Origin of the sequence: Paraburkholderia sp. MM5477-R1 (assembly GCF_050436385.1) — a bacterium.
Taxonomy (GTDB): domain Bacteria; phylum Pseudomonadota; class Gammaproteobacteria; order Burkholderiales; family Burkholderiaceae; genus Paraburkholderia; species Paraburkholderia tuberum.
In genome coordinates this window covers 54886-110865 of record NZ_JBNDMC010000009.1, presented here as the reverse complement: position 1 = coordinate 110865, position 55980 = coordinate 54886, and the positions used below count along the sequence as shown (strand labels likewise).

At 64.8% G+C, this 55980-nt stretch carries 58 protein-coding genes and 1 riboswitch (2 of these 59 cut by a window edge); of the genes, 46 read left to right on the top strand and 12 right to left on the bottom strand.

What is annotated here, in order from left to right:
- From OKW35_RS43465 to OKW35_RS43445, 5 genes are all read left to right on the top strand, one after another.
- Nucleotides 1-627: the 3' portion of a hypothetical protein gene (locus tag OKW35_RS43465; RefSeq protein WP_429555293.1), read on the top strand. Its footprint begins 312 nt before the window's first position; the window shows 627 of its 939 coding nt (coding positions 313-939); its start codon lies off the left edge, out of view; its stop codon occupies nt 625-627.
- Nucleotides 624-2342 carry a type IV pilus secretin PilQ gene (gene pilQ, locus OKW35_RS43460; RefSeq protein ID WP_429555292.1) on the top strand — a complete coding sequence of 573 codons (1719 nt, stop codon included), beginning with the start codon at nt 624-626 and terminating at the stop codon, nt 2340-2342. The genes OKW35_RS43465 and pilQ overlap by 4 nt, the downstream gene beginning before the upstream one ends.
- A 114-nt stretch (nt 2343-2456) precedes the next feature.
- Entirely contained in the window at nt 2457-3008 is a 552-nt protein-coding gene (locus OKW35_RS43455; protein ID WP_090802131.1) for a shikimate kinase, read from the top strand.
- An 8-nt stretch (nt 3009-3016) separates the two neighbouring features.
- Nucleotides 3017-4093 (top strand): 3-dehydroquinate synthase, encoded by a 1077-nt coding sequence (gene aroB, locus OKW35_RS43450; RefSeq protein WP_429555291.1) that lies wholly within the window; start codon nt 3017-3019, stop codon nt 4091-4093.
- A gap of 144 nt (nt 4094-4237) precedes the next feature.
- Nucleotides 4238-5440 carry a deoxyguanosinetriphosphate triphosphohydrolase gene (locus OKW35_RS43445; RefSeq protein ID WP_429555306.1) on the top strand — a complete coding sequence of 401 codons (1203 nt, stop codon included), beginning with the start codon at nt 4238-4240 and terminating at the stop codon, nt 5438-5440.
- Nucleotides 5441-5542: 102 nt separating this feature from the next.
- Here OKW35_RS43445 and OKW35_RS43440 read toward each other — a convergent pair whose 3' ends face one another.
- Both OKW35_RS43440 and OKW35_RS43435 read right to left on the bottom strand, forming a co-directional pair.
- On the bottom strand, nt 5543-5923 hold the full coding sequence (locus OKW35_RS43440; protein WP_090802126.1) for a DUF883 family protein: 381 nt from the start codon (nt 5921-5923) through the stop codon (nt 5543-5545).
- A 367-nt stretch (nt 5924-6290) separates the two neighbouring features.
- On the bottom strand, nt 6291-7016 hold the full coding sequence (locus OKW35_RS43435) for an OmpW/AlkL family protein (protein ID WP_429356249.1): 726 nt from the start codon (nt 7014-7016) through the stop codon (nt 6291-6293).
- A gap of 187 nt (nt 7017-7203) precedes the next feature.
- Here OKW35_RS43435 and OKW35_RS43430 point away from each other — a divergent pair, with 187 nt between their 5' ends.
- From OKW35_RS43430 to OKW35_RS43420, 3 genes are all read left to right on the top strand, one after another.
- Nucleotides 7204-7911: a transposase gene (locus OKW35_RS43430; RefSeq protein WP_013090727.1), complete on the top strand. Its 708-nt coding sequence runs from the start codon at nt 7204-7206 to the stop codon at nt 7909-7911.
- Between the two features lie 352 nt (nt 7912-8263).
- Entirely contained in the window at nt 8264-12967 is a 4704-nt protein-coding gene (locus tag OKW35_RS43425) for a glutamate synthase-related protein (protein WP_429555290.1), read from the top strand.
- A gap of 104 nt (nt 12968-13071) precedes the next feature.
- Complete coding sequence (locus OKW35_RS43420) at nt 13072-14541, top strand: glutamate synthase subunit beta (protein ID WP_090802122.1); 1470 nt, start codon at nt 13072-13074, stop codon at nt 14539-14541.
- Nucleotides 14542-14738: 197 nt separating this feature from the next.
- Here OKW35_RS43420 and OKW35_RS43415 read toward each other — a convergent pair whose 3' ends face one another.
- Together OKW35_RS43415 and OKW35_RS43410 are read right to left on the bottom strand one after the other, a co-directional pair.
- Nucleotides 14739-16004: a D-amino acid dehydrogenase gene (locus OKW35_RS43415; protein WP_429555289.1), complete on the bottom strand. Its 1266-nt coding sequence runs from the start codon at nt 16002-16004 to the stop codon at nt 14739-14741.
- 27 nt (nt 16005-16031) lie between these two features.
- On the bottom strand, nt 16032-17291 hold the full coding sequence (locus tag OKW35_RS43410; protein ID WP_429356246.1) for an MFS transporter: 1260 nt from the start codon (nt 17289-17291) through the stop codon (nt 16032-16034).
- Between the two features lie 353 nt (nt 17292-17644).
- On the opposite strand from OKW35_RS43410, the gene OKW35_RS43405 reads away from it, so the two are divergent.
- Entirely contained in the window at nt 17645-18520 is an 876-nt protein-coding gene (locus tag OKW35_RS43405; protein WP_429356245.1) for a tyrosine-protein phosphatase, read from the top strand.
- Nucleotides 18521-18709: 189 nt separating this feature from the next.
- Here the strand turns inward: OKW35_RS43405 and OKW35_RS43400 are convergent, their stop codons facing one another.
- On the bottom strand, nt 18710-20017 hold the full coding sequence (locus tag OKW35_RS43400; RefSeq protein ID WP_429555288.1) for an ATP-binding protein: 1308 nt from the start codon (nt 20015-20017) through the stop codon (nt 18710-18712).
- Nucleotides 20014-20754 (bottom strand): response regulator, encoded by a 741-nt coding sequence (locus OKW35_RS43395; protein WP_429555287.1) that lies wholly within the window; start codon nt 20752-20754, stop codon nt 20014-20016. The genes OKW35_RS43400 and OKW35_RS43395 overlap by 4 nt, the downstream gene beginning before the upstream one ends.
- 392 nt (nt 20755-21146) lie before the next feature.
- Here OKW35_RS43395 and OKW35_RS43390 point away from each other — a divergent pair, with 392 nt between their 5' ends.
- The 4 genes from OKW35_RS43390 (at nt 21147) to OKW35_RS43375 (ending at nt 23061) form a co-directional block, all read left to right on the top strand.
- Nucleotides 21147-21338, top strand: a complete 192-nt coding sequence (locus OKW35_RS43390) for a hypothetical protein (RefSeq protein WP_260331864.1) — start codon at nt 21147-21149, stop codon at nt 21336-21338.
- A gap of 54 nt (nt 21339-21392) precedes the next feature.
- Nucleotides 21393-21551: a DUF6726 family protein gene (locus OKW35_RS43385; protein WP_041734448.1), complete on the top strand. Its 159-nt coding sequence runs from the start codon at nt 21393-21395 to the stop codon at nt 21549-21551.
- A 3-nt stretch (nt 21552-21554) separates the two neighbouring features.
- A complete protein-coding gene (locus OKW35_RS43380) occupies nt 21555-22268 on the top strand; it encodes a hypothetical protein (RefSeq protein ID WP_429408134.1) in 714 nt (237 codons plus the stop codon).
- A 121-nt stretch (nt 22269-22389) separates the two neighbouring features.
- The gene (locus OKW35_RS43375; protein ID WP_184035706.1) at nt 22390-23061 is read left to right on the top strand and encodes a flagellar basal body L-ring protein FlgH; all 672 of its coding nucleotides are present in this window, start codon (nt 22390-22392) and stop codon (nt 23059-23061) included.
- 94 nt (nt 23062-23155) lie between these two features.
- Here OKW35_RS43375 and OKW35_RS43370 read toward each other — a convergent pair whose 3' ends face one another.
- The 5 genes from OKW35_RS43370 to OKW35_RS43350 all read right to left on the bottom strand — a co-directional run bounded on the left by OKW35_RS43370 (nt 23156) and on the right by OKW35_RS43350 (nt 27964).
- The gene (locus OKW35_RS43370; RefSeq protein WP_184052280.1) at nt 23156-23899 is read right to left on the bottom strand and encodes a response regulator; all 744 of its coding nucleotides are present in this window, start codon (nt 23897-23899) and stop codon (nt 23156-23158) included.
- Between the two features lie 101 nt (nt 23900-24000).
- Nucleotides 24001-24669 carry a hypothetical protein gene (locus OKW35_RS43365; protein ID WP_429555286.1) on the bottom strand — a complete coding sequence of 223 codons (669 nt, stop codon included), beginning with the start codon at nt 24667-24669 and terminating at the stop codon, nt 24001-24003.
- A gap of 64 nt (nt 24670-24733) precedes the next feature.
- Complete coding sequence (locus OKW35_RS43360; RefSeq protein WP_429408139.1) at nt 24734-25207, bottom strand: hypothetical protein; 474 nt, start codon at nt 25205-25207, stop codon at nt 24734-24736.
- Nucleotides 25208-25412: 205 nt separating this feature from the next.
- Entirely contained in the window at nt 25413-26216 is an 804-nt protein-coding gene (locus OKW35_RS43355; protein ID WP_429555285.1) for an SDR family NAD(P)-dependent oxidoreductase, read from the bottom strand.
- Entirely contained in the window at nt 26213-27964 is a 1752-nt protein-coding gene (locus OKW35_RS43350; RefSeq protein WP_184065552.1) for an ABC transporter ATP-binding protein/permease, read from the bottom strand. The genes OKW35_RS43355 and OKW35_RS43350 overlap by 4 nt, the downstream gene beginning before the upstream one ends.
- 431 nt (nt 27965-28395) lie before the next feature.
- Nucleotides 28396-28519, top strand: a riboswitch (TPP riboswitch).
- Nucleotides 28520-28740: 221 nt separating this feature from the next.
- Here OKW35_RS43350 and OKW35_RS43345 point away from each other — a divergent pair.
- The 28 genes from OKW35_RS43345 (at nt 28741) to tatC (ending at nt 50575) form a co-directional block, all read left to right on the top strand.
- Nucleotides 28741-29877 (top strand): FAD-dependent oxidoreductase, encoded by a 1137-nt coding sequence (locus OKW35_RS43345; protein WP_429555284.1) that lies wholly within the window; start codon nt 28741-28743, stop codon nt 29875-29877.
- A 59-nt stretch (nt 29878-29936) separates the two neighbouring features.
- Complete coding sequence (thiS, locus tag OKW35_RS43340; protein ID WP_026225709.1) at nt 29937-30134, top strand: sulfur carrier protein ThiS; 198 nt, start codon at nt 29937-29939, stop codon at nt 30132-30134.
- 107 nt (nt 30135-30241) lie between these two features.
- A complete protein-coding gene (locus OKW35_RS43335) occupies nt 30242-31057 on the top strand; it encodes a thiazole synthase (protein WP_429555283.1) in 816 nt (271 codons plus the stop codon).
- Nucleotides 31054-32157, top strand: coding sequence for a thiamine phosphate synthase (thiE, locus tag OKW35_RS43330; protein WP_429555282.1), 1104 nt, complete (start codon nt 31054-31056; stop codon nt 32155-32157). Before OKW35_RS43335 ends, thiE begins: the two co-directional genes overlap by 4 nt.
- A gap of 91 nt (nt 32158-32248) precedes the next feature.
- Nucleotides 32249-33073, top strand: coding sequence for an ABC transporter ATP-binding protein (locus tag OKW35_RS43325; RefSeq protein ID WP_018420056.1), 825 nt, complete (start codon nt 32249-32251; stop codon nt 33071-33073).
- Nucleotides 33070-33837 (top strand): lipid asymmetry maintenance ABC transporter permease subunit MlaE, encoded by a 768-nt coding sequence (gene mlaE / locus OKW35_RS43320; RefSeq protein WP_018420057.1) that lies wholly within the window; start codon nt 33070-33072, stop codon nt 33835-33837. The genes OKW35_RS43325 and mlaE overlap by 4 nt, the downstream gene beginning before the upstream one ends.
- Before the next feature lie 90 nt (nt 33838-33927).
- The gene (gene mlaD / locus OKW35_RS43315; RefSeq protein ID WP_187612918.1) at nt 33928-34458 is read left to right on the top strand and encodes an outer membrane lipid asymmetry maintenance protein MlaD; all 531 of its coding nucleotides are present in this window, start codon (nt 33928-33930) and stop codon (nt 34456-34458) included.
- 19 nt (nt 34459-34477) lie between these two features.
- A complete protein-coding gene (locus OKW35_RS43310) occupies nt 34478-35458 on the top strand; it encodes an MlaA family lipoprotein (RefSeq protein WP_187612917.1) in 981 nt (326 codons plus the stop codon).
- A 114-nt stretch (nt 35459-35572) separates the two neighbouring features.
- A complete protein-coding gene (locus OKW35_RS43305) occupies nt 35573-36205 on the top strand; it encodes an MlaC/ttg2D family ABC transporter substrate-binding protein (protein ID WP_187612916.1) in 633 nt (210 codons plus the stop codon).
- Nucleotides 36202-36522 carry an STAS domain-containing protein gene (locus tag OKW35_RS43300; protein WP_184065569.1) on the top strand — a complete coding sequence of 107 codons (321 nt, stop codon included), beginning with the start codon at nt 36202-36204 and terminating at the stop codon, nt 36520-36522. Before OKW35_RS43305 ends, OKW35_RS43300 begins: the two co-directional genes overlap by 4 nt.
- Before the next feature lie 191 nt (nt 36523-36713).
- On the top strand, nt 36714-37646 hold the full coding sequence (locus tag OKW35_RS43295) for an ABC transporter ATP-binding protein (RefSeq protein ID WP_429555281.1): 933 nt from the start codon (nt 36714-36716) through the stop codon (nt 37644-37646).
- A complete protein-coding gene (locus OKW35_RS43290; protein ID WP_184052306.1) occupies nt 37643-38407 on the top strand; it encodes an ABC transporter permease in 765 nt (254 codons plus the stop codon). The genes OKW35_RS43295 and OKW35_RS43290 overlap by 4 nt, the downstream gene beginning before the upstream one ends.
- Nucleotides 38408-38422: 15 nt before the next feature.
- Nucleotides 38423-38662, top strand: coding sequence for a BolA family protein (locus OKW35_RS43285; RefSeq protein WP_008918725.1), 240 nt, complete (start codon nt 38423-38425; stop codon nt 38660-38662).
- Nucleotides 38663-38773: 111 nt separating this feature from the next.
- Nucleotides 38774-40036: a UDP-N-acetylglucosamine 1-carboxyvinyltransferase gene (murA, locus tag OKW35_RS43280; RefSeq protein WP_090802097.1), complete on the top strand. Its 1263-nt coding sequence runs from the start codon at nt 38774-38776 to the stop codon at nt 40034-40036.
- Nucleotides 40033-40734, top strand: a complete 702-nt coding sequence (hisG, locus tag OKW35_RS43275; RefSeq protein ID WP_090802096.1) for an ATP phosphoribosyltransferase — start codon at nt 40033-40035, stop codon at nt 40732-40734. The genes murA and hisG overlap by 4 nt, the downstream gene beginning before the upstream one ends.
- 58 nt (nt 40735-40792) lie before the next feature.
- A complete protein-coding gene (hisD, locus tag OKW35_RS43270) occupies nt 40793-42127 on the top strand; it encodes a histidinol dehydrogenase (protein WP_429490330.1) in 1335 nt (444 codons plus the stop codon).
- A gap of 243 nt (nt 42128-42370) precedes the next feature.
- Nucleotides 42371-43441 (top strand): histidinol-phosphate transaminase, encoded by a 1071-nt coding sequence (hisC, locus tag OKW35_RS43265; RefSeq protein ID WP_187612910.1) that lies wholly within the window; start codon nt 42371-42373, stop codon nt 43439-43441.
- A 115-nt stretch (nt 43442-43556) separates the two neighbouring features.
- Entirely contained in the window at nt 43557-44144 is a 588-nt protein-coding gene (hisB, locus tag OKW35_RS43260) for an imidazoleglycerol-phosphate dehydratase HisB (RefSeq protein WP_429555280.1), read from the top strand.
- 161 nt (nt 44145-44305) lie between these two features.
- On the top strand, nt 44306-44947 hold the full coding sequence (gene hisH, locus OKW35_RS43255) for an imidazole glycerol phosphate synthase subunit HisH (protein ID WP_429356236.1): 642 nt from the start codon (nt 44306-44308) through the stop codon (nt 44945-44947).
- A 181-nt stretch (nt 44948-45128) separates the two neighbouring features.
- A complete protein-coding gene (hisA, locus tag OKW35_RS43250; RefSeq protein WP_090802089.1) occupies nt 45129-45881 on the top strand; it encodes a 1-(5-phosphoribosyl)-5-[(5-phosphoribosylamino)methylideneamino]imidazole-4-carboxamide isomerase in 753 nt (250 codons plus the stop codon).
- Nucleotides 45882-46127: 246 nt separating this feature from the next.
- Nucleotides 46128-46901 carry an imidazole glycerol phosphate synthase subunit HisF gene (gene hisF / locus OKW35_RS43245; RefSeq protein WP_184065581.1) on the top strand — a complete coding sequence of 258 codons (774 nt, stop codon included), beginning with the start codon at nt 46128-46130 and terminating at the stop codon, nt 46899-46901.
- 1 nt (nt 46902) lies between these two features.
- Nucleotides 46903-47313 (top strand): phosphoribosyl-AMP cyclohydrolase, encoded by a 411-nt coding sequence (gene hisI / locus OKW35_RS43240; protein WP_184065584.1) that lies wholly within the window; start codon nt 46903-46905, stop codon nt 47311-47313.
- The gene (locus tag OKW35_RS43235) at nt 47310-47705 is read left to right on the top strand and encodes a phosphoribosyl-ATP diphosphatase (protein WP_184065588.1); all 396 of its coding nucleotides are present in this window, start codon (nt 47310-47312) and stop codon (nt 47703-47705) included. Before hisI ends, OKW35_RS43235 begins: the two co-directional genes overlap by 4 nt.
- Nucleotides 47706-47795: 90 nt before the next feature.
- A complete protein-coding gene (locus OKW35_RS43230; protein WP_184035804.1) occupies nt 47796-48191 on the top strand; it encodes a DUF4870 family protein in 396 nt (131 codons plus the stop codon).
- Between the two features lie 93 nt (nt 48192-48284).
- Complete coding sequence (locus tag OKW35_RS43225; protein ID WP_184035806.1) at nt 48285-48650, top strand: histidine triad nucleotide-binding protein; 366 nt, start codon at nt 48285-48287, stop codon at nt 48648-48650.
- Between the two features lie 268 nt (nt 48651-48918).
- Nucleotides 48919-49164 (top strand): Sec-independent protein translocase subunit TatA, encoded by a 246-nt coding sequence (gene tatA, locus OKW35_RS43220; protein WP_090802080.1) that lies wholly within the window; start codon nt 48919-48921, stop codon nt 49162-49164.
- 48 nt (nt 49165-49212) lie between these two features.
- Entirely contained in the window at nt 49213-49755 is a 543-nt protein-coding gene (tatB, locus tag OKW35_RS43215; protein WP_090802078.1) for a Sec-independent protein translocase protein TatB, read from the top strand.
- Nucleotides 49756-49789: 34 nt separating this feature from the next.
- Nucleotides 49790-50575, top strand: a complete 786-nt coding sequence (tatC, locus tag OKW35_RS43210) for a twin-arginine translocase subunit TatC (protein ID WP_018420078.1) — start codon at nt 49790-49792, stop codon at nt 50573-50575.
- Nucleotides 50576-50665: 90 nt separating this feature from the next.
- Here tatC and OKW35_RS43205 read toward each other — a convergent pair whose 3' ends face one another.
- Nucleotides 50666-51889 carry a Do family serine endopeptidase gene (locus OKW35_RS43205; RefSeq protein WP_429555279.1) on the bottom strand — a complete coding sequence of 408 codons (1224 nt, stop codon included), beginning with the start codon at nt 51887-51889 and terminating at the stop codon, nt 50666-50668.
- Between the two features lie 19 nt (nt 51890-51908).
- On the opposite strand from OKW35_RS43205, the gene OKW35_RS43200 reads away from it, so the two are divergent.
- From OKW35_RS43200 to OKW35_RS43180, 5 genes are all read left to right on the top strand, one after another.
- Nucleotides 51909-52655 (top strand): Nif3-like dinuclear metal center hexameric protein, encoded by a 747-nt coding sequence (locus OKW35_RS43200; RefSeq protein WP_090802074.1) that lies wholly within the window; start codon nt 51909-51911, stop codon nt 52653-52655.
- 220 nt (nt 52656-52875) lie between these two features.
- Nucleotides 52876-53496: a ubiquinol-cytochrome c reductase iron-sulfur subunit gene (gene petA, locus OKW35_RS43195; RefSeq protein WP_429555305.1), complete on the top strand. Its 621-nt coding sequence runs from the start codon at nt 52876-52878 to the stop codon at nt 53494-53496.
- The gene (locus OKW35_RS43190; RefSeq protein WP_187612904.1) at nt 53496-54875 is read left to right on the top strand and encodes a cytochrome b; all 1380 of its coding nucleotides are present in this window, start codon (nt 53496-53498) and stop codon (nt 54873-54875) included. Before petA ends, OKW35_RS43190 begins: the two co-directional genes overlap by 1 nt.
- A gap of 23 nt (nt 54876-54898) precedes the next feature.
- Nucleotides 54899-55654, top strand: coding sequence for a cytochrome c1 (locus tag OKW35_RS43185; protein ID WP_184065606.1), 756 nt, complete (start codon nt 54899-54901; stop codon nt 55652-55654).
- A gap of 95 nt (nt 55655-55749) precedes the next feature.
- Nucleotides 55750-55980 carry the 5' end (the start) of a glutathione S-transferase N-terminal domain-containing protein gene (locus OKW35_RS43180; RefSeq protein WP_006052302.1) on the top strand. The gene runs 381 nt beyond the window's last position, so the window shows 231 of its 612 coding nt (coding positions 1-231); the start codon lies at nt 55750-55752; its stop codon lies off the right edge, out of view.

The following is a 55980-nucleotide window of genomic DNA, read 5'->3' as shown; positions in this document are numbered from 1 at the left end:
GCCGTGTCGTGGAACTCCGCCGACGACGTGCGCATCGTCTCCGAGCTGGCCACGCAAAGCGGCGTCGCGCTGCTTGCGGTGGAACCGGGCGCGGCGAGCGGCGAGGGCGTCGAGCGGATGCGCGTGCTGCAGCTCACCGCGCGCACCGACTTCGTTCACCTGATGGCGTTTTTCCACGGGCTCGCGCAACTGCCGGTGCTGATCGTTCCCGTCGACGTGACCGTCAAGCAGGACGGCAAAGGGCTCGCGGTGGCCGCGACGCTGCAGGTGTACGCCGCGCTGCGACCGGTGCCCGACACCCCGGCTGCGAGCGCCGAGGCGAGCCCTGACGCCGACGAGGCTGCCGACGATGACGACGAAGGCCTCGTGTTCTTCGATCCATTTGCGAAGTCGCAGATCTCCGCGAGCGGCGAGCTGGGCGATGCTTCTGAGTTGCGCCTTGTCGGTTTGCTGCGCGATCGTACCCGCGGGCTCGCGCTGCTCGACACGCCAGACGGCACGACGACGGTCGCGGCCGGGCAACGACTGGGCGTCGAGCGGGTCACACAGCTCGACGCGCTTGGCATTACGCTCGCGAACGGCGGCGCGACGCGCACGCTGACGCTGACGCTGACGGAGGCGTCATGATGCGCTCGCTCAAGCGATGGTGCGTCGCGACGCTGGGTGTCGGACGCGAGGTCCGCGTCGTCTCCGGACGGTGTTTCGGGCTCTACGTCGCCGCGACGCTGGGTGCCGGCGTCGCACAGGCAGCGACGCCACTGCTGCCGCCGCCGTTGCCGACTTACGCGGCGCTCGACGACCCGGCCGTATCGGCCAACACCGCCTACGAGACGGCGCCGCTGCCGAGCGGCGGCATCGGCCAGGCGGCCAATCCGTTCGGCGACGTTTCCACGCCAGGCGCGGCCCAGGAGCCGGACACGCTCCAGCCGGCCGCGCGTTCCGCGATAGCGCCCGACGCTTCCCCGGACGACGTCGCCAACGGCCCAATGCCGCCGCCTTCGCCAAGACAACCCGCCACCCCGGCTCGCGACGACAGTGCCGGCACGCCTGGTCTCGAAGGCCCGCCGGTCCCGCTGCCGCCGCGGCCGCGCCTCGCCGACGCATCGGCGAGTGCGGACTCGGGCCTTCCCGCGGGCAACGAGCCGATCTCGCTGAACTTTCAGCGTGCGCAACTTGGCGCGGTCCTGAAAGCGTTCGCCGAGTTCACCGGCCTGAACATCGTCGCCAGCGACAAAGTGCGCGGCGCCGTGTCGATACGTCTCGACAAGGTGCCGTGGCGCACCGCGTTCGACACCTTGCTCGACGTCAACAATCTGGCGATGGAGCGCCACGGCAACGTAATCTGGGTCGCGCCTGCCGCCGAGCTCGCCGCGCGCGAACGTCAGCGCTTCGAAGCCCACGCGCGTGCCGCGGACCTCGAGCCGCTCGCGAGCCGCACCTTCGAGCTGCACTACGCGCATGCCGAGGACGTGCGTCGCCTGCTGACCGGTTCCGGCACGCAGCGCGTGCTGTCCAAACGTGGCGCGGTCACCGCTGATCCGCGCACCAACCTGCTGTTCGTCACCGATCTCGCGGGGCGGCTCGAGCAGATCGCGGCGCTGATCGCTTCCGTCGACCGGCCGACTCGCCAGGTGCTGATCGAGGCTCAGATCGTCGAAGGCGACCAAGGCTTTTCGCGCAATCTCGGGGTGCGGCTGTCGCTCGCCGGCACCAGTGCGGACGGTACGTCGAGAGGGCTGACGGGTGGGACGGACGGCTCCGTGTACGATCTGTCGGCCCGACCGATCTCCGGATTCGATGCCGCGACCGCCGGCCTCACGCTGTTCGCGGCTCACGCGACCCGGCTGCTGAATATCGAACTCTCGGCGCTCGAGTCCGAAGGGCATGGGAAAATCGTGTCGAGCCCACGGGTCGTCACCGCGGACCGGATGAAGGCGATCGTCGAGCAGGGCACCGAGCTGCCGTATCAGGCGAAGGTCGGCCAGGGCGTATCGGGCGTGCAGTTTCGCCGGGCGACGCTCAAACTGGAGGTCGAGCCGCAGATCATGCCGGATGGCCGCGTGGTGCTCGATCTCGACGTCGCGAAGGACAGCGTCGGCGAGCAGACCGACGCCGGGCCCGCGATCAACACCAAGCACGTGCAAACGCGCGTCGAGGTCGAGGACGGTGGTACGGTGTCGATCGGCGGAATTTACGAGACCGACGACCGTGACGACGTCGAGCGGGTGCCCCTCCTCGGCAAAATACCGGTTCTGGGCGCATTGTTCCGCCATCGGACTCATCGCGACACTCGTAGCGAACTGGCGGTTTTCATCACACCGCGCGTGGTGCGGGAAAATTAGGGCATATAGGGCACGCATGCACCGCCGTCCGCCGGCGGCGCGCAGGCTCGACAAGGCAGCCGCTTTGCCAGTAAGCTGCGGCACGAACTACACCGGATTAGCCAGAGGACACCGTTGCAAGCGCGGGACGCACACGCCAATGTTTTTTTCGTAGGGCTCATGGGGGCAGGAAAAACCACTGTGGGTCGGGCGGTTGCGCGCCGTCTCGAGCGCCCGTTCTTCGATTCCGACCATGAAATCGAGGCGCGCACGGGCGCGCGCATTCCCGTGATCTTCGAGCTCGAGGGCGAAGCGGGCTTTCGCGATCGCGAAGCGAGCGTGATCTCCGAGCTGACCGGGCGCGACAATATCGTGCTCGCGACCGGCGGCGGTGCAGTCCTGCGGCCGGAAAACCGCGAAGCGTTGAAAAGCCGTGGCCTCGTGATCTATCTGCGCGCCAATCCGCATGACCTGTGGCTGCGCACGCGGCGCGACAAGAATCGCCCGCTGCTGCAAACGGAAGACCCCAAGGCGCGCCTCGAAGCGCTCTATGAAGTGCGCGACCCGCTGTACCGCGAATGCGCGCACTTCGTGATCGAAACCGGCCGGCCCTCGGTCAACGGACTCGTCAACATGGTTCTGATGCAGCTCGAGATGGCCGGCGTCGCCAAACATCCTGCTTCATAATGGACCGTATGATTACCGTTAACGTCGAACTGGGCGAGCGCGCCTACCCCATCCATATCGGTGCCGGCCTGATCGGCCAGACCGCGCTGTTCGCGCCGCATATCGCCGGCAACTCGGTCACGATCGTCACCAATAGCACCGTCGATCCGCTCTACGGCGACAAGCTGCGCGCAGCGCTTGCGCCGCTGAACAAGCAGGTGTCCACGGTGGTTTTGCCGGACGGCGAAGCACACAAGAATCTGCAGACGCTGAACCTGATCTTCGACGCGCTGCTCGGCTCGCGCGCCGACCGCAAGACCACGCTGATCGCGCTCGGTGGCGGTGTGATCGGCGACATGACCGGGTTTGCCGCCGCCTGCTACATGCGCGGCGTGCCGTTCATCCAGGTGCCGACCACGTTGCTGTCGCAGGTGGATTCGTCGGTCGGCGGCAAGACCGGCATCAATCATCCGCTGGGCAAGAATATGATCGGCGCGTTCTACCAGCCTCGGGCGGTGATCGCTGACATCGGCGCATTGCGTACGTTGCCCGAACGCGAACTCGCGGCGGGCATCGCCGAGGTCATCAAGACCGGCGCAATCGCCGACGCCGGATTCTTCACCTGGATCGAGGCCAATATCGAGGCTTTGAACCGCTGCGAACCGCAGGCGTTGACTGAAGCAGTCAAACGCTCGTGCGAGATCAAGGCGTCGGTGGTGGCGCAGGACGAGCGCGAAGGTGGTCTGCGCGCGATCCTCAACTTCGGTCACACGTTCGGCCACGCGATCGAAGCCGGACTCGGCTATGGCGAGTGGCTGCACGGCGAGGCGGTCGGTTGCGGAATGGTGATGGCGGCGGATCTGTCCGTGAGGCTCGGCCATCTCGATGAAGCGTCGCGCAAGCGGCTCGTCGACGTCGTGCTTGCCGCGCATCTGCCCACTCATGCTCCCGCGCTCGGCGCGGATCGTTACATCGAGCTGATGCAGATCGACAAGAAGGCGGAAGCCGGCGCGATCAAGTTCATTCTGCTGAAGCGTTTCGGTGAGACACTGATCACCCGCGCGCCCGACGCCGACGTGCATGCGACGCTGGCCGCCGCCGTCTAGATTCAACACGGCCCTGCAGCCACGCTTCACGCACCCGCGTCACGAGGCGCCGCCCATGTTTCGGAGGACCCGGTGACTGACAGGCGCAGCGACGATATCCAGCATGACACGACGAGCGCGCGCGCAGGCGCCGGGAACGGCGTCATCGCCGCCACGGTCAGCACTGCGGATGCCGCTGCCGCGGTTGCCACACCCGCCGCCCCCGCGCCGACCCAGCAGGCGCTCGAAGCGCATCTCGCGCCGTACGCGGCGCATTCGAGCCAGTCGCGTGGGCGTCGCTATGCGGAAACCGCGCCGAGCGCGCGTACCGAGTTTCAGCGCGACCGCGACCGCATCGTCCACTCGACCGCATTCCGGCGGCTCGAATACAAGACTCAGGTATTCGTCAACCACGAGGGCGACCTGTTTCGCACGCGCCTCACCCATAGCCTCGAAGTTGCGCAGATCGCGCGCTCGGTTGCGCGCAATCTGCGCGTCAATGAAGATCTCGTCGAAGCGATTTCGCTGGCGCACGATCTCGGCCATACGCCGTTCGGCCATGCCGGCCAGGATGCGTTGAACGAATGCATGCGCGAGCATGGCGGCTTCGAGCACAACCTGCAGAGCCTCACGGTCGTCGACGAACTTGAAGAGCACTACGGAGCGTTCAATGGGTTGAACCTGTGCTTCGAGACGCGCGAGGGCATTCTCAAGCATTGCTCGCGCGACAACGCGCGCCGGCTCGGGACATTGGGCGAGCGCTTTCTCGAAGGGCGGCAACCATCGCTCGAAGCGCAGATCGCCAACGTCGCCGACGAAATCGCGTACAACAATCACGACGTCGACGACGGTCTGCGCTCCGGTCTGCTGTCGCTCGAGCAGCTCGCCGAAGTGGAACTCTGGCAGACGCACTGCGAGGCGGCGCGCGGCGACTATCCGCAGATCGAGGGGCGTCGGCTGATTCACGAGACGGTGCGGCGCGTGATCAATACGCTGATCGTCGATCTGATCGAAACGACGCGGGCCAATCTCGCGCGCTACGCGCCGGCGTCACTCGACGACGTGCGCGCGGCGCCCCCGCTCGTCGCGCACAGTGATGCGATCGCCGCGCAGGCCGCGGCGCTCAAGCGCTTCCTGTTCAGAAACATGTACCGTCACTATCGCGTGATGCGCATGGCCAACAAGGCACGCCGCGTCGTGGTCGGCCTGTTCGGCGCGTTCACCGACGACCCGCGGCTGCTGCCGCCGGACTATCAGTCGGCCGATGCGACGCGTCAGCCGCGTTTGATCGCGCATTACATCGCGGGGATGACCGATCGTTACGCGCTGAAGGAGTATCGGCGGCTGTTCGTGATCGACGACAACTAGCCGCTGGCGGCTGGGCGCGGCAAGGGGTGTAACGTTCAGCGTTGCCGCATCGAGCGGCCGTCGCGCCCCCTTGCCAGCACCGTCAAACCGGGCAAGCCAGCGTCATCGCGAACGGGACGCGAACAGCGCCCCCAGCACCAGCGCAAGCCCGCCGACGATCGCAATCGTCTGCCACGGATTTTCATGCACGTAGTGATCGGCGTCCGAGATCGCGACGCCCGCCCGATCGCGCATCGCGTCGCGCGTGTCGTTCAGCCGCTCGCGCGCGGCGTCCAACTGTTTGCGCAGCCTGCCGCGCAGGGCCACGGCGTCGGCCTGCGTGCCGTCGGCCAAGGTCGATTCGAGTTCCGACAGCAGGGTGCGCAACTCGACCGCGATGTCTTCGGCCGCGTGGCGGCTGTGGCGAGCGATGCGCCGCGCGCGGCGACTCGCGCTGGTCCAGGATTCGCCGAGGGCGTCTCGCGTATTTGGAAGTGCTGTCATGGTCGCTCCGTCGATGAGTTGAAAGGCCCCGCGCATCGTCGCGCGGACACGCTATGCGTAGACGCAGTATCACGTCGTCGCATAGGAAACGCCATCTAAACGCAACTTCGATGCCAAGCGCTGCATTGCCGGCACCGCTGCACGCGTGCGGCTCGCGACAGGATGGGGCGTGCCCGTATCGTCGCCGGATTTTGCACATGGACGCGCCGAATTCGCGTCAAATTTACAAACGCTGATGCCGGATGACGCTGCCATCCCGATGCAACAGAGACGCCAAATGCAAACGCCGTGATCGGTTCGATGACGGCGTTCCCCAGGTCGCGAAAATTCGACTACCCTAATTCAAGCTACCTGCTTTAGCGAAGCGTTAGAAACGGTAACCGACGTTGACGTAAGTGACGATCGGGTTCAGCTTGATCTTGGTTTGCGATTGCACGGTCAGCGTGCCGACCGGCGTGGCCGATGCCGAACTGAGCTTTGCGGTCGTGCTGAGCGGCAGGTACGAGATCGACACGCCGGCGAACCAATGCTGATTGAAGGCGTACGTGAAGCCCGCATTAAACACGGGTTCCCACGAACTATCCGTCGACACACTGGTCGGACCATGCAGAACGTTGGCTTCGAATGCGCTGTTGGAAATGTGTTCGTCGGTGAACCAGATGCGGCTCACACCGAGACCGAGATACGGGCGGAACGAAGCGGTCGGCGCGTTGAAGTAGTACTTGAACAGCAGCGTCGGGCTCCACTGTTTGGCCTGCCCGAGCTTGCCGAACTGCGCGAAGCTGCCCGTGCCGTACAGATCGAAAGTAGGGGGGACGCCAATGACGAATTCGGTTGCGATATGGTCGGTGACGAAGTAGCCGGCGGTGAAACCGATGGTATCGGCCGAACTCAGCGAGGCGCCGGTGTTGGCTTCGGTGATGTTGGTTGGGCTACCGCCAATGCTGGTCACGGTCAGTGGGTCGCTGCTCGATTGGGGCGCCAGATGGAACCAGCCCGTCGAGAAGTAAATGGTGCCGGCCGATTGTGCGTGCGCTGCCGTGCTCATGCAGGCTAGCACTGCCATCCCCGTTACGGCCTGTTTTAATTTCATATGTGCTCCTCCAAAAAAGGCCCGCTCATTATGACTACAACGTTTGAAACAAACCATACGCGGCGGTTAGAGTTTTCTCCCTAAGCACCGCGTGGTTTCTGGCTTGGCCGCATGGCGCCGAACCTTGCGCCCATGCGGCTCTTCGGACCTTCGGGTATATACCAACGCGACTATTGGACACTCCAGCATGGCACGGCTTGCACGTCTTTATGTCCCCGACCAGCCGCAGCACGTCATCCTCCGCGGGCTCGACCAGCAGCCCGCCTTCGTCGACGACCAGGACTACGAGCTTTTCATCGACTGTCTGAAGGCGGCCTCCCGGGACCATCACCTTTCCATCCACGCCTACGCCTTGATGCCGGGCGCCGTGCAACTGCTTGTCACGCCCACCGAGGAGTCGAGCCTGCCCAAGGCGATGCAGGCCGTCGGGCGGCGCTATGTCGCGCACTTCAACCGGCGCTATGCGCGTCGCGGCACCTTGTGGGAAGGCCGTTACCGGGCCACCGTGATCGAGGGTGAGCGCTACTTCCTGCTTGCGAGCCGGGTTGTGGAAATGTGTCCGGTGCGCTTGCAGCTGGTCAACGCGGCCGAGGATTATCGCTGGTCGAGCTACCGTCATCACATCGGCCTCACCCTCGACAGTCTGATCACGGATCACCCCCTTTACTGGTCGCTCGGCAATACGCCGTTCGAGCGACAGCGTGCTTATCGCGAACTGTGCGAGCAGCCGCTCGACGAGCGCGAGGCAAGTCAGCTTCAGCAAGCCACGTTGAAGGGCTGGGTGCTCGGCAGCGACACGTACCGCGAATGGGCGGCGCGCGCCGCCAACCGACGTGTGTCACCCCTACCGCGTGGCCGGCCACGCAAGGTGCGCGAGACGCCGCATACGCAGTGAGGCGGCGGCAGGGCGATACCCCGGCGGCGCCGATAGAGCCGCTTTAAATCCGATTAAAGTGTTTTGCATCAAGGGACTGCATGAAGACGGCACGTCGGATGCCGTTTTCTTTTGCCCCAAATTGATGTGGCACCAATAAAAAATAACCGCACTGCACCAATTTGATAATCGGGGGCTGATCATTAGGTTTTATTTGCTATTTCCTTGATTCGTCGCGTATATTCCGATTTCCGACGCTTTTCGTCCCGCGCAGTCCTGCTGCGAGAAGAGCGCCGTCGTGGTCCCGAAGCGCACTGCGGCAAAAGCACAATGGTTTGACGGCCTGTCCGGCCTCCTCACAGACGGTGTCCCCATGAACGATCATCAGCAACCGATTCACCCGGTTCCCGCCGCCCAAGGTCTGTACGACCCGCAAAACGAGCATGATGCCTGCGGCGTCGGCTTCGTCGCCCATATCAAGGGACACAAGAGTCACGAAATCATCCAGCAGGGCCTGAAGATTCTCGAGAACCTCGATCACCGGGGCGCCGTCGGCGCCGATCCGCTGATGGGCGACGGCGCGGGCATCCTGATCCAGATTCCGGACGGCTTCTATCGCGAAGAGATGGCCCGGCAGGGCGTGACGCTGCCGCCGGCTGGCGAATACGGCGTCGGCATGATTTTCCTGCCGAAGGAGCACGCGTCGCGCATCGCCTGCGAACAGGAGCTCGAGCGCACGGTGAAGGCCGAGGGTCAGGTCGTGCTCGGCTGGCGCGACGTGCCGGTTGACCACGCCATGCCGATCTCGCCGACCGTGAAGGCGAGCGAGCCGCTGATCCGCCAGATCTTTATCGGCCGCGGCAAGGACATCATGGTGACCGACGCGCTCGAGCGGAAGCTGTACATCATCCGCAAGACCGCGAGCCATCGCATCCAGGCGCTGAAGCTCAAGCACGGCAAGGAATACTTCGTGCCGTCGATGTCGGCGCGCACGGTCGTCTACAAGGGTCTGCTGCTGGCGGGCCAGGTCGGCGTGTACTACCGCGACCTGCAGGACGACCGCACCATCTCGGCGCTCGCACTCGTGCACCAGCGCTTCTCGACCAACACGTTCCCGGCGTGGGAACTGGCTCACCCGTACCGCATGATCGCCCACAACGGCGAAATCAACACGGTGAAGGGCAACGTCAACTGGCTGAACGCGCGTACCGGCGCGATCGCCTCGCACGTACTCGGCGACGATCTGCCGAAGCTGTGGCCGCTGATCTATCCGGGCCAATCGGATACGGCATCGTTCGACAACTGTCTCGAACTGCTGGTGATGGCCGGCTACCCGCTCGTCCACGCGATGATGATGATGATTCCGGAAGCCTGGGAACAGCACACGCTGATGGACGAAAATCGCCGCGCGTTCTACGAATACCACGCCGCCATGATGGAGCCGTGGGACGGCCCCGCCGCCATCGCGTTCACCGACGGCCGCCAGATCGGCGCGACGCTCGACCGTAACGGTCTGCGCCCGGCGCGCTACATCGTCACCGACGACGACCTCGTCATCATGGCGTCGGAAGCCGGCACGTTGCCTATTTCCGAGTCGAAGATCGTCAAGAAGTGGCGTCTGCAGCCGGGCAAGATGTTCCTGATCGACATGGAGCACGGCCGCATCATCGACGACAAGGAACTGAAGGACAACCTCGCGAACGCCAAGCCGTACAAGAGCTGGATCGACGCCGTGCGCATCAAGCTCGACGAGATCGAGGCGAAGGCCGAAGACGTCGTGACGGAACGCCGCGAAGCTGCTGCGCTGCTGGATCGCCAGCAGGCGTTCGGCTACACCCAGGAAGACCTGAAGTTCCTGATGGCGCCGATGGCGCAAGCGGGCGAGGAAGCCGTCGGCTCGATGGGCAACGACTCGCCGCTCGCGGTCATGTCCAACAAGAACAAGACGCTCTATCACTACTTCAAGCAGTTGTTCGCGCAGGTCACGAACCCGCCGATCGATCCGATCCGTGAAAACATGGTGATGTCGCTCGTGTCGTTCATCGGCCCGAAGCCGAACCTGCTCGACACGAACAACATCAACCCGCCGATGCGTCTCGAAGTGTCGCAGCCGGTGCTCGACTTCAAGGACATCGCGAAGATCCGCGCGATCGATCAGTACACGGGCGGCAAGTTCAGCTCGTACGAACTGAACATCTGCTATCCGGTCGCCTGGGGCAAGGAAGGCATCGAGGCACGCCTTGCGTCGCTGTGCGCGGAAGCCGTCGATGCGGTCAAGTCCGGCTACAACATGCTGATCGTGTCGGACCGCAAGACCGATCGCGACAACGTCGCGATTCCGGCGCTGCTCGCTACGGCCGCGATCCATACGCACCTCGTGCAGCAGGGTCTGCGCACGAGCACGGGTCTCGTCGTCGAAACCGGTTCGGCGCGTGAAACGCACCACTTCGCGCTGCTCGCGGGCTATGGCGCGGAAGCCGTGCACCCGTACCTCGCGATGGAAACGCTGAGCCAGCTCGCGGGCGGCCTGAAGGGCGACCTGTCGGCGGAGAAGGCGGTCTACAACTTCACGAAGGCAGTCGGCAAGGGTCTGCAGAAGGTCATGTCGAAGATGGGTATTTCGACCTACATGTCGTACACCGGCGCGCAGATTTTCGAAGCGGTCGGTCTCGCCGCGGATCTGGTGTCGAAGTACTTCCACGGCACGTCGTCGAAAGTCGGCGGCATTGGTCTGTTCGACGTCGCGGAAGAAGCGATCCGTTTGCATCGCGAAGCATTCGGCGACAACCCGGTCCTCGCGAACATGCTGGACGCGGGCGGCGAGTACGCGTACCGCGTGCGCGGCGAAGAACACATGTGGACGCCGGATGCGATCGCCAAGCTGCAGCACTCGGCGCGCAGCAACTCGTACCAGACGTACAAGGAATACGCGCATCTGATCAACGATCAGACCAAGCGCCACATGACCTTCCGCGGCCTGTTCGAGTTCAAGTTCGATCCGACCAGGGCGATCCCGCTCGACGAAGTCGAACCGGCGAAGGAAATCGTCAAGCGTTTCGCGACCGGCGCAATGTCGATGGGCTCGATCAGCACCGAAGCGCACGCCACGCTCGCCGTCGCGATGAACCGCATCGGCGGCAAGTCGAACACCGGTGAAGGCGGTGAAGACGCAAACCGTTACCGCAACGAACTGCGCGGCATTCCGATCAAGAACGGCGACACGATGAAGTCCGTGATCGGCGACGAAGTGGTCGTCGACATTGCGTTGAAGGAAGGCGATTCGCTGCGCTCGCGCATCAAGCAGGTCGCGTCGGGCCGCTTCGGCGTGACGGCGGAGTACCTCGTGTCGGCCGACCAGATCCAGATCAAGATGGCGCAGGGCGCGAAGCCGGGCGAAGGCGGTCAGCTGCCGGGTCACAAGGTGTCGGACTACATCGGCAAGCTGCGTTACTCGGTGCCGGGCGTCGGCCTGATTTCGCCGCCGCCGCACCACGACATCTACTCGATCGAAGATCTGGCGCAGCTGATTCACGATCTGAAGAACGTGAACGCGTCGTCGAGCATCTCGGTGAAGCTCGTGTCGGAGTCGGGCGTCGGTACGGTTGCCGCGGGTGTCGCGAAGGCGAAGGCCGACCACGTCGTGATCGCCGGTCATGACGGCGGCACGGGTGCATCGCCGCTGTCGTCGATCAAGCATGCGGGCACGCCGTGGGAACTGGGTCTCGCCGAAACGCAGCAGACGCTGGTGCTGAACCGGCTGCGCGGCCGTATCCGCGTGCAGGCCGACGGTCAGATGAAGACCGGCCGCGACGTCGTGATCGGCGCGCTGCTCGGCGCTGACGAGTTCGGCTTCGCGACGGCGCCGCTCGTCGTCGAAGGCTGCATCATGATGCGCAAGTGCCATCTGAACACGTGCCCGGTCGGCGTCGCGACGCAAGATCCGGTGCTGCGCGCGAAGTTCCAGGGCCAGCCGGAACACGTCGTGAACTTCTTCTTCTTCATTGCGGAAGAGGCGCGCGAAATCATGGCGCAACTCGGTATCCGCAAGTTCGACGACCTGATCGGTCGCGCGGAACTGCTCGACACGAAGAAGGGTATCGAGCACTGGAAGGCGAAGGGCCTCGACTTCTCGCGTGTGTTCTACCAGCCGCAAGTGCCGGCTGAAGTCGCGCGCAAGCACGTCGACGTGCAGGATCACGGCCTCGACCGCGCGCTCGACCACACGCTGATCGAGAAGGCGAAGGCCGCGATCGAAAAAGGCGAGCACGTGTCGTTCATCCAGCCGGTGCGCAACGTGAACCGCACGGTCGGCGCGATGCTGTCGGGCACGATCGCGAAGAAGTACGGCCACGAAGGACTCGCGGACGACGCGATCCACATCCAGTTGAAGGGCACCGCGGGTCAGAGCTTCGGCGCGTTCCTCGCGAAGGGCATCACGCTGGATCTGGTCGGCGACGGCAACGACTACGTGGGCAAGGGCCTGTCGGGCGGCCGCATCATCATCCGTCCGACCAACGATTTCCGCGGCAAGTCGGAAGAGAACATCATCTGCGGCAACACGGTGATGTACGGCGCGATCGAAGGCGAAGCCTTCTTCCGCGGCGTGGCCGGCGAGCGATTCTGCGTGCGTAACTCGGGCGCGACGGCGGTCGTCGAAGGCACGGGCGACCACGGTTGCGAATACATGACGGGCGGCACGGTCGTCGTGCTCGGCGAGACGGGCCGTAACTTCGCGGCCGGCATGTCGGGCGGCATCGCGTACGTGTTCGATCCGGACGGCATGTTCGCGAGCAAGTGCAACAAGTCGATGGTCGCGCTCGAACCGGTGCTGCAACAGGCAGAACAGGAGCGCACGGTCGATCAGGGCGTGTGGCATCGCGGCACGACGGACGAAGCGCTGCTCAAGGGGCTCATCGAGCGTCACTTCCAGTTCACGGGCTCGCCGCGCGCGAAGGCGCTGCTCGAAAACTGGGACGCGGCACGCCGTCAGTTCGTGAAGGTGTTCCCGACCGAATACAAGCGCGCGCTCGGCGAACTCGCCGCGAAGAAGGCGAACAGCGAAGTGCTCGCCGCCTGAGCTGCCTTCACGGAAGTCAACTTTAGACGTACCCGCCGCGTTCCGACCAATCGACGCGCGGCGGGTCCAGATTACCCCTAGATACAGATAGAGAAGAGAACCACATGGGCAAGGCAACCGGTTTTCTCGAGTTCGAACGTCGCCACGAGACGTACGAGGCTCCGCTCACGCGTGTGAAGCACTACAAGGAATTCGTCGCGGCACTGACCGACGACGAAGCGAAGATTCAAGGCGCGCGTTGCATGGACTGCGGCATTCCGTTCTGCAACAGCGGCTGCCCGGTCAACAACATCATCCCGGACTTCAACGACCTGGTGTTCCGTCAGGACTGGAAGAACGCGATCGAAGTGCTGCATTCGACCAACAACTTCCCCGAGTTCACGGGCCGCATCTGCCCGGCACCGTGCGAAGCGGCGTGCACGCTCGGCATCAACGACGACCCGGTCGGCATCAAGTCGATCGAGCACGCGATCATCGACAAAGCCTGGACCGAAGGCTGGGTCGCGCCGCAAACGCCGAAGCACAAGACCGGCAAGAAGGTCGCCGTGGTCGGCTCGGGCCCCGCGGGTCTCGCGGCCGCGCAGCAGCTCGCGCGCGCCGGTCATGACGTGACCGTGTTCGAGAAGAACGACCGGATCGGCGGCCTGCTGCGTTATGGCATCCCCGACTTCAAACTGGAGAAGTGGCAGATCGACCGCCGCATGCGCCAGATGGAAGGCGAAGGCGTGACGTTCCGCACCAACGTGTTCATCGGCAAGCCGGACTCGCTGCCGGCGCACATCGGCAACACGGCGAAGGAAACCATCACGCCGGCCGAGTTGAACGAACAGTTCGACGCGGTCGTGATCGCCGGTGGTTCCGAAATGCCGCGCGATCTGCCGGTGCCGGGCCGCGAGCTCGAAGGCGTGTACTACGCGATGGAATTCCTGCCGCAGCAGAACAAGGTCAACGCCGGCGACAAAGTGCCGAACCAGCTCGTCGCGAAGGGCAAGCACGTCGTCGTGATCGGCGGCGGCGATACCGGTTCCGACTGCGTGGGCACGTCGAACCGTCACGGCGCGAAGAGCGTCACGCAGTTCGAACTGCTGCCGCAGCCGCCGGAAGAAGAGAACAAGCCGCTCGTATGGCCGTACTGGCCGATCAAGCTGCGCACGTCGTCGTCGCATGAGGAAGGCTGCGAGCGCGACTGGGCGGTCGCGACCAAGCGTCTCGAAGGCAAGAACGGCAAGGTCGAGAAGCTGATCGCCGCGCGCGTCGAATGGAAGGACGGCAAGATGGTCGAAGTGCCGAACTCCGAATTCGAAATGAAGGCCGACCTCGTGCTGCTCGCGATGGGCTTCACGCAGCCGGTGTCGCCGGTGCTCGAAGCGTTCGGCGTCGACAAGGATGCGCGCGGCAACGTGCGCGCCACGACCGAGGGCGACAAGGCGTACTACACGTCGGTGAACAAGGTGTTCACGGCAGGCGACATGCGCCGCGGCCAGTCGCTCGTGGTGTGGGCGATTCGCGAAGGCCGTCAGTGCGCACGTTCGGTCGATGCGTTCCTGATGGGGCATTCGGAACTGCCGCGTTAAGCGTCTTCAGCCGGTGTGCGTGCCTGGCGTTCCAGGCCGCGCGCGCCGGCCACGATTTGCAGGAAGACGTGGAGACGACAAGGCGCCCCATGAAGGGCACCTGTAGCGGGAAAGCAATGCAGTAAAAAAGAAACCGGGCTCGCCTGGAAGGGGGAGCCCGGTTTTCTTTTATCCCGTCGCGGTGCGTTATGTCCGCCTCATTGGCGATAGCGCGCGAGCGTCAGACCGTCGAGATCGATCTCCGGTTTGCGCTGCGCGATCAGATCCGCGACCACGCGCGCCGAGCCCATCGACATCGCCCAGCCCGTCGAGCCGTGCCCGAGGTTCAGCCATAAGTTGTCGATGTTGCACGGGCCGAGCAGCGGCGTGCCATCGGGCGTCATCGGCCGGTGGCCGACCCAGAAGTGCGCGGAAGTCGGATTGGCCGCGTGCGGAAACCAGTCGCGCAGCACCGTGAGCAGCGTTTGCAGCGCCTGCTCGCGCAACGTCGTCTGGCGATTGCCGAGCTCCGCCGTACCCGCGATGCGCAGGTTGTTGCCGAAGCGCGTGATCGCCGTCTTCAGCGATTCGTCCATCAGTGCCGCCCGTGGCGCTTTTTCCTCGTCGATCACAGGCAGCGTGGCCGAATAGCCCTTCACCGGATAGAGCGGCACCTTCACGCCGAGCGGCGCGAGCAACGCCGCGCTATCGACGCCGAGCGCGACGACCACCGCGTCGGCCTGCAGCGTCTGCGCGCCCTGCTCGCTTTGAATACGCACGCCGCGCACCGTCGCTCCCTCGACATCGAGCGACGTGACGCGCGTGTCGAAGCGAAAGCTCACGCCATTGCGTTCACAGATCGCGCGCAGTTCGCGGGTGAAGCGCGCGCAGTCGCCGGCTTCGTCGTCGGGCAGATAGAGGCCCGAGAACGGCGCTTGACGCGCCCAGCGCAGACCGGGCTCGATCTCCGCGCACTGCGCGGCGCTGACTTCCCGATGCACGATGCCCCCCTCGCGCAGCACCGCAAGCGCCGGCTGCGCGAGTTCGACGTCGTACTCGCTGCGAAACAGTTGCAGATAGCCCTGGCTGCGGCCGTAGTCGAACGGATGACGGCCGCGGAATTCGTGCAGGCAAGCGCGGCTGTAGTACGCGATGCGCTGCATACGCTGCTTGTTCACGCGAAAGCGGTCGAGGTCGCACTCGCGCAGCCAGCGCGCGATCCAGCGCCATTGGGCCGGATCGAGCGTCGGCCGGAAGATCAGCGGCGAGGCCGGCTTGAACAGGTACTTGAGGATTTTCACCGGCATGCCGGGCGCGGCCCATGGCGTCACGTAGCCCGGCGCGATCACGCCGGCGTTGCCGAAACTCGTGGACAGGGCGACGTCGGGTTCGCGCTCGATCACCGTCACGTCGCAGCCTTGCTGGCACAGATAAAAAGCAGTGGCGACGCCGATGACGCCGCCGCCGAGTACGATCGTTTTCATGATTGGGAACTGCGGTGTCAGACGATCTCAAGCGGCGGAGCCAGCCGCCCCTAGCACCTTGCCCTTCGTTTCCGGCAGGCACAACGCGGCGACGATCACGAGCAGATACCCCGCGCCCGCGACGATGCCCATCGCCTTCACGAGCGTCATCGTCTGCGCGAAGGTGCCGACGAGTATCGGGAAGAACGAACCGAGCCCGCGCCCGAGGTTGTAGCAGAAGCCTTGCCCCGAGCCGCGGATTTCGTTCGGATACAGCTCCGACAGATACGCGCCGATGCCCGCGAAAATCCCCTGCACGACGATGCCGAGCGGGAAGCCGAGCGCGAGCATCATCGTGTCGGTGATCGGCAGCATCGTGTAGACCATGCCGAGCACGAACGAGCCGACCGCGAACAGCACGAACGACGCGCGCCGGCCGATCCTGTCGCACAGAATCGCGCCGACGATATAGCCGGCGAACGAACCGACGATCAGCACGATCAGATAGCCGCTCGTATTGAACACCGACAGATGGCGCTCGGTCTTCAGATAAGTGGGCAGCCACGTCGTGATCGCGTAGTAGCCGCCGAGCATGCCGGTGCACAGCGCGCTGCCGAGCACAGTTGTCTTCAGATGCGCGGCCGAGAAGATCTGCATGAAGTGCGACGTGTTGATGCCGCTTTCGCGCGCGCGACGCGTCGCGACAAAGATCTCGGGGTCGCTGACGTTGCGGCGGATATAGATGATCCATGCGGCGGGCAGCAGGCCAACCCAGAAACACGCGCGCCACGCGTACTGCTCGGGCAGCAGCGCGAAAGCCGCCCAGTAGACGATCGCCGCGGCCGCCCAGCCGAACGACCAGCTGCTCTGCACGGTGCCGACCGCCTTTGCGCGATGCTGTGGAGAGCGGATCGTCTCGGCCATCATGATCGTCACGACCGACCACTCACCGCCGAAGCCGATGCCCTGCAGCGTACGCGTGGCGAGCAACTGCCAGAACGACTGCGTGAAGCCAGACAGGAACGTGAAGATCGCGAAGGTGGCGATCGTCCATTGCAATACACGGATGCGCCCGTGGCGATCGGCAAGAATGCCGGCGAGCCAGCCGCCGATCGCCGACGAAATCAGCGAGCTGGTGGCGATCATGCCTGCTTCGCTTTTGCTCATGCCCCACGTCGCGATCAGCGTCGGGATGAGGAACGAGTAGATCATGAAGTCGAACGCGTCGACCGCGTATCCGCCGAAACCGGCGAATAGCGTGCGACGCTCGCGCGGGGTCAGCTCGGTGAACCATTGGAGAGAAGACATGTTTTGTTGTGGTCTCCAGGTTTCTTGTGCCTGCGGGGGCCGGATGGGAGGGTGTCAGTATTCTACGGGGATGCGGCGTCGTGAGGCCAGTTGGGGTCAAAAAGGGCGTGCGCGCGGTAACGGCCGATAAGGCACCGCAAGGGAACGGAAATCGGTGGGCCAACCGTCCCTCTTTTTTCTTACTAACCCCTACGATGTAACGCAAAATTTATTGGTCAACGTTAAACTGCGTCTGCAGCCCCGGCTGCCCCACGCAATCCTCCTATACACCTGTCGCCCCGATGTCCGTTACCGCGAAAAACCGTTCGCCTTTCCGCGCCCTTGCGAGCACGACCGTGCCCGTGGAGCGCGGCATGCCCGGCGAAGCGTCGGCGGCGCGGCGACGCTTTCTGAGGGGCTCGGCCGGTGCGATGCTGGCCGCGGGTTTCGGCAGCACGCTGCTGTCCGCCTGCGGCGGTAGTCTCGAAGCCGATCAGCCGGCTACGCCGCGGCTCGTGTCGGTCAGCAACTTCCGCGATGTCGGCGGCGCGGGTGCCGGCTACCTGACCGTCGACGGCAAACAGATGCGGCGCGGCGTGTTCTATCGCGCGAACGCGCTGACGCTGAGCGGCACCGACACGGCGACGCTCGACAAGCTCGGTATCGTGTCGGTCTACGACCTGCGCACGCCCGCCGAAATCGCACGCGCCGCCGACGTGCTGCCGAGCGGCGCGACATCCTCGACGCTGAACGTGCTCGGCACGAACGACTTCGTCGCGCCCCCGGTCGATTCTCCCGTCGACGCCGTCGCGTTCATGCAGGCGCAGGCGCGCGCGTATGTGACGGGCGGCCCGCAGCGAGCCGCCTATGGCGCGTTGCTCGGCGCGCTCGCCGACGGCACGGGCGCGCAGCTATTCCACTCGAACGCGGGCAAGGATCGCGCGGGCTGGGTCGCGGCGCTGCTGCTCAGCATCGCCAACGTTCCGCTCGACGTGATCATGCAGGACTACCTGCTCAGCAACGTCTATCTCGCGCCATCGATCGCCGCGCAAACCACCACGCTGCGCGCGCAGGAAGGCGCGGCCATCGCGACGGCGAGAGCGCCGTTGCTCGACGTGGACGAGAACTATCTGCAGGCGGGCTTCGACCAGGTGCAGGCGAGCTACGGCACGATGGCGAGCTACCTGACGCAAGGCCTCGGTCTTTCCACGGCGACGGTCGACGCGCTGCGCAATCGGCTCGTGCATTGACGCGCTTCGCTGGCGCGCTTTGGTGGCCTTCCTGCAGCGCAAAAAAAAGTCCGCCGCAGAGGTGCGGGCGGACCGGGAAGGGCTGCATCAAGGTTGCGGGGGTGACTATAAGGCCGCACCCCGCGCGACAGTCGATGCGGTAAGGGCAGGTAAGTGTCCGGTTCGCGCCGCGTTTGCCTGCGAACATCCTTACGACAGCGCCGGGTCCACCGGCAATTCGATCCGTACTTCGAGCCCACCCTGCGCGTGATTGCGCACGAGGCAGCGTCCACCGCGATCGTGCGCGAGCCGCGCGACGATCGCGAGACCGAGCCCGCAATGGCCTTCGCCGCCGCGCGCGGCGTCGAGCCGCACGAACGGCTTCATCGCCGCGGCAATGCGGTCGTCGGGAATGCCGGCGCCGTGGTCGCGCACGCTGATCGTCCAATGACGGTCGTTGCACGCGGTCGAGATTTCCACCGGCGGCATGCCGTGTTCGAGCGCGTTGTCGACGAGGTTCGTCACGAGCCGGTCGAGCAGCGTGCGCGGCAGCGTGAACGAGGGGCCGGCGCGCAGATCGAGCGCGAACAGCGGGGTTTCGGCGGGGTCCGCCGCTTCGGCGGTTTCAGCGGCCTCCGCGTAATCGCCCGAGGAAAACTGCTCGCGCAAGAACTCGTCGACTTCGACGGGCGGTCCGGCGTCCGCCGATTGGCCCGCGAATTCGAGGAACTGCTGGACGATGTTGGTCAGGGAATCGACGTCGCGGATCAGGCCCGCGCGCTCGTTTTCGTCGACCAGCACGCTTGCGCGCAGCTTCAGGCGCGTGAGCGGCGCCTTCAGATCGTGCGCGACGCCGGCGAGCATCACCGCCTGGTCGTCGCCGGCTTCGTTCAGGCGCCGCATCATGTCGTTGAATGAGCCGATCAGCTCACGCAGCTCGCGCGGGCCCTGCACCGGCACGGGTTGGGGCCGCCCGCCCGAGCCGAACGCGCGCGACGCATCGGCCACGCGCGACAACGGCCGTTGCATCTGCCACACCGCGAACAACGACAGGATCAGCCCGGCGACCAGCATCGACACCGATTCGATCAGAAAGCGCGGCGGCGGCGGCAGGTCGACCGGCACGACGACCCAGTTCGACTTGCCCGGGACCAGCACCCACAGTTGCGGCGGACGCAGATCGTCAACGGCGATCTGCGTGCCGGCCGGCAGGTTCTCACGCAGGTGCCGGCTCAGTTCGACCACCATATGCTCGTGCGGCTCGCGCAGATGCACGCTGGTCGGCATGTTCCAGGTGGGCACCAGATGCACGCGCATCGCCGGCGCGAGCGCGGCGCCCTTGATCGGCTCGCCGTTGATCGCCTGCAGCACGAGCAGAATGCCGCGCGCGAAGCCGTCGATTTCATGGCGCGGCGGCTGCATCGTCACCAGCACGAACCAGCTCGCCTGAATCGCGAACAGCACCGCCGCCGACAGCAACGCCATTCTGCCGAACAGCGTGTTCAGCGGATTTCTCATGCGCTCGGGGCGGCCCCGTCCTCGAAGGGTGTGCCGTTGGCGTCGGGCACGAACACGTAGCCCTTGCCGCGCACCGTTTGCACGTAGCACGGGTTCGACGGGTCGTCCTCGATCACGCGGCGCAGGCGCCAGATCGGTACGTCGAGGCTACGGTCGCGGAACGCGAGGTTGTCGCGATGCACGAGATCGTGAATCAGCACGCGCGACAGCACCTTGTACGGATTGTTGACGAAGATCTTCAGCAGCGCGAATTCGCTGTCGCGCAGCGGCAGCTTGGCGTCGTCGCGGCTCAGCGAGCGCGTGGCGAAGTCCAGTTCGAATGGACCGAAGCGATGGCGCTTGCGTGCTTCGGGCGCGCTCGTGGTGGACGGCCCGCGCCGGCGCAACACGGTCTGGATCCGCACGAGCAGTTCGCGCGGATCGAACGGCTTGGTCAGATAGTCGTCCGCGCCGAGCGACAGGCCGACGATGCGGTCGGCCACCGTGCCGCGCGCGGTCACGAAGATCACCGGGATGTCGTCGCCGGCGGCGCGCAACGCGGTGAGCGCGCGCAGGCCGTCGGTGTTCGGCATCATGATGTCGAGCACGACGACCGACGGCCGCTCACGCTCGAGACGACGCTGCAAATGGGTGCCGTCATGCAGCACGGACGCATCGAAGCCGTTCGACTGCAGAAACTTGCAAAGCAGATCGCGTACGACCGGATCGTCGTCGACGATAAGGACCTGTGGATTCATGGCGAAATTCTAGACTGGCCCGCCCGACGCGCGACCGGGCATTTCCTTACCAACGCTTACTGTGTGCCGCTCGGTGCTGGCGGGCTCGCGCCGGGGCGGATCAGCGAAGGTGCAGCGCTTACTTTAGCACTGCCTGATCCGGCTCTGCGCGACGACAGGCACGCGATGACAACAGTTGGCAAGCACTCGAAAGCCCTCGCAAGCCCACGGAACGGATCGTAACAACCGCGCGAAAGCGTGCTTTGCTTCGCCCATCGTCGGCACCCGCGCGGCGCGATGATTGGTTCCGCAGCAAGTCGCGCCGCACGCCGAACGAGGCCCGCTGCCTCGGACGACGGCGCGCGGCGTTCAACCGACACCGGTGCGCAATGCGCACCTTCGCGAGGTCCATCATGACGATCCACAATACGCTCAGTTCCACGCCTTTCTCCTCGCTGGCGAATAAGCCGGCCACGGAGAAATCCGCCAGTTCAAACTCCACGGGCGCAGCGGCGAAATCGCAGCAGAGCGCCGGGCTCGGGAAGCCTGCACTGCCTGCGCCGGGCACGGGGCTCATCGGCCATCTGCTCAACACGACTGCGTGAATCGGCGAGGTCCGCGTGCCGTTATCCAGAACTACTGAGCAGCGGCGGCGCGCCGTGGCGTGGCTCGTTGCCGGCGCGCTGCTGTTGCCGCTCGGCGGCTGCGGCGCCGCGGCGCTGCCGTGCCGGGTCACGGCGGCGACCCTGAAAGTGCTGCCGGTCGTCGGCCATGCGGCGGCGACGCCTTTCGACATGTGCGCTTCCGCGATCGATTGAATCATGACGCTCACCCGGATGGTTGGTGCACTGATGCTGCTCGGCGGCGTGCTGTCGTGCGCTGCGCATGCACAGCTCGTCGCGCGCAGTGCGAAGGCGGCCAGCGCGGCATCGAATAGCGTCGTCACCGACACGCGGCGGCGCTCGCCGGACGCGCCGTTTTCGTTTCGCGGCGTCGCGCTCGGCATCACGATCGACGAATTCCGTGCGGGCTCGACCGTGCGCGCGACGCCGGTCGGCAGCGTGCCGATCTGCGAGACGGACGTGCAGGCCGGAGCGCTCGGCATGCGGCTGAAGTCGCACGATAGCCTGAGCGTCGCATGCCGCTGGGCGCATCGCGATGATGAACGCTGGGCGGTGTCGCAGGCCGTGGTCGATGGTGCGCCGGCGCTCGAACACGTGATGCGCTTCGCGCGCATTGACGGGCAGGGCGCGCTGCGTCTCTACGAGATGTCGTTCGTGGTCGACGAGCTGACCGCGGAGGATCTGCGCGACGCGCTCGAGGATCGTTACGGGCCGCCGCGTCTCGCGACGCGCAACGCGGCGGCGCCGGGCGCGATGCCGATGTACGTATGGGAGAACGCGGTGAGTTCGATCACGCTGTGCTTTCTGCCCGGCAGCCGCAACGGCACGCTCACGTATCTGCTGAAGGGCTCGGATGCGTGGATGAAAGCGGTCGTGCGGCAATGGCAGGCGAGCGGCGCCGACGCGGGCTGACGCGGGCTGACGTTTGCCAGGCAACCCTGATTACCGGTGCGATCCCAACGCCGAAACCGGGCGGTGTCCGGATAGGCCGCCTCACTTCGACTCCTTTCATCCTTTCCGCCACGGAGCCAGCATGACCGCGCTACGTCTCACCCTCGTGCTCGGCGCCGCGAGCTGTCTCGCGGCCTGTTCGAGCGCGCAGACCAGGTCGATCGTCGAAACGCCGATGGCGCCGCCGCTCGCGTCCGCGCCGTTGAACGTCAACACGCAAGGCGCGATCTATCAGGCCGGCGCGCCGTTGCTGCTGTATGAGACGCCGCGCGCGCAGCACGTCGGCGACGTGCTGACGATCCGGCTGTCGGAATCGTATAGCGGCAACAACAGCGCCAGCGCGTCGGCGAACCGCACGAGCAGCATCACCGCGACTGCCGCGGATCAATCGACGAATGCCGCCGCGCGACTCGCCAAACTATTCAACATCGGCTCTGCCAGCACCGACTACAAAGGGCAGGGCAATCTGAGCGACATCAGCGACATGACGGGCACGCTAGCCGTGACCGTGATCGGCACGGTGTCGGGCGGCAATCTCGTCGTATCAGGCGAGAAGGTGATCGCGATGAGCGGGACCCGCGACCGTCTTCGACTCTCGGGCATCGTCAATCCCAAGGACATCGAAGCAGGCAATTACGTCGCGTCGAGCAAGGTCGCGAACGCGCGCATCGAGCAGGCGGGCCTCGGCATGGTCAACGATGCGACGACGATGGGCTGGCTGCAGAGGATGTTTCTGAGTGTGCTGACGTTTTGACCGTCAGCCGGGTCAGCGCGGTGCGCGCGACACCGCGCTGCGCGTTACGTGCGACGCGTGGGCCGCATCAACCGGCTTCGACCATCCGGCGCCGCTAACCGAGCGGCGGCGCAAGCCCGCGTTCGGCCGCGCCGATCTCGCCGTCCGGCACGAACACGTAGCCGCGTCCCCACACCGTCTGCACGTAGCGCGGTTCCGACGGGTCCACTTCGATCAATCGACGCAAGCGCCAGATCGATACGTCGAGACTGCGATTGCGATGCGCTTCGCTATTGCCGTGCAGTTTTTCGAGCAGCTGCGCACGCGTGAGCACGGTCATCGCGTGCGTGACGAACACCTTCAGCATCGCGAATTCGCTCGAACGCAGCGTGATGCGTTCGCCGTCGCGGCGCAGTTCGCGCGCGGGGAAGTTCACTTCGAAGCGGCCGAAATGATAGGGCGCGCGCTGTTCGGGCGCGCCCGGCGCGATCGAGCCGCGACGCCGCAGCACGGTGCGAATCCGCGCGACGAGCTCGCTCGGTTCGAAAGGCTTGCCGAGATAATCGTCGGCGCCGAGTTCGAGGCCGATCACGCGATCGATCGGATCGGCGCGCGCGGTCAGCAGGATCACGGGAATGTCGTCGCCGGCGACACGCAAGGCGCGCAGCGCGCTGATGCCGTCGAGCTCTGGCATCATGATGTCGAGCACGACGAGCGCGGGACGCTCCTGCTGCAATCTGCGCTGCAACGCCAAGCCATTTTCCAGCATGGCGACCTTGAAGCCGCGGCCGTGCAGATATTCGCCGACGAGCTCGCGTACGACGGGATCGTCATCGACGATCAGGATGGTCTGGTTCATTCAGGTCATCTTAGTGATGCGCACGGGCCGCGCAAAGCGTATACCGCTTTCCAATCCTTTCCCGTGTAAGGCGCTGCAAGCGAAAGCAAAGCCGCGAGCACTCAGTGGGGCGGCGGGAAGGCCTGCGAGGTTTGCAGGGTCTGCTGTTGCTGCGCTTGACGCGGGAAATCGGTCCGATCGACCACCATCCGCTCGATCAGTCCGCCGAGCTTGACCGAGGCCGACGAAAAACGGTCGGTGTTCAGGCCGCCGGTCTGATAGCGCGCGGTGACCAGAATGCGGCCCCCCTGGATCAGCGTCAGATCGATGATCGACAGGTACTGGATCGATTCGTCGCTGAACGAGCGGCGGCCATAGTCGATCGCGGCGTCGTAGACGAGCCGCGCTTCGCAGCCGGCCGGCGAGGTGCCCGGATTGTAGACGTCCGAACGAATACCGCGCCGCTCGAGCGCGAGCTGCAGCGCCGGCACGAAATCGCCGACCGACACCGTCGGGTTCACTTCGATGCAGACGTGCTGCAAATCCGCGGGCCGCCCGTTGACGAAGGTCGGCGACGAGTAGTTCGACGCGATCGCGTAGCCGGCCTGGATGACCGAGCCGGTGGCGTCGGCGGCCTGGATCAGCGTCCAGGCGCAGCCGTCGAGCGCGAGCGTCAGCGTCGCGGCGAAGGCGGCGAGGGCGCAACGACGCCGGCATATCAGCGAGGCGACCAGACCCAGGCGCGAATGCCTGGTTGCCGCTGGCGCGCGCACGGTCGGCGACGAGGTCATGAGGCAGCGCCCGATCCCGGTCACGAAATGCGATGGAGCATCAAAAGCAGCGACGGCCGCGCGCTCAGCGCGTCACGCGCAGTCGCAGTTCGTTCTGACCTTGCACGCTCGCGGTGACGTTCACGCGACGGGCGTCGGTGGTCACGACGAAATGCTGGCGCACCGGTGTGTTGACGTCATGCACGACGCGCGGAAAGCAGGCGGCGATGTCGGCGCCGAGTTCTTCGAGCGGATCGTTGATGACGCCGTCGGCTTGCCAGTGCGCGCGCCAGTGGCAGTCGTACGCGTGCGGGCTGGCGCGGCAATCGTCCGTATTGGAGACGCCCGGCAGTTGCGCGGCGGTCTCGTTTGGCAGTCGCCGGAAATCGCTCGCATCGACGATGTGCGTGAGCGCCGCGCAGATATCGGCGGGTTGGTTCGGCTCGGTCGTTTGCGCGGCATCGACGGCGTTCGTGAGCAGCAGCGCCGCGCCGCAGGCGAGCGCGATGCGCGGGAGCAAAGACGGGAGCAAAGGTGAAACACGGCGAGCGAATGACATGGGCGAGGAGTCCGAAGAGCGGTTGCGATGAAAGACGTGACTGACATCAACGACGGCCGGCGCATGGCGCGGCCCGTACGACTATCGTCGCTGCTCGCCGGCATTTTCAAAGCGCGGAACAGCTTGCGCGCTCCGCAAATGCTTTCGAACTCTTCTCGTGTCTTTCCGGATGTTGCGCCCGGAGGTGCCGGCGCGCAGGCGAGGCTTAACCGAGCGTCAAGCCGCCATCGATGTGAATCACCTGGCCGGTGATGTGGCGTGCCGCGTCGGACAGCAGGAATGCGATCAGCGCGGCGACGTCGTCCGGTTCGGCAACATGACCGAGCGGCGTGGCTTCGGCGGCGTGCGCCCACACGGCCGCGCTGTCGGCGCTTGGGCCGCGATCCTTGCGCGTGTAGCCCGGCGCCACGCAATTGACGGTCACGCCGAGCGGCGCGAGCTCCGCGGCCGCCGTTTTCGCAAGCGCTTCGAGTGCCGCTTTCGCGGCCGCCGTCGCGGCGAATGGCGCATCCGCGCGATAGCGATGCGCGACGAACGAACTCAAGGCGACCACGCGACCGCGCTTCGATGTTTCGAGCGCGGGCATCGCGCGCCGCACGAGCGCGGCGAAGGCGGCTGGCATCGCGGCGAAGGCGGCGCCGAAGGTGTCGGGATCGAGCGCGGCCAGCGTTTGGCGCTGCGCATGGCCGGCGTTCGCGACCAGTTGATCGAGTGCGCCGAAGCTCGCGAGCGTCTGATGGATCACGTGCTCCGCCGCGCCGCGCTCGGCGAGGTCGCCGAACACGGTCGCGCAGCGTGCGCCGCTTGCCGTGCAGTCGGCGGCAACCTGCACGAGCCGTCGACGGGAGGCGTCGTCTGCGCCGCGCGCGTGCAGCATCAACGACGTATGCGGCGCCGCGAGGCGCCGTGCGAGCGCCGCACCGATGCCGGAACCGGCGCCGGTGATCAGCACGACCCGAGCGGCGGTGCCGTGCGCTTCGCTGACGTGAGCGCCGCTCGCGTCGCTCACGCCGCTACCGCTTCGACAGAACGCTCGACGTCGAGCGTTTCGTCATGGAACGCTGCGAGCGATTCGCGATGCGCGACGCTGACGATCGCGGCCTTCGGCAACCGCTCGGTGAACAGCCGATAGAGCCGCGCCTCGTTTTCCGCGTCGAGCGCGCTGGTCGCTTCGTCGAGGAACAGGTAGTCCGGCTTGTGCAGCAGCACGCGCGCGGCGGCGAAGCGCTGCTGCTCACCCGGCGACAGCACGCGAGTCCAGTGCGCCGTTTCCTGCAGACGGTCCGCGTATTCCGACAGATGGCAGGTGATGAGCGCGTCGCGGCATTCGTCGTCGCCATAGGTGTCCGCCGCCGACGGATACGCGAGCGCCGCCTTCAGCGTGCCGATCGGCATGTAGCTGATCTGCGGGATGAACATCATGCGCGCGTTGACTGGTGCGTCGATCGAGCCGTCGCCGAACGGCCACAGGCCCGCGAGCGCGCGCATCAGCGTGCTCTTGCCGGCGCCCGACGGACCGCGCACGAGCCAGCGCGAGCCCGGCCGGATCGCGATATCGCGGATGCGCGACAGTGGGTTGCCATTGGGCAGGGCGAGCTGGAGGCTGTCGGTGGTAAGCGTGTTGCTGTCGACGAAATGCAGATTGATGCCGCCATGTTCCGTGGCCGGCGACACCGATTCCTTCAGACGCGGCGAATGCACGACGCGCTTGAATTCGCGCAACCGGTTCACGGTCGCGCGCCATTCGACGAGGCTCGTATAACTGTTGATGAACCACGAGAACGAATCGCTGACCGTGCCGAACGCGCTCGAAATCTGCATCAGCACGCCGAACGTGAACGCGCCCGCGAAGTAGCGCGGCGAGGCGACGACGATCGGGAAAATGATCGCGATCTGGCCGTAGAAGCTCAGCACGAAGGTGAGGCGCTTCGTGTACTTCATCACCTGCCACCAGTTGTCGCGGATGCGGCCGAACAGCGTGCGCGCGTTCGTCTTCTCGGTTTCCATGCCGTTGTAGAACGCGATCTGCTCGGCGTTCTCACGCAGCCGGATCAAGCCGAAACGGAAATCGGCCTCGACTTTCTGTGCCTGGTAGTTGATCGACACGAGCGGATGGCCGACCTTCTGCGTGACGAGCGAGCCGCCCACCGCATACAGCGCCGCGGCCCACACCATGTAGCCGGGGATCTGCAGCGGCATGCCGCCGAGCGAGATGCTCAACGCGCCCGCGAGCGACCACAGGATCGTGATGAACGACACGAGCGTGACGACGGTCGACAGCAGATCGAGCGTTAGCGACAGCGTGGTGGTCGCGAACGACTGCAGGTCGTCGCTGATCCGCTGGTCGGGGTTGTCGGCGAGACGGTCGCGCTCGATGCGGTAGAACGCGCTGTCGTCGAGCCACTCGTTCAGGTAGCGGGTGGTCAGCCACTGGCGCCAGCGGAAGCCGAGCATCTGGCGCAGATAGCGTCCATACACGGCGAGGATGATGAAACCGAACGCGAGTCCGGTAAAGATCATCAGCAGGTGCGGGAAGTCGTGGACGTTCTTCGCCTGCAGCGCGTTGTAGAAGTCCCTGCTCCAGCTATTCAGGCGCACGTTGATCCAGACGACGAGCAGGTTCATCACGATGATCGTGACGAGCAGCCCCCACGCGATGCCTCGTTCCTCGGAAACCCAGTAGGGCTTGATCAGGGTCCACGCGGAGACCTTTTCGTCGGGCGGCAGCGCGGGGCTGGCGGAAGTATGTGGTGTCATGAGCATCCTGATGAAGTGCTGACCCGAAGTGCCATTCCGGCGTACGGGTCCGATCTGGTTGACCCATGTCGGGCGATCCCGCGAACAGCAGGCGCCTTTGCGAGGGCGTGGCTGCCGCGGGTCTGCGATACCTGGCCGGGCATCGCGCCATCACGCTCGATGAACGCGAGTCCGGACGGGCGCCCGATTCTGGCGTGACGCCCTTAAGCGAAAATTAATTTTCGGGGCCGGCATCCGCTGCGGTGCCGCCGCCACGCATGCGGCCACGAGCGTCGCGCGCGCCGCGTTTTTGCGGCACCGGTCACGGCATTGTGCCAGAGCGCCGGGCCGCTTCGCACCGGCATCTCGATAGACGGTGCCAGATCAAAATTGGGGTGGCCACCATGGAGCGCTGGTTTGCGGGCGCCGCGCCTTTTATGGTCTAATGACCTGCGACGAAACAGGGGTGCTTCGCCCACAGGCGGCATGACTTTCATGCCGGGGCGGCGAGGCTGAGAGAGACCCTTTGCACCCGATCCGGGTAATACCGGCGCGGGAAGTTTCCGGAAGCAACCGTCTTCCATTCCCCGCCGGGCGGCGAGCGCAGCTCACATGTGCACGTCGTGACCGGCCGGCTTCACCCGCCGGTTTCGTCCTGGGTACGTGCGTTTTTGGCCGTACGGAAAGGACTCGATGACCGCCTATTCTTCAGACATGCATTTTTCCCTTCGTCACGCCGCCTCGGGCGAGCCGTGCCGTTTTGGTTTTGCCCACCGCAGTCGAACGGAGCGCGCGCGATGAACCGTCCCGCCCGACCCGATTTCGCCGTGCTCGGCGGCGGCCTGTGCGGCCGCCTGGTCGCGTGGCACCTCGCTGGCGACGGGCATCGCGTGGCGCTCTACGAGCGCGGCGATGCCACCGGTTCGCAGGCTGCCGCGTGGGTCGCCGCCGCGATGCTCGCGCCGCTGGCAGAGGCCGCGAGCGCCGAGCTGCTGATCACGCGGCTTGGCGCGAGTTCGCTCGAAAGCTGGCCGCGCGTGCTTGCCGAACTGCCGGAGCCGGTGTTTTTCCAGCGCAACGGCACGCTCGTCGTCTGGCATCACGCGGATCGCACCGAGGCGCCGCTATTCGAGCGGCGCGTGCGTGCGAACGCGCCGGCCGAGTTGCTCGACGGCGGCTTCGTCGCGTTGGCGGGCGCGCAGATCGGCGCCGCCGAACCCGCGTTGGCCGGCCGCTTCAGCCAAGGCTGGCTGCTGCCGCGAGAAGGCCAGCTCGACAACCGCCAGGTGCTGTCCGCGCTCGCGGCCGGGCTTGCCGAGCGCGGCGTCGACACGCACTGGAACACGCCGATCGACGACGCGTCGCTGCCCGAGGCCGGCATCACCATCGATTGCCGCGGGCTCGGCGCGAAGCCGGTGCTGCCGACGCTGCGCGGCATCCGCGGCGAAGTTGCGCGCGTGCATGCGCCTCACCTGCAGCTGACGCGCCCGGTGCGGCTACTGCATCCGCGTTACCCGCTGTATATCGCGCCGAAGCAGAACGGCCTCTACGTGATCGGCGCGACCGAGGTGGAGGGCGAGGACATGTCGCCCGTCAGCGTGCGTTCGGCGCTCGAGTTGCTGAGCGCGGCGTTTTCGGTGCACCCGGGCTTCGGCGAGGCGCGCATTCTCGAGCTGAATTCGCAGTGCCGGCCGACCTTGCCCGATCATCGTCCCGCGCTGCTGTGGGACGGCGCGCGCACGCTGCGCGTGAACGGCCTGTACCGGCACGGCTACATGATCGCGCCCGAAGTCGCCGACGAAGCCGTGCGCTTCGCGAGCGCGCTGCTCGACGGCCGCGTCGGTGATGCCGACGCATTCGCCGGCTGGCGGCGCGACTCACGCTGGAGCGAGCTGTTCCAGCAGCATTTCGCGCGCGAGCCGGCCCGAGCGTAGCGGCCAACGTGCCGCGCGCGATGCCGCTTGCGCCATCGATTGAGCCGTATTCGAACACCATGGACATTCACATCAATCAGAAGCCGTTGTCGCTGCCCGAGGGCGCGACTGTCGCCGATGCGCTCGCCGCCTTTGGCGCGCGTCCGCCGTTCGCGGTCGCGCTCAACGGCGATTTCGTCGCGCGTGCGCAGCATGCGGCGCGCGCGTTGCAAACGGGCGACCGGCTCGACGTCGTGCAGCCGGTCGCGGGCGGCTGAGCGCGACCGCGCCAGCCTGTCGCTTACCGAACGCAACAACCGTCGCCGAAAACCCATTGCCGCAACGCGGTCGGTTCTAGCCGCGAGGGCAAACCAGGATGATGCAAATGACTTCTCACGAGACCGCCGACGCGCTGACGCTATACGGTCAAACTTTTGCAAGCCGTGTGCTGATCGGCACATCGCGCTATCCGTCGCTGCAATCGCTGTCCGATTCGATCGACGCCGCGCGCCCCGGCATGGTGACGGTCGCGCTGCGCCGTCAGATGAACGAGGGCCACGCCGAAGCCGGCTTCTTCGATCTGCTCAAGCGCCATGGCGTGCCGCTCTTGCCGAACACGGCGGGTTGCCTGAGCGTCGGTGAAGCGGTGACGACCGCGCACATGGCGCGCGAAATCTTCGAGACCGAGTGGATCAAGCTCGAACTGATCGGCGACGACTACACACTGCAGCCCGACCCGGTCGGCCTGATCGAAGCCGCCGCGCGGCTCGTCAAGGATGGCTTCAAGGTGCTGCCGTACTGCACCGAAGATCTGGTGATCGGCCGCCGTCTGCTCGACGCCGGCTGCGAGGCGCTGATGCCGTGGGGCGCGCCGATCGGCACCGGCAAGGGCGTGATCAATCCATACGGGCTGCGCGTGTTGCGCGAGCGGCTGCCGGACGTGCCGCTGATCGTCGACGCCGGGCTCGGCGTGCCGTCGCATGCGGCCCAGGTGATGGAGTGGGGCTTCGACGGCGTGCTGCTGAACACGGCCGTGTCGCAGGCGACGCACCCCGACGCGATGGCGCGCGCGTTCGCGCTGGGCGTCGAGGCGGGTCGGCAAGCGTATCTCGCGGGCCCGATGGCCGAGCGCGAGAGCGCGCACGCGAGCACGCCGGTGATCGGCATGCCGTTCTGGCATCAGGATGGAGGTGCCGCATGACTCAGTCGTTGACGCTGAAGGACCGCGATCTGTTCTGGCCGACGGCCGACGAACTCATCGAAGCCGCCGAGCGCATCCGCGCACGTCTCGGCGACTGGCCGCCGACGCACGCGCCGTGGCGCATCTGCCTGATCGCACCCGACGAACCGAACGGTGGCGACCTGATCGTGATCGCCGACGCACAGCAGCACGGCGAGCAGATCGCGCGCTGGCTGACGCGGGGTGCGGGCGTGATCGTCGCCGCGGAAAACCGCGCGACGCTGCATCTGGGCGGCGAGAAGTACGGCCTCGAAGGCCATCTGGCGGAAGACTGGATTCCCGCGCTTGCCGCGTTCCTCGACTGCGGTTTCGATCCGCACGACGCGCTGGTGCTCGCGCTCGCGTGGCGCGATGGCGACGAGACCCGCGCCGACGATGCTTTCCCGGCCGACCTCGCTCGCTTTCCGCGCCTTACCGACCTGCCGGCGGCACCCGCCAAGGCGTTCCCGCGCTGCCCGGCAAGGCTCGGCCTGTATCCGGTGTTGCCGACCGCGGACTGGGTCGAACGGGTGGTCGGCTTCGGCGTGAAGACGGTGCAGTTGCGCCGCAAGTCGGCCCAACCCGCCGACGAGCTGAAGCGCGAAATCGCGCGCTGCGTGGCGGCCGGCCGCGCGCACGACGCGCAGGTGTTCATCAACGATCACTGGCTGGCGGCGCTCGAGGCGGGCGCATACGGCGTGCACCTCGGCCAGGAAGACGTGCATACCGCGGATCTGTCCGCGCTGGCCGACGCGGGCATCCGCCTGGGCCTGTCCACTCATGGCTTCTACGAGATGCTGAAGGCGCTGCATTTCCGGCCGAGCTACATTGCATTGGGCGCCGTGTTCCCGACCACGACCAAGGTCATGCCGACCGCGCCGCAGGGCTTGCGCCGCCTCGCACGCTATGTGCGGCTGCTCGACGGCGTGGTGCCGCTCGTCGCGATCGGCGGGATCGATCTGCAGGTGCTGCCGGACGTGCTCGCGACCGGTGTCGGCTGCGCGGCCGTGGTGCGCGCGGTGACGGAAGCGGCCGACCCGGCCGCCGCCGTTTCTGCACTGCAACACACGTTTACGCAATAATCGTCAGGCATAGTCAAGGAACGGGGCACCTCACGGCAGCTTTTGCACGATGGCCCTATAATTCGGCCTTCCCTGTAAAAGGATTGTCAGTTTGGTGCCTTCCTATCCCGAGACCTTACTCGAGCTGCGCGACGTCGACTTCGGTTACGGCGACCGGCTCGTCCTGTCGAATCTGAATCTGCGCTTTCGTCGCGGTCAGGTCGTCGCGGTCATGGGCGGCTCGGGTTGCGGCAAGACCACGGTGCTGCGGCTGATCGGCGGCCTCGTGCGCGCCCAGCGCGGCCAGGTGCTGTTCCATGGCGAGGACATCGGCGAGCAGACGCGCGAAGGCCTTTACGCGCTGCGCCGCAAGATGGGCATGCTGTTCCAGTTCGGCGCGCTGTTCACCGACATGTCGGTGTTCGAAAACGTCGCCTTCTCGCTACGCGAGCACACCGATCTCCCCGAAGAACTGCTGCGCGACCTCGTGCTGATGAAGCTCAACGCGGTCGGTCTGCGCGGCGCGCGCGACCTGCTGCCGTCCGAGATTTCCGGCGGCATGGCGCGACGCGTGGCGCTCGCGCGCGCAATCGCGCTCGACCCCGAACTGATGATGTACGACGAGCCGTTCGCCGGTCTCGACCCAATCTCGCTCGGCATCACCGCGAACCTGATCCGCACGCTGAACCGGGCGCTCGGCGCCACGTCGATTCTCGTCACGCATGACGTGCCGGAATCATTCGCAATCGCCGACTACGTGTATTTCCTGTCCAACGGCGGTGTGCTTGCCGAGGGCACGCCCGACGAACTGCGCGCGTCGACCGATCCGACCGTGCGGCAGTTCATCGATGGCGCGCCGGACGGCCCGTTCAGATTCCACTATCCGGCGCAGACGCCGCTCGCGGCGGACTTCGGCATCGGCGGAGGCCAGTCATGATCAGTACGATCGGTCGCTCGGTCATCACCGGGCTCGGCACCGCCGGCTACGCGACGCGCTTCTTCCTGCGGCTCGTGCTCGAGTTTTTCCCGCTGCTGCGCCGCCCGCGTCTTGTCACGAAGCAGATCCACTTTGTCGGTAATTATTCGCTCGTGATCATCGCGGTGTCGGGGCTGTTCGTCGGCTTCGTACTCGGGTTGCAGGGCTATTACACGCTGAACCGTTATGGCTCCGAGCAGGCGCTCGGGTTGCTGGTCGCGCTGTCGCTCGTGCGCGAGCTCGGGCCGGTCGTGACCGCGCTGCTGTTCGCCGGGCGCGCGGGCACGTCGCTGACCGCCGAAATCGGCCTGATGAAGGCGGGCGAGCAGCTCACCGCGATGGAAATGATGGCCGTCGATCCGGTCAAGGTCGTGATCGCGCCGCGCCTGTGGGCCGGCATCGTGTCGATGCCGATCCTCGCCGCGATCTTCAGCGCGGTCGGCGTTCTGGGCGGTTACGTGGTGGGCGTGCTGCTGATCGGCGTCGATGCCGGCGCGTTCTGGTCGCAGATGCAAAGCGGCGTCGACGTGTGGCGCGATGTCGGCGCCGGGGTCGTCAAGAGTGTGGTGTTCGGCCTCGCGGTGACCTTCGTCGCGCTGTTTCAGGGCTACGAGGCGAAGCCGACGCCGGAAGGCGTGTCGCGCGCGACGACCCGCACGGTCGTGTACGCGTCGCTCGCGGTGCTCGGGCTCGATTTCCTGCTGACCGCACTAATGTTCAGCTAAGACCGCGCAGCATGCCGGCTGCCGGCGGTGCATGATGCGCCGCGCACGGCGGAGGTGGTGGCGGCGCGGCGGATTCACTTTGGGATGACGATGAAAAAGAATGTTCTCGACTTCTGGGTCGGCCTGTTCGTGGTGCTGGGTTTCGTGGCGTTGCTGTTTCTTGCGCTGAAGGCCGGCAATATGAGCTCGTTGTCGTTCCAGGCAACCTACCCGGTCAAGCTGAAGTTCGACAACATCGGCGGGCTGAAGCCACGCGCGCCGGTGAAGAGCGCCGGCGTGACGGTCGGCCGGGTCGCGTCGATCGGCTTCGACAGCAACACCTACCAGGCGCTCGTCACGATCGATATCGACAAGCAATATCAGTTTCCGAGGGACACTTCGGCGAAGATCCTGACCTCGGGTCTGCTCGGCGAGCAGTACATCGGGCTCGAGCCGGGGGGCGACTCGGAAATGCTGAAGGCCGGCGATACGATCTCGATGACGCAATCGGCGATCGTGCTGGAAAACCTGATCGGCCAGTTCCTGTATAGCAAGGCCGCGGATTCCGGCGCGGCGAAGCCCGCCGCATCCGCCCCTGCACCGGCGCCGGGCGCGCCGGCCTCCGGCGCTGCCGGCCAGTAAGGCCAACAAGGAGAACTAGATGCAGACGACACTGCAGACCGCGCGCAGCGGCGCGCGCGTCCTACAGTTCGGCAAGGTCGCCGTGGCGGCTGCGCTGCTCGCCGGTTGCACGACCGTGCAGACGCCTACCAAGGGCGACCCGTTCGAAGGGCTGAACCGTACGATCTTCACCGTCAACGACAAGATCGACCAGTACGCGCTGAAGCCGGTTGCGCAGGGCTACGTTTGGGTCACGCCGCAGCCGGTTCGCGACAGCGTGACGAACTTTTTCTCGAACATCGGCGACGTCTATATTGCGGCGAACAACCTGCTGCAGCTGCGCATCGCCGACGGCGTGTCCGACATCATGCGGATCGTGATCAACACGTTGTTCGGCGTCGGCGGCCTGTTCGACGTCGCGACGCTCGCGAAGCTCCCGAAGCACGACAACGACCTCGGTCTGACGCTCGGCCACTACGGCGTGCCGGCGGGCCCCTATCTGGTGCTGCCGCTGTTCGGGCCGAGCACGGTGCGCGATGCGGTCGGCTCGCTCGGCAACTACTACGTGAACCCGATCAGCTACGTCGACCCGCCGGGCCTGAGCTGGGCGCTGTATGGCCTGAACATCGTCAACACGCGCGCGAACCTGCTCGGAGCGAGCAACCTGCTGGAAGGCGCGGCGCTCGACAAATACTCGTTCGTGCGTAACGCGTATCTGCAGCGCCGGCAGTATCTGTTGTCGGATAACCGCCGGCGGCCGCAGGAACTGCCGAGCTACGACGAGGAAGCGCCGCTGCCGAAGTACGACGAAGGCGAGACGGGCGCGGCAGGTGTGCCGGCCAAGCCGGCTCCCGCATCCGGCGCGGCCGTGGGCACGCCGCAAGGCGCGTCGGCACCGGAGGCCGCGTCGGGCGCCGAAACACCGCCTCTCGACCTGAAAGGCGGCCCGGAAACGCAAGTTCCGGCCGGTCAGTTGGTGCCGCCCACGCGCTTCAACTTCCCGTCCTTAAGATTGCATTGAACGTGCAGCCGTAACAGATCGATACGACTCTCGCAGTTTGCGCATGGATTGCCGTCGAACTCGCGTGATAAGGTCGATTCAAACTGTTGCATTATTTTTGAGGCAAAGCTCGATATGAAAAAATTCTTCCTGATTCCGTTGTTTGCCGCGTTGTTTTCGTTCATCAGCGCGGGCGCATCGGCGCAAACCGTCGACACCAGCTCGCCCGACGCGCTGATCAAGACCGTCACCCAGCAGGTGATGGACGCGATTCGGGGCGACAAGTCGATCCAGCAGGGCGACATCACGCACATCACGGCGCTCGTCAACGAAAAGATCCTGCCGTACACCGATTTCCGCCGCACCACCCAGCTCGCGATGGGCCGTAACTGGCGCACCGCGACGCCCGAACAGCAGAACCAGGTGGTCGAGCAGTTCAAGATGCTGCTGATCCGCACGTACGCGGGCGCGCTCGCGCAGGTGCGCGACCAGCAGATCCAGTACAAGCCGTTCCGCATGAATCCGGACGACACCGACACGGTGGTGCGCTCGGTCGTGATGAACAACGGCCAGCCGATCGAACTCGACTACCGCCTGTACAAGACGGCGCAGGGCTGGCGCGTGTATGACATCAACGTGCTCGGCGCGTGGCTGATCCAGGCGTATCAGCAGCAGTTCAACGAGCAGATCCAGCAGAAGGGCGTGGACGGACTGATCCAGTTCCTCACGCAGCGCAATCAGCAACTCGCCGCGGGCAAGCAGTCGTGAGCGACGTGCTGAACCCGGTGGCGAACCGCTTCGACAGCGGCACGACGCTGACCCACGAGAGCGCGAAGGCCGCGCTCGCAGCGGGTCTGCAACGCATCGCGGCGGGTGCGGGCGGCGTCGATTGCGCGCCGCTCACGCAATTCGATTCGTCGGCGCTCGCCGTCCTGCTCGCGTGGGTGCGGGCCGCGGCGGCGCGCGGCGGCAAGTTCGAAATCGTCAATCTGCCGGCTGGGCTCGCCAGTCTCGCGCAGGCCTACGGCGTCGATACACTTCTCTCTTCTGGCGCCTCCAGCATGGTTGCGTCAGCGCGACATTGACGCTCCTCTAGCGTCGTCTCCTCCCTTCCGGCCAGGCCGGGGGTGTCAGTTTTTGCCCTATAATCAAACGTTTTTTTGGGGTGTCGAACTGGCCCCCTAATCGGCCCCGGTTCCCGTTTCTTCCAGCATTTGCGCGTCCCCAAGCTCCATTGGGGCTACTTCAGGCGCCGCGACGCACGCGGCCCATAGTCATGTCAGCCATAGAAATTCGTAACGTCAAGAAGCGCTACAAGGACCTGCAGGCGCTCAAGGGCGTCAGCCTCACGGTCGAAGAAGGCGAGTTCTTCGGACTGCTCGGTCCGAACGGCGCGGGCAAGACGACGCTCATCAGCATACTCGCGGGTCTCGCGCGCGCCGACGAAGGCAGCATCGCGGTGCGCGGTCACGACGTCGTCGACGATTTCCGCAACGCGCGCCGCGCGCTCGGCGTGGTGCCGCAGGAGCTCGTGTTCGATCCGTTCTTCACGGTGCGCGAAACCTTGCGCATCCAGTCCGGCTACTACGGGCTGCGCAACAACGACGCGTGGATCGACGAGATCATGGCCAATCTCGATCTCACCGAAAAGGCCGATGCCAACATGCGCGCGCTGTCGGGCGGCATGAAGCGCCGCGTGCTGGTCGCGCAGGCGCTCGTGCACCGCCCGCCGGTGATCGTGCTCGACGAGCCGACCGCGGGTGTCGACGTCGAGTTGCGCCAGACGCTGTGGAAGTTCATCTCGCGCTTGAATCGCGAAGGCCACACAATCGTGCTGACCACGCACTATCTGGAAGAAGCCGAATCGTTGTGCGACCGCATCGCGATGCTGCGCCGTGGCGAGGTCGTCGCGCTCGATCGCACCAGCACACTGCTGCAGCGTTTCGCCGGCATGCAACTGTTCGTGCGCTTCGCGCAGGGCGTGCTGCCCGCCGAGCTGCGTCCGATCGAGGCGGAAAGCGGCGCCGGCAACGGTAATGGCCGCCAGCATCTGCTGCGCCTGACGAGCTACGACGACGTCGAGCGCATCCTCGCGCAGTGCCGCGCGGCCGGTTGTACATTCGAAGAAATCGAGGTCCGCAAGGCCGACCTCGAAGACGTATTCGTTCAGGTGATGAACGGTCCAGAAGTGATCGAGGGGCTTGCATGAGCGGGTACAGTGGATTTAGCACGCTGTTTTACAAAGAACTGCTGCGCTTCTGGAAGGTGTCTTTCCAGACCGTGCTCGCGCCGGTCATCACCGCGCTGCTTTACCTGACCATCTTCGGCCACGCGCTGCGCGGCCACGTGCAGGTCTATCCGGGCGTCGAATACACGAGCTTCCTGATTCCGGGCCTCGTGATGATGAGCGTGCTGCAGAACGCGTTCGCGAATAGTTCTTCGTCGCTGATTCAATCGAAGATCACCGGCAACCTCGTGTTCGTGCTGCTGCCGCCGCTGTCGCACCACGAGATGTTCGCGGCCTACGTGCTCGCGGCCGTGGCGCGCGGGCTGTGTGTCGGCTTCGGCGTGTTCATCGTGACGATCTGGTTCGTGCCGCTCGCCTTCACCGCGCCGCTCTACATCATCGTGTTCGCGATGTTCGGCTCGGCGATTCTCGGCACGCTGGGTCTGATCGCCGGCATTTGGGCCGAGAAGTTCGACCAGCTCGCCGCGTTCCAGAACTTTCTGATCATGCCGCTCACGTTCCTGTCGGGCGTGTTCTACTCGACGCATACGCTGCCGCCCGTATGGCGCGAAGTATCGCGGCTCAATCCGTTTTTCTACATGATCGACGGCTTTCGCTATGGTTTTTTCGGCGTGTCGGATATCGACCCGCTGGTGAGCCTCGCGATCGTCGCCGGTTTCTTCGTGGTGCTGGCCGCCGTGGCGATGCGCATGCTCGCTACCGGCTACAAGCTGCGCCACTGACGAGGAGCTTCTCTCATGTTGCCGACTCCCGAACAGGTCAAACAGTACATTGCAGCTGGACTCGCGTGCGAGCATCTCGAAGTCGAAGGCGACGGTCAGCATTTCTTTGCGACGATCGTCTCGCCGAACTTCGAAGGCAAGCGCCTGATCCAGCGTCACCAACTCGTGTATGCGGCGCTCGGCGACCGCATGCGCGAAGAAATCCACGCGCTCAGCATGAAGACGCTGACGCCCGCCGAATGGCAGAACGCGTAATCTGGAAACTTAGTGCGAATTACTCAGGAAGGGCGCGACACCGCTAGCGGCGCGCCGAACACAGACAAAGCAGGTCCGGACGCGAACCGGGCCGATCAGGAACCGACAGGCATGGATAAACTCATCATTGAAGGTGGCTACCCGCTCTCCGGTGAAGTTGTCGTCTCGGGTGCGAAAAACGCGGCATTGCCGATCCTGTGCGCGGCTCTGCTGAGCGCCGATCCGGTGCATCTGGAGAACGTGCCCGATCTGCAGGACGTGCGCACGATGCTCAAGCTGCTCGGCCAGATGGGCGTGCGTATCGAAGCCGGCGAAGGGCGCGTCGCGCTCGACGCGTCGAAGGTCGACAACCTCGTCGCGCCGTACGAAATGGTGAAGACGATGCGCGCGTCGATCCTCGTGCTCGGTCCGCTCGTCGCGCGCTTCGGTCATGCGCGCGTGTCGCTGCCGGGCGGCTGCGCGATCGGCGCGCGTCCGGTCGATCAGCACATCAAGGGTCTGCAGGCGATGGGCGCCGAGATCACGATCGAGCACGGCTTCATCGAAGCGCGCGCGAAGCGTCTGAAGGGCGCGCGCATCGTCACCGACATGATCACCGTGACCGGTACCGAGAACCTGCTGATGGCGGCGGTGCTCGCCGAAGGCGAGACGGTCATCGAGAACGCAGCGCGCGAACCCGAAGTGGTCGACCTCGCGCGTCTGCTCGTCGCGATGGGCGCGAAGATCGAAGGCATCGGCACCGACCGTCTGGTGATCCATGGCGTCGACAAGCTGCACGGTGCGAAGCACACGGTGATTCCGGACCGCATCGAAGCGGGCACTTTCCTGTGCGCGGTCGCGACGGCCGGCGGCGACGTCATGCTGCGCAAGATGCGTCCGCTGCTGCTCGAAGCCGTCACCGAAAAGCTGCGCGAAGCGGGCGTCACGGTCGAGGAAGGCGACGACTGGATGCGCGTGCGCATGGACAAGCGCCCGAGCGCGGTCACGTTCCGCACCTCCGAATACCCGGCGTTTCCGACCGACATGCAGGCGCAGTTCATGGCACTCAACACGATCGCCGACGGTACGTCGCAAGTCGTGGAGACGATCTTCGAAAACCGTTTCATGCACGTCCAGGAGCTGAACCGTCTCGGCGCGAGCATCACGATCGACGGCAACACCGCGCTCGTAACCGGCGTCGAAAAACTGTCCGGCGCGAAGGTGATGGCCACCGATCTGCGCGCGTCCGCGAGTCTTGTGATCGCCGCGCTGCGCGCCGAGGGCGAGACGCTGATCGACCGCATCTATCACCTCGATCGCGGCTACGACCGCATGGAAGCGAAGCTCAATGCGATCGGCGCGAAGGTGCGCCGGGTTTCCGGGAGCGGGGCATGAGTTCGATGCCGCAAACGTCGTCGTCGCCGGCGGTCAGCGCGCCGCTCACGCTCGCGTTGTCGAAAGGGCGTATCTTCGAGGAAACGCTGCCGCTGCTCGCGGCGGCCGGCATCGAGGTAGCGGAAGATCCGGAGAGCTCGCGCAAGCTGATTCTGCCGACCACCGACCCGAACCTGCGCGTGATCGTCGTGCGCGCGACCGACGTGCCGACCTATGTCGAGTACGGCGCGGCCGACTTCGGCGTGGCCGGCAAGGACGTGCTGCTCGAGCATGGCGGCAGCGGCCTGTATCAGCCGGTGGATCTGGACATCGCGCGTTGCCGCATGTCGGTCGCGGTCGCGGCCGGTTTCGATTATGCGAACGCGGTGCGCCAGGGCGCGCGTCTGCGGGTCGCTACCAAGTATGTTGAAACCGCTCGTGAGCATTTTGCCGCCAAGGGCGTTCACGTCGATCTGATCAAGCTGTACGGTTCGATGGAACTCGCTCCGCTGGTTGGTCTCGCCGACGCGATCGTCGACCTGGTCAGCTCGGGCAATACGCTGCGCGCGAACAATCTGGTCGAGGTGGAGGAGATCATGCAGATTTCGTCGCGTCTCGTCGTGAACCAGGCAGCGCTGAAGCTCAAACGCGCCGCGTTGCGGCCGATTCTCGACGCGTTTGCCAATGCTTCGTCGAAAACCGCCGCCCCGGCGGCCTGACTGACGATGGCAATGTGACGTTGCACTGATAGCGCGCCTTACCGAAACGGATACCTGTATGTCTACCAAGATTCGCAAACTCGATTCCACCGCTCGCGACTTCCACAAGTCGCTGCATGCGGTGCTAGCGTTCGAGGCGAGCGAAGACGAAGCCATCGAGCGCGCGGTCGCGCAGATTCTGAACGACGTGAAGGCGCGCGGCGACGAGGCGGTGCTCGAGTACACGAATCGCTTCGATCGCGTCGATGCGAACAACGTGGCCGAGCTCGAACTGCCGATGGCCGAGCTCGAGGCGGCGCTCGAAAGTCTCGAGCCGAAGCGGCGCGCGTCGCTCGAAGCGGCGGCGGCACGCGTGCGCGGCTATCACGAGAAGCAGAAGATCGAGTGCGGCAGCCATAGCTGGCAGTACACCGAAGCGGACGGCACCGTGCTCGGCCAGAAGGTCACGCCGCTCGATCGCGCGGGGATCTACGTGCCGGGTGGCAAGGCCGCGTATCCGTCGTCGGTGCTGATGAACGCGATACCGGCGCGGGTGGCCGGCGTGCGCGAAATCGTGATGGTCGTGCCGACGCCGGAAGGCGTGAAGAATCCGCTCGTGCTCGCGGCGGCTCTGCTGGGTGGCGTCGATCGCGTGTTCACGATCGGCGGCGCGCAGGCGGTAGCTGCGCTCGCGTACGGCACGCAGACTGTGCCCGCGGTCGACAAGATCTGCGGCCCCGGCAACGCGTACGTCGCGTCGGCGAAGCGTCGCGTGTTCGGCACGGTCGGCATCGACATGATCGCCGGGCCGTCGGAAATCCTCGTGTTGTGCGACGGCACGACCGACCCGCGCTGGGTCGCGATGGACCTGTTTTCGCAAGCCGAGCACGACGAGCTCGCGCAGTCGATCCTGCTGTGCCCCAACGACGCGTTCATCGCGCGCGTGCAGGAAGCGATCGACGAACTGCTGCCCACCCTGCCGCGCCGCGAAGTGATCCGCACGTCGCTCGAAAACCGCGGCGCGCTGATCAAGGTGCGCGACATGGCCGAGGCCTGCGCGATCGCCAACGACATCGCGCCGGAGCACCTTGAAATTTCGGCGCTGGAGCCGCATCAGTGGGCGCAGCAGATCCGTCACGCAGGCGCGATCTTCCTTGGCCGTTACACGAGCGAGAGCCTCGGCGACTACTGCGCGGGCCCGAATCATGTGCTGCCGACGTCGCGTACCGCACGGTTTTCGTCGCCGCTCGGCGTCTATGATTTCTTCAAGCGTTCGAGCCTGATCGAGGTCAGCGCGGAAGGTGCGCAGACGCTCGGCGAGATTGCCGCGGAACTGGCATACGGCGAAGGTCTGCAAGCGCACGCACGCAGCGCCGAATACCGGATGCGGCAGAACAACAACGAACGCGGCTGAGGCGGAGCGCTGATCGCGCTGGCGCGCGGCGGAACTCAAGCAGGCGTAAGCGGGAGCAGGCGAAGCGGCGAGGGCGGCAACCGCCGCCGCATCGACCGGCTTCCATGTTTTCCGGCTTCCACCCGCTCGAGCGACGGCTCGAGCCCACCCGCCCCATTCAATAACGACGACAGAGACCAACCCGAGCGCCCCATGCCGACGACGCCGACCCGGCGTGTTTAGCGCGGCCCGGCCCCCGAACCTATGACGACACCTCAAGACATCATCCGCAGCGACGTGCTCGCAATGACGAGCTATCCGGTTCCGGACGCCACCGGCTTCATCAAGCTCGACGCGATGGAAAACCCGTTTCCGCTGCCGCCGGAACTTGCCGCGCATCTCGGCGAGCGTCTGGCCGGCGTCGCGTTGAACCGTTATCCGGCGCCGCGCCCCGAGCAGTTGATCGAGCGCATTCGTCACGTGATGGGCGTGCCGGCGGGGTGCGACGTGCTGCTCGGCAATGGCTCGGATGAAATCATCAGCATCATGTCGGTCGCGTGCGCGAAGCCGGGCGCGAAGGTGCTCGCGCCGGTGCCGGGCTTCGTCATGTATCAGATGTCGGCGAAGCTGGCGAATCTCGAATTCGTCGGCGTGCCGCTCAAAGCCGACTTCACGCTCGATACCGACGCGATGCTCGCGGCGATCGCCGAGCATGAACCGGCGATCATCTATCTCGCGTATCCGAACAACCCGACCGGCACGCTGTTCGATGACGCCGAAATCGAGCGCGTCATCGCCGCGGCGGGCAAGAGCCTCGTCGTGATCGACGAGGCGTATCAGCCGTTCGCGCAGAAGAGCTGGCTGCCGCGCGCCGACCAGTTCGACAACGTCGTCGTGATGCGCACGGTGTCGAAGCTGGGCCTCGCCGGCATTCGCCTCGGTTACCTGGTCGGCAAGCCCGCGTGGCTGACCGAGTTCGACAAGGTCCGCCCGCCGTACAACACCAACGTGCTGACGCAGGCCGCCGCTGATTTCCTGCTCGACCACATCGGCGTGCTCGATGCGCAGGCCGCGCAATTGCGCGACGAACGCGAGAAACTCGCGCAGGCGGTGGCCGCGCTGCCGGGCGCCGAAGTGTTCACTAGCGCGGGCAACTTCCTGCTCGTGCGGGTGCCCGATGCGTCGGTATTGTTCGAAACCCTGCTAACGGCGCGGATTCTGATCAAAAACGTGAGTAAAATGCATCCATTGCTGGCCAATTGCGTGCGTTTGACCGTCGGTTCGCCGAACGAGAACGCCCAGTTGCTCGCCGGCCTGAAACTCGTGTTGCGGTAACCCGCCGCATCGAGCGGCGGCACTGAGCCGCTGCGTTGAACGGCTGCACTGAGCAGCCCGCCAGTTTGTCCATCCCACATTACTAGCGCTTTTAAGCCAGATTCGAGGAATTGCCATGCGCCTTGCGGAAGTCGTTCGCAACACCAGCGAAACGCAGATCCGTGTGAAGATCAACCTGGACGGCACCGGCCAGCAGAAGCTGGCCACCGGTGTGCCGTTCCTGGACCACATGCTCGACCAGATCGCCCGCCACGGGTTGTTCGACCTCGAGATCGAAGCGCATGGCGACCTGCATATCGACGATCATCACACGGTCGAAGACACCGGCATCACGCTCGGCCAGGCCGTCGCGAAGGCGATCGGCGATCGCAAGGGCATCCGCCGCTACGGCCTTTCCTACGTGCCGCTCGACGAAGCGCTGTCGCGCGTCGTGATCGATTTTTCCGGCCGTCCGGGCCTCGAATTTCACGTGCCGTTCACGCGCGCGCGCATCGGCACGTTCGACGTCGACCTGTCGATCGAATTCTTCCGCGGCTTCGTCAACCATGCCGGCGTGACGCTGCACATCGACAACCTGCGTGGCATCAACGCGCACCATCAGCTCGAAACGGTGTTCAAGGCATTCGGGCGTGCGCTGCGCATGGCCGTCGAACTCGACGAGCGCGCGGCCGGACAGATTCCGTCGACCAAGGGCAGCCTCTAACGTAACGGCCGTAGCAGGCCTTAACACGGGTTTCACCGCCTCCAACGTCTTCAGGCCACTCACCTTCAGGCGATTCATCGGGCAGGACCGCATTTGCCGGCACGTCGTTTGACGCCGCGCGGCGGCATCGATGGATCGAGGGCAGAGCGGCCAAACTTGAAATGAAAACTTCGATAGCGATTGTGGATTACGGAATGGGCAACCTGCGCTCGGTTGCCCAGGCACTGCGTAAAGCGGCGCCGGAAGCGGAGGTGGCGATCGTCGATCGTCCGGAAGCGATCCGCTCGGCCGACCGCGTGGTGCTGCCGGGCCAGGGTGCGATGCCCGACTGCATGCGCAGTCTCGGCGCGTCCGGTTTGCAGGAAGCGGTCGTCGAGGCGTCGCGCAGCAAGCCGCTGATGGGCGTGTGCGTCGGCGAGCAGATGCTGTTCGACTGGAGCGCCGAGGGCGACACGCCGGGTCTGGGTCTGTTGCCCGGCAAGGCGGTGCGCTTCGAGCTCGAAGGCCAGGTGCAGGACGACGGCTCGCGCTTCAAGGTCCCGCAGATGGGCTGGAACCGCGTGCGTCAGGCGCAGCCGCATCCGCTGTGGGACGGTGTCGCCGACAACGCGTTCTTCTACTTCGTGCACAGCTACTACGTGGTTCCGGACAACCCGGCGCATACGTCGGGCGAAACGGTCTACGGCGTGCCCTTTACCTCGGCGGTAGCGCGGGATAACATCTTTGCCACCCAATTCCACCCTGAAAAGAGCGCCGAGGCGGGTTTGCGCGTGTATCGCAACTTCGTGCACTGGAACCCGTGAACGCCTTTTTTCATCCCGTTGCCGCGCGCGCGTCGCGCGGTGCCGCGGTCCCGCATCCGACCGGCGCCCCACTGGAGCGCCGAACGAGTTGTACTAAACTAGCGAGACGGTATTGCGGCGGGCTGACTCGCCAGCCGCTGCCGCCGACCTTCAATCCACTCCCAGATAACACCCGATTGCTATGCTGCTGATTCCCGCCATCGACCTGAAAGACGGTCAGTGTGTACGCCTCAAACAGGGCGATATGGACCAGGCGACGATTTTCTCCGAGGAACCGGCGGCAATGGCCCGACATTGGGTCGACCGCGGCGCGCGTCGTCTGCATCTCGTCGATCTGAATGGCGCGTTCGCCGGCAAGCCGAAGAACGGCGATGCAATCCGGGCGATCATCGATGAAGTGGGCGGCGCGATTCCGGTTCAGTTGGGCGGTGGCATCCGCGACCTGAACACGATCGAGCGCTATCTGGACGACGGTTTGTCGTACGTGATCATCGGCACGGCCGCGGTGAAGAACCCGGGCTTTCTGCAGGACGCGTGCACCGCGTTCGGCGGTCACATCATCGTCGGCCTCGACGCGAAAGACGGCAAGGTCGCCACCGACGGCTGGAGCAAGCTGACCGGTCACGAAGTGGCCGACCTCGCGCGCAAGTTCGAGGACTACGGCTGCGAGTCGATCATCTACACCGACATCGGCCGTGACGGCATGCTGCAAGGCATCAACATCGAAGCGACGGTGCGCCTTGCGCGCGCGGTCAAGATTCCGGTGATCGCGAGCGGCGGTCTGTCGAACCTCGCGGACATCGAATCGCTGTGCGAAGTCGAAGGCGAGGGCATCGAGGGCGTAATCTGCGGTCGCGCGATCTATTCGGGCGACCTCGACTTCGCGGCCGCGCAGACGCTCGCGGACAAGCTGCGCGAAGCGGACGACGCTTAAGCACGGCGTCGGCTGCGCGTGCTGGGCAGGTTGCGCGGGCCGCCGGCGTTGCGCTCGTGTCGGCTTGCGGCGCTCGTTCGAACGATGGCTTGCCTGTAACGCGCGTCGCACGATCAAGCGCCCGGAACCTCGCCAGCTTCCGGCCGGCACCTCACTCGCGGCGCGACGCAACCGCTCGCGCCGGCACCGTGCCGCTTGCCCGCAAGCGAGCGGCCTCATCAGCGGTATTGGCAGAATTGCACGATCATGGCTCTAGCTAAACGCATCATCCCCTGTCTCGACGTCACCGCGGGCCGCGTGGTCAAGGGCGTCAACTTCGTCGAACTGCGCGACGCGGGCGACCCGGTCGAAATCGCGCGCCGTTACGACGATCAGGGCGCCGACGAACTGACGTTCCTCGACATCACCGCGACCTCGGATCAGCGCGACCTGATTCTGCCGATCATCGAGGCGGTCGCTTCGCAGGTGTTCATTCCGCTGACGGTCGGCGGCGGCGTGCGCGCGGTCGAAGACGTGCGGCGCCTGCTGAACGCGGGCGCCGATAAGATCAGCATGAATTCGTCGGCGGTAGCGAATCCGCAACTCGTGAAGGACGCGACCGACAAATACGGCTCGCAGTGCATCGTCGTCGCGATCGATGCGAAGTGCGTGTCGGCCGACGGCGAAACGCCGCGCTGGGAAGTGTTCACGCACGGCGGCCGCAAGGCCACCGGTCTCGATGCGGTCGAATGGGCGCGCAAGATGGCCGAGTTGGGCGCGGGCGAAATCCTGTTGACAAGCATGGATCGCGACGGCACCAGGAGCGGCTTCGACCTTGCGCTCACGCGCGCGGTGTCGGACGCGGTGCCGGTGCCGGTGATCGCCTCGGGCGGCGTCGGCAATCTGCAGCATCTCGCCGACGGCATCAAGAGCGGTCACGCGGACGCGGTGCTCGCCGCGAGCATCTTCCACTATGGCGAACACACGGTCGGCGAGGCCAAGCGCTTCATGGCCGATCAGGGCATTTCGGTGAGGTTGTGACGTGACGAATCCTTCGGCAGTGAACTGGCTCGACAAGGTCAAGTGGGACGCGAACGGCCTCGTGCCGGTGATTGCGCAGGAAGCGTCGACGAACGACGTGCTGATGTTCGCGTGGATGAACCGCGAGGCCCTCGCGAAGACCGTCGAGACCGGCCGCGCGGTGTATTTCTCGCGCTCGCGCCAGCGCCTGTGGTTCAAGGGTGAGGAGTCGGGCCACGTGCAGCATGTGCATGAAGTGCGACTCGATTGCGACGAAGACGTCGTGCTGCTGAAAGTCGAGCAGGTATCGGGCATCGCGTGCCATACCGGCCGCCACTCGTGCTTTTTCCAGAAATTCGAAGGCTCGGTGGACGATGGCGACTGGCTGGCCGTCGATCCCGTGCTGAAAGACCCCGAACACATCTACAAATGACGCAATCCACGCAAAACCCGTCGCCCACCACGGCTTCCACGCTCGACACGCTGCTGCGCCTCGCGGCGGTGATCGACAGCCGCAAGGGCGGCGATCCGGACATCTCGTATGTATCGCGCCTGTTCCACAAGGGCGACGACGCGGTGCTGAAAAAGATCGGCGAAGAAGCCACCGAAGTCGTGCTGGCCGCGAAGGACGTGCGCCAGGGCGGCGCACCGAAGGCGCTGGTCGGCGAGGTTGCGGACCTGTGGTTCCACTGCCTCGTGATGCTGTCGCATTTCGATCTGAGCCCCGCCGACGTGATCGCCGAACTCGAGCGTCGCGAAGGCCTGTCGGGCATCGAGGAAAAGGCGCTGCGCAAGAGCCGCGAGCGCGAGGAAAACGGCGACTGAGCAGCCGGAGCGGAAATCTGGCGTTTCCGCTTGAAGTCGCGCGCGCCGGCACCAATATAGCGGTAACCGCACCTCCGGGAGGGCGCAAGCATGGAACAGCCGCAGGGAAGCTATCCGCCGCCGGTCTACCGCCACGCGATGGAGCCTGAGCGCGAGCGCAGCCTGCGCACGCTCACGCACGTGCTGTACGCGCTGTATGCGGTCCACTGGCTGACCGGCGGGCTCACCATTCTGGTCGCGATCATCATCAACTACGTCAAACGGTCGGACGTGGCCGGCACGCCGTACGAAGCGCACTTCGAATGGCAGATCCGCACGTTCTGGCTGGGCCTCGTCGGTTACGCGATCGGCGCGTTGCTTCTGCTCGTCGTGATCGGCATTCCGGTGCTGTGGGCAGTCAGCATATGGATGTTGTACCGTATTATCAAAGGCTGGCTGTATCTGTACGATAACAAGCCGTTCGCGAATCCGGCCAGTTGGGTCTGAACGCTAGCCGGTCCGTATGGGCGGGCCGGCTTTCGGATCGAACCTCGGCGCGGGCGGCTTCGCTCGCCCAAGTCATACCGCGTCAGGAATATGATGAGTCACGATCCGAACTGCCTTTTCTGCAAGATTGCCGCTGGCGAAATCCCGTCGACCAGGGTCCACGAAGACGACGAGTTCGTCGCCTTCCGCGACATCCGTCCGGCGGCCGAAACGCATGTGCTGGTGATTCCTCGCAAGCACATTGCAACGCTGTCGAACTGCACGGAAAGCGACGCGCCTCTGCTTGGTAGAATGCTTGTCCTGGCCGCGCGACTGGCCGAACAATTGGGGGTCGCGTATAACGGCGGCGAAACGGGCTTTCGCACGGTAATCAATACCGGTCCGGGCGGTGGTCAGGAGGTGTATCACCTGCACGCGCACATTCTCGCGGGACCGCGTCCCTGGCAACGCATGGGCTGAGCGCCGGTTCACGCGTCATGCGCGCTGCGTGGCAAGTGCGCACCGCCGCGAGTTTTGGTCGAGGACAATAGCGCCTTCGTTGTTTTTACCGCTGTGTAATAACGTCGACGCGATCGTGTGGCCACAATGACAGGCGAAGATGGCCGCATTGCGAGCGAGGCGGTGCAGCCTGATGTAACGTAGAGATATATCGAGACGAAGCGCACGCGCTTCAGGTTATGCAAATTGGCCGCATCAAGATGCGGCGCCGGGGTTAAGGAGAGTAGTCATGGGTTCGTTGAGTATTTGGCATTGGTTGATCGTTCTGTTGATCGTCGCGCTCGTGTTCGGCACGAAGAAGCTGCGCAACATCGGCAGCGATCTGGGCGGCGCCGTGAAGGGCTTCAAGGAAGGCATGAAGGAAGCCGATTCGTCGTCGGCCGACGCGCAACAGCAGCAGCGCGAGCTGCCGCGCAACGGCGCGGTGGACGTCGAAGCGAAGGAAAAGACGCAGCAATCGAGCGATTACCGCTAAGCCGCGGCCTTCGCGCCGTTCCCGCGTTTCTGACGGACATTCCACTTCATGCTGGACCTCGGTCTAACCAAGATGGCGCTGATCGGCGTCGTCGCGCTGGTCGTCCTCGGGCCTGAGCGCCTGCCGCGTGTCGCTCGCACGGCCGGCGCGCTGTTCGGCCGCGCACAGCGGTACATCAACGACGTCAAGGCCGAAGTCACGCGCGAAATCGAGCTCGACGAATTGCGGCGCATGAAGACCGAGTTCGAGAAGGCCGCGAGCAATGTCGAAACGGCAGTTCAGGACAATCTGCGCAAGCACGAGAATGAACTGAACGAAGCATGGAATAGCGGTACGTCGGTATCGCCGAGCATCGCCGGCGGCGCACTCGAAGACGCCGGCAGCGGAGCCAGCGGCAGCGCGGGTGCCACCTCGTGGCCCGTCAGTACGCCGGCCGCCGCGCCCAAACGCAAGACCTGGCGCGTCCAGCAGAGCGCCACGCCCACCTGGTACAAGCGAGCGAGCCTGCGGCGCACGCGCGTGCAGTCGGGCGCCGCGCGCGTTGCGCGGCACACACCTGCCAACCTGCGTCGTCCGACGCGGTTTTTCTGATGTTCAGATCGACAATCCCCAACCGAGGGCCGGTGTGAGCGACCCCCAGCAATCCCAGAACGAAGGCACTGAAGAGACCTTCATTTCCCACCTCGTCGAACTGCGTGACCGCATCATCCGTGCGGGGCTCGCTGTCGTCGTCGTGTTCATCGGGCTCGTGTACTGGGCGCCGGACATCTTCAAACTGCTCGCCCGTCCGCTGATGATGAATCTGCCGAAGGACGGCAAGATGATCGTCACCGACGTCACCGGCTCGTTCTTCGTGCCGATGAAGGTGACGATGCTGGTCGCCTTCGTGATCGCGCTGCCGGTCGTGCTGTACCAGATCTGGGCGTTCGTCGCGCCTGGGCTCTATCAGCACGAGAAGAAGCTCGTCGCGCCGCTCGTCGCGAGCAGCTACACGCTGTTCCTGTGCGGCATGGCGTTCGCGTACTTCGTCGTGTTTCCGACCATCTTCCGCGTGATGGCGCACTACAATGCGCCGCTCGGCGCGGAGATGACAACCGATATCAACAATTACCTGAGCTTCGTGCTGACGATGTTCATCGCGTTCGGCGTCACGTTCGAGGTACCGATCGTCGTCGTGCTGCTGGTGCGGATGAACGTGGTGACGCTGAAGAAGCTGAAGGAGATCCGGCCGTATGTGATCGTCGGCGCGTTCGTGGTGTCGGCCGTCGTAACGCCGCCGGACGTGTTTTCGCAGCTGATCCTCGCGGTTCCGCTGATTCTGCTGTACGAAGCTGGCATCGTCGCGGCGCGGTTGATCGTCGGCAAGCAGCCGGTGGTCGTGGAGGATGCGAGTCCGCCGCCGTCCAGTTGAGGTGTCGCGAGTCAGTGCCGGGTGTCAAATGAAAAAGGGCAGTTCATTGCGGACTGCCCTTTTTCATTGCGTGGAATCGCGGCGTTAGCTTCAACCGCCTTCGTCATCCGGCTGATCGCCGCCGCCGTTGTCGTCTTCCGTCTGTTTCGGCGGCGGCGGGCGTTTGCCGATCTTCACGTCGAGATCGATCTGATGACCTTTGCGCACCAGATGCACTTTCGCCGCCGTACCGGGCTTGATCTGCGCGATCACGTTCAACAGACGCGTGGTATCGGTGATCACCTGGCCGTTTACGCTCGTCAAGATGTCGCCGGGCTTGATGCCCGCGCGGTCGGCCGGGCCGCTTTTCAGCACGCCCGCGACAATCGCGCCCGACTTCTGATCGAGCCCGAACGACTCCGCGATTTCCGGCGTGACGTCCTGCGGTTCGACGCCGATCCAGCCGCGCGTGACCGTGCCGGTCGTAATGATGCTCTCGAGCACGCTGCGCGCGGTCGACACCGGAATCGCGAAGCCGATGCCGAGCGAGCCGCCCGAGCGCGAGTAGATTGCGGTGTTGATGCCGAGCAGGTTGCCGTTCACGTCGACGAGCGCACCGCCCGAATTGCCGGGGTTGATCGGCGCGTCGGTCTGGATGAAGTTTTCGAACGTATTGATGCCGAGGTGGTTGCGGCCGAGCGCGCTGACGATGCCCATCGTTACGGTCTGCCCGACGCCGAACGGATTGCCGATCGCGAGCACGACGTCGCCGACGCGGGTCTGGTCCATCCGGCCGAGCGTGATGGTGGGCAGATCGGTCATATTGACCTTGAGCACGGCCAGATCGGTTTCGGGGTCGATGCCGATGACCTTCGCGCTGGCGGTGCGGCCATCGGCGAGCGCGATTTCGATCTGATCGGCGCCGTCGACGACGTGCTGGTTCGTTAGAATGTAACCTTCCGAACTCACTATCACGCCTGAGCCGAGATTCGAGGCAGGCTGCTCCTGCTGCTTGCGATTGTTCCTGTCGCCGAAGAAGTAGCGGAACAGCGGGTCTTTGGCGCGCGGGTCGGGAGGCAGCGAGCCATCCTTGCTGGAGAACACGTTGACGACCGCGGGCATGGCCTTTTGCGCCGCTTCGGCATAGGACGTTTCGGCATGGCCAGTGCCGATGCCCGGCGCCACTTCCCGTAGCGCGACGATCGGTTCGGCGAGTTGTCTGCCGAATTGTCCTTGACGCTGCAGCCACTGCGGTTTGAGGGTCGCAATGATGAACATCAGCGCCAACAGCACCGTCACCGCTTGGGCAAATAACAGCCAGAAGCGTCTAAGCATCTGAAGACTAGAGGTCTATATGGATCGGATTGAACTTGAATTGTACTTGAACAATCTCCTTGAAACCGCGCGCTTCAAGGACTATTGCCCGAACGGATTGCAGGTCGAAGGACGCCGCCGGATCAACAAGCTCGCGACCGGCGTGACCGCGTCGGTGGCCTTCCTGGAGGCCGCGCTCGACTGGGGCGCGGACGCCGTGCTGGTCCATCACGGCTACTTCTGGCGCAACGAGGCACCGCAGATCACTGGCCGCAAACATGCTCGTTTGAAGCTGCTGCTCGCCAACGACCTGAACCTGTTCGCCTACCATCTGCCGCTCGACGATCATCCCGAGTTCGGCAACAACGCGCAGATCGGCGAGAAGATGGGCTGGATCAGCGACGCGCGTTTCGGCGACAACGATCTCGGCTGGCTCGCCACGCTGCCAATGCCGATCACGCTGTCGCACCTCACCGCGGAGATCGCGCAGACACTGGGCCGCACGCCGCTCGTGTTCGGCGATCCGGATATGGAGCTGCGCCGCGTCGGCTGGTGCACGGGCGCCGCGCAAGGCATGTTCGACGCGGCGATCAACGCGGGTGTCGACGTCTACGTGACCGGCGAGGTATCGGAGTCGGTCATGCATACGGCGGCGGAAAGCGGCGTCGCGTTTCTGGCAGCTGGCCACCACGCGACCGAGCGCTTCGGCGTGCAGGCGGTGGGCAAGCATCTGTCCGAATCGTTCGATATCGAACATCTGTTTATCGATATCCCCAATCCCGTTTGAATTGCGAATTGCATTAACGAAGAACAAAGCAGGAATACCGCAGAAGGCACTTAAAAGGAGGTGCGAAAAAGTTTGCGATCGGTACGGACAAACCCTGAGTTATCAAGGGCTTCGCACGGTTTTTGGCAATCGGCCCTTGTAAATGGCGACTCCATTCGAGCAAACTAGCGGCGGTAGAAGCGACGTGAAGGAAAAATCCAACTCAGAAGTGGGGCGTGTGATGCGAGACAAAGAAGAGGAACGCGTCGATGGCAGCCGCCGTAACTGGCTGGTAGCGACGACCGTAGCAGGCGGCATAGGAGGTGTTGCCGTTGTCGTACCCTTTGTTAGTTCCTTTGCACCATCCGAAAAGGCCAAGGCCGCAGGTGCCCCGGTCCAAGTCGATATCAGTGGTCTGAAGCCCGGCGACATGATGACGGTCGCCTGGCGTGGCAAGCCGGTGTGGATCATCAACCGCACGGACCGCATGCTCGCCGATGTTCAAAAAGCCGACAGCCAGGTAGCGGACCCCCACTCGCTGAATCCGTTTTCGATGCCGCTGCCGGACTACTGCAACAACGAATTCCGTTCACGCGCCGAGAACAAGCATCTGCTGGTTGCCGTCGCCGTTTGCACGCATCTGGGCTGCACGCCGACGCCGCGCTTCCAGGAAGGCCCGCAGCCGAATCTCCCCGACGACTGGCCCGGCGGTTTCCTGTGCCCGTGCCACGGCTCGACCTACGACATGGCCGGCCGCGTCTTCAAGAACAAACCCGCTCCGCAGAACCTCGACATCCCGCGCTTCATGTTCACGTCGGCGACGGCCCTTGTGATCGGGAAGGACGAAAAAGGAGAAGCGTAATGGCGAGCGAACACGAAGTAGAGACGACCGGGCTGGCTGGTTGGATCGACCAGCGCTTCCCGATGACTGCCACGTGGAAGAAGCACGTTTCCGAGTACTACGCGCCGAAGAACTTCAACTTCTGGTACTTCTTCGGTTCGCTTGCGTTGCTGGTGCTGGTCAACCAGATCGTCACCGGCATTTTCCTGACGATGAACTACAAGCCCGACGCGACGCTCGCGTTCTCGTCGGTCGAGTACATCATGCGCGAGGTGCCGTGGGGCTGGCTGATCCGCTACATGCACTCGACGGGTGCGTCGATGTTTTTCGTCGTCGTGTATCTGCACATGTTCCGCGGGCTCATGTACGGCTCGTACCGCAAGCCGCGCGAGCTCGTGTGGATTTTCGGCTGCCTGATCTTCCTGAGCCTGATGGCCGAGGCATTCTTCGGCTATCTGCTGCCGTGGGGGCAGATGTCGTTCTGGGGCGCGCAGGTGATCGTGAACCTGTTCTCGGCGATTCCGTTCATCGGTCCGGATCTGTCGCTGTGGATTCGCGGTGACTACGTTGTCTCTGACGTCACGCTGAACCGCTTCTTCGCGTTCCACGTGATCGCGATTCCGCTGGTGCTGATCGGCCTCGTGATCGCGCACCTCGTCGCGCTGCACGAAGTCGGCTCGAACAACCCGGACGGCATCGAGATCAAGGCCAAGAAGGGCCCGGATGGCGTGCCGCTCGACGGCATTCCGTTCCACCCGTACTACTCGGTGCACGACTTCATGGGCGTAACGATCTTCCTGCTGATCTTCGCGGCGATCATCTTCTTCGCGCCGGAAATGGGTGGGTACTTCCTTGAAGCCAACAACTTCATCCCCGCGAATCCGCTGCAGACGCCGCCGGAAATTGCGCCTGTGTGGTACTTCACCGCCTTTTATGCGATGCTGCGCGCCACTACCGATCCATTCAAGATCGTGCTGATGATCGTCATCGCGCTACTCGGGTTGCTGGCGCTCGTGCGCGCGCGCGGCAAGTGGAAGCTCGGTCTGCCGGTGCTTGCGGTGCTGGTGATCGTCGCGATGGTGTTCACCGAATCGAAGTTCTGGGGCGTCGTGGTGATGGGCAGCGCGGTGATTTCGCTGTTCTTCCTGCCGTGGCTCGACCGGTCGCCGGTCAGGTCTATTCGCTACCGGCCGTTCTTCCACAAGGTTTTCTTCGGGATCTTCGTGATCGCGTTCCTGACGCTCGGCTTCCTCGGCACGCGACCGCCATCGCCGGCCGCGACGCTGATCGCCCAGATCTGTGCGCTGATCTACTTCGCGTTTTTCCTCGGCATGCCCTTCTGGACCCGGCTTGGCAAGTTCAAGCAGCCGCCGGAACGGGTGCGGTTCAAGCCTCACTAATCGCGAGCCAGGAGAACATGAAGATGAAAAAACTGCTTTCGATGTGCGCGCTGGTCGGCGCGACCGTGCTTGCGCTGCTGGCCGCTCCGGTTCACGCGGACGAGAATTTCCCGCTCGATCGCGCGCCGGACAACACGAACAATTTCGCTTCTTTGCAGCGCGGCGCGCAATTGTTTGTAAACTACTGCCTGAATTGCCACAGCGCGAACCTGATGCGCTACAACCGCCTGACCGATCTCGGCATCACGCCGAACGAAATCCAGGCGAACCTGCTGTTCACCACCGACAAGGTCGGCAACACGATGACCGTGGCGATGCGCCCGGAGGACGCGAAAGCGTGGTTTGGGGCGACGCCGCCGGATCTGTCGGTGGAGGCGCGGGCGCGCGGCACGGACTGGCTTTACACGTATCTGCGGAGTTTTTACCGCGACGATACGCGGCCGACCGGCTGGAACAATCTGGTGTACCAAAACGTGAGCATGCCTCACGTGCTGTGGCAGCTTCAGGGGCAGCGTGCGGCGAAATTCGGCGACGAAACCGACGAAAGAACCGGCGAAAAAGTACACAAATTCCTCGGCTTCCAGCAACTGACTCCGGGGACGATGTCGCCGGTAGATTATGATTCTGCTGTGGCCGACCTCGTGTCGTACCTGTCATGGATGTCCGAACCGACGCAGCAAACCCGCAGGCAACTTGGCGTGTGGGTGCTGTTGTTCCTCGGTATCCTGAGCTTTTTCGCCTGGCGACTGAACGCCGCGTACTGGAAACATATCAAATAATCACGCCGCTACATGGCGTGGGGCCGGCGCCAGGAAAAACCTGCTGAACGGTTTTTCCGCGCGCTGGCCCTTCAGCTTTTTGAGGAAACGTAAACATGATGGTTCTGTATTCCGGCACTACTTGCCCGTTCTCCCAGCGTTGCCGGCTGGTGTTGTTCGAAAAGGGCATGGACTTCGAGATCCGCGACGTCGACCTGTTCAACAAGCCGGAAGACATCGCCGTGATGAATCCGTATGGTCAGGTGCCGATTCTCGTCGAACGGGACCTGATTCTGTACGAATCGAACATCATCAACGAGTACATCGACGAGCGCTTCCCGCACCCG

Coding starts and splice junctions, on each gene's coding strand:
- OKW35_RS43335 (WP_429555283.1), top strand. CDS start 30,242: ATGACTTCTCACGAGACCGCCGACGCGCTGACGCTATACGGTCAAACT.
- OKW35_RS43370 (WP_184052280.1), bottom strand. CDS start 23,899: ATGAACCAGACCATCCTGATCGTCGATGACGATCCCGTCGTACGCGAG.
- murA (WP_090802097.1), top strand. CDS start 38,774: ATGGATAAACTCATCATTGAAGGTGGCTACCCGCTCTCCGGTGAAGTT.
- OKW35_RS43305 (WP_187612916.1), top strand. CDS start 35,573: ATGAAAAAATTCTTCCTGATTCCGTTGTTTGCCGCGTTGTTTTCGTTC.
- OKW35_RS43375 (WP_184035706.1), top strand. CDS start 22,390: ATGACCGCGCTACGTCTCACCCTCGTGCTCGGCGCCGCGAGCTGTCTC.
- OKW35_RS43190 (WP_187612904.1), top strand. CDS start 53,496: ATGGCGAGCGAACACGAAGTAGAGACGACCGGGCTGGCTGGTTGGATC.
- OKW35_RS43440 (WP_090802126.1), bottom strand. CDS start 5,923: ATGACAGCACTTCCAAATACGCGAGACGCCCTCGGCGAATCCTGGACC.
- pilQ (WP_429555292.1), top strand. CDS start 624: ATGATGCGCTCGCTCAAGCGATGGTGCGTCGCGACGCTGGGTGTCGGA.
- OKW35_RS43415 (WP_429555289.1), bottom strand. CDS start 16,004: ATGAAAACGATCGTACTCGGCGGCGGCGTCATCGGCGTCGCCACTGCT.
- OKW35_RS43380 (WP_429408134.1), top strand. CDS start 21,555: ATGACGCTCACCCGGATGGTTGGTGCACTGATGCTGCTCGGCGGCGTG.
- OKW35_RS43390 (WP_260331864.1), top strand. CDS start 21,147: ATGACGATCCACAATACGCTCAGTTCCACGCCTTTCTCCTCGCTGGCG.
- OKW35_RS43420 (WP_090802122.1), top strand. CDS start 13,072: ATGGGCAAGGCAACCGGTTTTCTCGAGTTCGAACGTCGCCACGAGACG.
- OKW35_RS43360 (WP_429408139.1), bottom strand. CDS start 25,207: ATGTCATTCGCTCGCCGTGTTTCACCTTTGCTCCCGTCTTTGCTCCCG.
- OKW35_RS43235 (WP_184065588.1), top strand. CDS start 47,310: ATGACGCAATCCACGCAAAACCCGTCGCCCACCACGGCTTCCACGCTC.
- OKW35_RS43395 (WP_429555287.1), bottom strand. CDS start 20,754: ATGAATCCACAGGTCCTTATCGTCGACGACGATCCGGTCGTACGCGAT.
- hisH (WP_429356236.1), top strand. CDS start 44,306: ATGAAAACTTCGATAGCGATTGTGGATTACGGAATGGGCAACCTGCGC.
- hisA (WP_090802089.1), top strand. CDS start 45,129: ATGCTGCTGATTCCCGCCATCGACCTGAAAGACGGTCAGTGTGTACGC.
- OKW35_RS43425 (WP_429555290.1), top strand. CDS start 8,264: ATGAACGATCATCAGCAACCGATTCACCCGGTTCCCGCCGCCCAAGGT.
- OKW35_RS43435 (WP_429356249.1), bottom strand. CDS start 7,016: ATGAAATTAAAACAGGCCGTAACGGGGATGGCAGTGCTAGCCTGCATG.
- tatA (WP_090802080.1), top strand. CDS start 48,919: ATGGGTTCGTTGAGTATTTGGCATTGGTTGATCGTTCTGTTGATCGTC.
- hisF (WP_184065581.1), top strand. CDS start 46,128: ATGGCTCTAGCTAAACGCATCATCCCCTGTCTCGACGTCACCGCGGGC.
- OKW35_RS43400 (WP_429555288.1), bottom strand. CDS start 20,017: ATGAGAAATCCGCTGAACACGCTGTTCGGCAGAATGGCGTTGCTGTCG.
- OKW35_RS43365 (WP_429555286.1), bottom strand. CDS start 24,669: ATGACCTCGTCGCCGACCGTGCGCGCGCCAGCGGCAACCAGGCATTCG.
- tatB (WP_090802078.1), top strand. CDS start 49,213: ATGCTGGACCTCGGTCTAACCAAGATGGCGCTGATCGGCGTCGTCGCG.
- OKW35_RS43310 (WP_187612917.1), top strand. CDS start 34,478: ATGCAGACGACACTGCAGACCGCGCGCAGCGGCGCGCGCGTCCTACAG.
- OKW35_RS43200 (WP_090802074.1), top strand. CDS start 51,909: ATGGATCGGATTGAACTTGAATTGTACTTGAACAATCTCCTTGAAACC.
- OKW35_RS43430 (WP_013090727.1), top strand. CDS start 7,204: ATGGCACGGCTTGCACGTCTTTATGTCCCCGACCAGCCGCAGCACGTC.
- OKW35_RS43345 (WP_429555284.1), top strand. CDS start 28,741: ATGAACCGTCCCGCCCGACCCGATTTCGCCGTGCTCGGCGGCGGCCTG.
- OKW35_RS43205 (WP_429555279.1), bottom strand. CDS start 51,889: ATGCTTAGACGCTTCTGGCTGTTATTTGCCCAAGCGGTGACGGTGCTG.
- petA (WP_429555305.1), top strand. CDS start 52,876: ATGCGAGACAAAGAAGAGGAACGCGTCGATGGCAGCCGCCGTAACTGG.
- OKW35_RS43230 (WP_184035804.1), top strand. CDS start 47,796: ATGGAACAGCCGCAGGGAAGCTATCCGCCGCCGGTCTACCGCCACGCG.
- OKW35_RS43185 (WP_184065606.1), top strand. CDS start 54,899: ATGAAAAAACTGCTTTCGATGTGCGCGCTGGTCGGCGCGACCGTGCTT.
- OKW35_RS43350 (WP_184065552.1), bottom strand. CDS start 27,964: ATGACACCACATACTTCCGCCAGCCCCGCGCTGCCGCCCGACGAAAAG.
- OKW35_RS43410 (WP_429356246.1), bottom strand. CDS start 17,291: ATGTCTTCTCTCCAATGGTTCACCGAGCTGACCCCGCGCGAGCGTCGC.
- OKW35_RS43295 (WP_429555281.1), top strand. CDS start 36,714: ATGTCAGCCATAGAAATTCGTAACGTCAAGAAGCGCTACAAGGACCTG.
- thiE (WP_429555282.1), top strand. CDS start 31,054: ATGACTCAGTCGTTGACGCTGAAGGACCGCGATCTGTTCTGGCCGACG.
- hisB (WP_429555280.1), top strand. CDS start 43,557: ATGCGCCTTGCGGAAGTCGTTCGCAACACCAGCGAAACGCAGATCCGT.
- hisC (WP_187612910.1), top strand. CDS start 42,371: ATGACGACACCTCAAGACATCATCCGCAGCGACGTGCTCGCAATGACG.
- OKW35_RS43405 (WP_429356245.1), top strand. CDS start 17,645: ATGCCCGGCGAAGCGTCGGCGGCGCGGCGACGCTTTCTGAGGGGCTCG.
- OKW35_RS43225 (WP_184035806.1), top strand. CDS start 48,285: ATGAGTCACGATCCGAACTGCCTTTTCTGCAAGATTGCCGCTGGCGAA.
- hisD (WP_429490330.1), top strand. CDS start 40,793: ATGTCTACCAAGATTCGCAAACTCGATTCCACCGCTCGCGACTTCCAC.
- mlaD (WP_187612918.1), top strand. CDS start 33,928: ATGAAAAAGAATGTTCTCGACTTCTGGGTCGGCCTGTTCGTGGTGCTG.
- OKW35_RS43290 (WP_184052306.1), top strand. CDS start 37,643: ATGAGCGGGTACAGTGGATTTAGCACGCTGTTTTACAAAGAACTGCTG.
- aroB (WP_429555291.1), top strand. CDS start 3,017: ATGATTACCGTTAACGTCGAACTGGGCGAGCGCGCCTACCCCATCCAT.
- hisG (WP_090802096.1), top strand. CDS start 40,033: ATGAGTTCGATGCCGCAAACGTCGTCGTCGCCGGCGGTCAGCGCGCCG.
- OKW35_RS43285 (WP_008918725.1), top strand. CDS start 38,423: ATGTTGCCGACTCCCGAACAGGTCAAACAGTACATTGCAGCTGGACTC.
- thiS (WP_026225709.1), top strand. CDS start 29,937: ATGGACATTCACATCAATCAGAAGCCGTTGTCGCTGCCCGAGGGCGCG.
- mlaE (WP_018420057.1), top strand. CDS start 33,070: ATGATCAGTACGATCGGTCGCTCGGTCATCACCGGGCTCGGCACCGCC.